This window comes from Polymorphospora sp. NPDC051019 (assembly GCF_040683055.1).
In the GTDB taxonomy this organism is placed as follows: domain Bacteria; phylum Actinomycetota; class Actinomycetes; order Mycobacteriales; family Micromonosporaceae; genus Polymorphospora; species Polymorphospora lycopeni.
Map to the genome: position 1 here is coordinate 1 of NZ_JBFBCH010000022.1, position 57671 is coordinate 57671.

General features: G+C 75.0%; 42 protein-coding genes (1 of these 42 running past the window's edge). 23 read left to right on the top strand and 19 right to left on the bottom strand.

The genetic code is table 11. The features are described from left to right. Positions 1–112: 112 nt before the first annotated feature. Complete coding sequence (locus AB0M79_RS29365; protein WP_364220043.1) at positions 113–1360, bottom strand: Ig-like domain-containing protein; 1248 nt, start codon at positions 1358–1360, stop codon at positions 113–115. A 396-nt stretch (positions 1361–1756) separates the two neighbouring features. Here AB0M79_RS29365 and AB0M79_RS29370 point away from each other — a divergent pair, with 396 nt between their 5' ends. Continuing rightward, a complete protein-coding gene (locus tag AB0M79_RS29370) occupies positions 1757–2845 on the top strand; it encodes a PQQ-dependent sugar dehydrogenase (protein WP_364219766.1) in 1089 nt (362 codons plus the stop codon). Positions 2846–3034: 189 nt separating this feature from the next. Here AB0M79_RS29370 and AB0M79_RS29375 read toward each other — a convergent pair whose 3' ends face one another. The 5 genes from AB0M79_RS29375 to AB0M79_RS29395 are packed head-to-tail and all read right to left on the bottom strand — an operon-like array spanning position 3035 to position 17948. Then, the gene (locus AB0M79_RS29375) at positions 3035–7504 is read right to left on the bottom strand and encodes an amino acid adenylation domain-containing protein (protein ID WP_364219769.1); all 4470 of its coding nucleotides are present in this window, start codon (positions 7502–7504) and stop codon (positions 3035–3037) included. After that, a complete protein-coding gene (locus AB0M79_RS29380) occupies positions 7501–10911 on the bottom strand; it encodes an amino acid adenylation domain-containing protein (RefSeq protein WP_364219772.1) in 3411 nt (1136 codons plus the stop codon). The genes AB0M79_RS29375 and AB0M79_RS29380 overlap by 4 nt, the downstream gene beginning before the upstream one ends. A gap of 32 nt (positions 10912–10943) precedes the next feature. After that, entirely contained in the window at positions 10944–14171 is a 3228-nt protein-coding gene (locus tag AB0M79_RS29385; RefSeq protein ID WP_364219775.1) for an amino acid adenylation domain-containing protein, read from the bottom strand. After that, positions 14168–17257: a condensation domain-containing protein gene (locus AB0M79_RS29390; RefSeq protein WP_364219778.1), complete on the bottom strand. Its 3090-nt coding sequence runs from the start codon at positions 17255–17257 to the stop codon at positions 14168–14170. Before AB0M79_RS29390 ends, AB0M79_RS29385 begins: the two co-directional genes overlap by 4 nt. Continuing rightward, positions 17247–17948 carry a DUF6875 domain-containing protein gene (locus AB0M79_RS29395; protein WP_364219781.1) on the bottom strand — a complete coding sequence of 234 codons (702 nt, stop codon included), beginning with the start codon at positions 17946–17948 and terminating at the stop codon, positions 17247–17249. Before AB0M79_RS29395 ends, AB0M79_RS29390 begins: the two co-directional genes overlap by 11 nt. Positions 17949–18151: 203 nt before the next feature. Between AB0M79_RS29395 and AB0M79_RS29400 the strand changes: the two genes are divergently transcribed. Continuing rightward, a complete protein-coding gene (locus AB0M79_RS29400; protein ID WP_364219783.1) occupies positions 18152–18748 on the top strand; it encodes a pentapeptide repeat-containing protein in 597 nt (198 codons plus the stop codon). Positions 18749–18872: 124 nt separating this feature from the next. Beyond that, the gene (locus tag AB0M79_RS29405; protein WP_364219785.1) at positions 18873–23399 is read left to right on the top strand and encodes a cation-translocating P-type ATPase; all 4527 of its coding nucleotides are present in this window, start codon (positions 18873–18875) and stop codon (positions 23397–23399) included. Positions 23400–23595: 196 nt separating this feature from the next. Here AB0M79_RS29405 and AB0M79_RS29410 read toward each other — a convergent pair whose 3' ends face one another. Continuing rightward, on the bottom strand, positions 23596–24240 hold the full coding sequence (locus tag AB0M79_RS29410; RefSeq protein ID WP_364219788.1) for a hypothetical protein: 645 nt from the start codon (positions 24238–24240) through the stop codon (positions 23596–23598). 170 nt (positions 24241–24410) lie between these two features. Continuing rightward, positions 24411–27032 carry a LuxR C-terminal-related transcriptional regulator gene (locus tag AB0M79_RS29415; protein ID WP_364219791.1) on the bottom strand — a complete coding sequence of 874 codons (2622 nt, stop codon included), beginning with the start codon at positions 27030–27032 and terminating at the stop codon, positions 24411–24413. 261 nt (positions 27033–27293) lie between these two features. Between AB0M79_RS29415 and AB0M79_RS29420 the strand changes: the two genes are divergently transcribed. From AB0M79_RS29420 to AB0M79_RS29440, 5 genes are all read left to right on the top strand, one after another. Continuing rightward, positions 27294–28688, top strand: coding sequence for a YcaO-like family protein (locus AB0M79_RS29420; RefSeq protein WP_364219794.1), 1395 nt, complete (start codon positions 27294–27296; stop codon positions 28686–28688). 24 nt (positions 28689–28712) lie between these two features. Further along, positions 28713–29399 carry a TOMM precursor leader peptide-binding protein gene (locus AB0M79_RS29425; protein ID WP_364219797.1) on the top strand — a complete coding sequence of 229 codons (687 nt, stop codon included), beginning with the start codon at positions 28713–28715 and terminating at the stop codon, positions 29397–29399. Further along, the gene (locus AB0M79_RS29430) at positions 29396–31048 is read left to right on the top strand and encodes a tpaE (RefSeq protein WP_364219800.1); all 1653 of its coding nucleotides are present in this window, start codon (positions 29396–29398) and stop codon (positions 31046–31048) included. Before AB0M79_RS29425 ends, AB0M79_RS29430 begins: the two co-directional genes overlap by 4 nt. Continuing rightward, complete coding sequence (locus AB0M79_RS29435; protein WP_364219803.1) at positions 31045–31740, top strand: nitroreductase family protein; 696 nt, start codon at positions 31045–31047, stop codon at positions 31738–31740. The genes AB0M79_RS29430 and AB0M79_RS29435 overlap by 4 nt, the downstream gene beginning before the upstream one ends. Before the next feature lie 76 nt (positions 31741–31816). Next, a complete protein-coding gene (locus AB0M79_RS29440) occupies positions 31817–31978 on the top strand; it encodes a hypothetical protein (protein WP_364219806.1) in 162 nt (53 codons plus the stop codon). 19 nt (positions 31979–31997) lie between these two features. On the opposite strand, the gene AB0M79_RS29445 is transcribed toward AB0M79_RS29440, so the two are convergent. Then, positions 31998–32864 (bottom strand): sulfurtransferase, encoded by an 867-nt coding sequence (locus AB0M79_RS29445; RefSeq protein WP_364219809.1) that lies wholly within the window; start codon positions 32862–32864, stop codon positions 31998–32000. Positions 32865–33012: 148 nt separating this feature from the next. Here AB0M79_RS29445 and AB0M79_RS29450 point away from each other — a divergent pair, with 148 nt between their 5' ends. Then, on the top strand, positions 33013–33705 hold the full coding sequence (locus AB0M79_RS29450) for a pentapeptide repeat-containing protein (protein WP_364219812.1): 693 nt from the start codon (positions 33013–33015) through the stop codon (positions 33703–33705). Positions 33706–33813: 108 nt separating this feature from the next. On the opposite strand, the gene AB0M79_RS29455 is transcribed toward AB0M79_RS29450, so the two are convergent. After that, positions 33814–34545: a D-Ala-D-Ala carboxypeptidase family metallohydrolase gene (locus tag AB0M79_RS29455; RefSeq protein ID WP_364219814.1), complete on the bottom strand. Its 732-nt coding sequence runs from the start codon at positions 34543–34545 to the stop codon at positions 33814–33816. Positions 34546–34854: 309 nt separating this feature from the next. Here AB0M79_RS29455 and AB0M79_RS29460 point away from each other — a divergent pair, with 309 nt between their 5' ends. From AB0M79_RS29460 to AB0M79_RS29480, 5 genes are all read left to right on the top strand, one after another. Beyond that, a complete protein-coding gene (locus AB0M79_RS29460) occupies positions 34855–35061 on the top strand; it encodes a hypothetical protein (RefSeq protein WP_364219817.1) in 207 nt (68 codons plus the stop codon). Positions 35062–35142: 81 nt separating this feature from the next. Further along, the gene (locus AB0M79_RS29465; protein ID WP_364219820.1) at positions 35143–35331 is read left to right on the top strand and encodes a hypothetical protein; all 189 of its coding nucleotides are present in this window, start codon (positions 35143–35145) and stop codon (positions 35329–35331) included. Positions 35332–35563: 232 nt separating this feature from the next. Then, positions 35564–36901 (top strand): cellulase family glycosylhydrolase, encoded by a 1338-nt coding sequence (locus AB0M79_RS29470; RefSeq protein ID WP_364219823.1) that lies wholly within the window; start codon positions 35564–35566, stop codon positions 36899–36901. Positions 36902–37017: 116 nt separating this feature from the next. Further along, positions 37018–37455, top strand: a complete 438-nt coding sequence (locus AB0M79_RS29475; RefSeq protein ID WP_364219826.1) for a hypothetical protein — start codon at positions 37018–37020, stop codon at positions 37453–37455. After that, positions 37445–37747, top strand: coding sequence for a transcriptional regulator (locus tag AB0M79_RS29480; RefSeq protein ID WP_364219829.1), 303 nt, complete (start codon positions 37445–37447; stop codon positions 37745–37747). Before AB0M79_RS29475 ends, AB0M79_RS29480 begins: the two co-directional genes overlap by 11 nt. 13 nt (positions 37748–37760) lie before the next feature. On the opposite strand, the gene AB0M79_RS29485 is transcribed toward AB0M79_RS29480, so the two are convergent. Both AB0M79_RS29485 and AB0M79_RS29490 read right to left on the bottom strand, forming a co-directional pair. After that, positions 37761–38483 carry a Clp protease N-terminal domain-containing protein gene (locus AB0M79_RS29485; protein ID WP_364219832.1) on the bottom strand — a complete coding sequence of 241 codons (723 nt, stop codon included), beginning with the start codon at positions 38481–38483 and terminating at the stop codon, positions 37761–37763. 53 nt (positions 38484–38536) lie between these two features. Then, entirely contained in the window at positions 38537–39322 is a 786-nt protein-coding gene (locus AB0M79_RS29490) for an alpha/beta fold hydrolase (protein ID WP_364219835.1), read from the bottom strand. Between the two features lie 84 nt (positions 39323–39406). Between AB0M79_RS29490 and AB0M79_RS29495 the strand changes: the two genes are divergently transcribed. Then, positions 39407–39988, top strand: coding sequence for a dihydrofolate reductase family protein (locus AB0M79_RS29495; RefSeq protein WP_364219838.1), 582 nt, complete (start codon positions 39407–39409; stop codon positions 39986–39988). On the opposite strand, the gene AB0M79_RS29500 is transcribed toward AB0M79_RS29495, so the two are convergent. Then, a complete protein-coding gene (locus AB0M79_RS29500; protein WP_364219841.1) occupies positions 39957–43094 on the bottom strand; it encodes a BTAD domain-containing putative transcriptional regulator in 3138 nt (1045 codons plus the stop codon). The genes AB0M79_RS29495 and AB0M79_RS29500 overlap by 32 nt on opposite strands. 102 nt (positions 43095–43196) lie before the next feature. Between AB0M79_RS29500 and AB0M79_RS29505 the strand changes: the two genes are divergently transcribed. The 3 genes from AB0M79_RS29505 to AB0M79_RS29515 all read left to right on the top strand — a co-directional run bounded on the left by AB0M79_RS29505 (position 43197) and on the right by AB0M79_RS29515 (position 45030). After that, positions 43197–43973, top strand: a complete 777-nt coding sequence (locus AB0M79_RS29505) for an alpha/beta fold hydrolase (protein ID WP_364219844.1) — start codon at positions 43197–43199, stop codon at positions 43971–43973. Between the two features lie 61 nt (positions 43974–44034). Next, on the top strand, positions 44035–44517 hold the full coding sequence (locus AB0M79_RS29510) for a hypothetical protein (protein WP_364219847.1): 483 nt from the start codon (positions 44035–44037) through the stop codon (positions 44515–44517). A 39-nt stretch (positions 44518–44556) separates the two neighbouring features. Continuing rightward, positions 44557–45030: a GNAT family N-acetyltransferase gene (locus AB0M79_RS29515; RefSeq protein ID WP_364219850.1), complete on the top strand. Its 474-nt coding sequence runs from the start codon at positions 44557–44559 to the stop codon at positions 45028–45030. Positions 45031–45041: 11 nt separating this feature from the next. Here the strand turns inward: AB0M79_RS29515 and AB0M79_RS29520 are convergent, their stop codons facing one another. Continuing rightward, positions 45042–45935 carry an amidohydrolase family protein gene (locus tag AB0M79_RS29520; protein WP_364219853.1) on the bottom strand — a complete coding sequence of 298 codons (894 nt, stop codon included), beginning with the start codon at positions 45933–45935 and terminating at the stop codon, positions 45042–45044. Positions 45936–46193: 258 nt separating this feature from the next. On the opposite strand from AB0M79_RS29520, the gene AB0M79_RS29525 reads away from it, so the two are divergent. The 4 genes from AB0M79_RS29525 (at position 46194) to AB0M79_RS29540 (ending at position 51161) form a co-directional block, all read left to right on the top strand. Continuing rightward, positions 46194–46496, top strand: a complete 303-nt coding sequence (locus tag AB0M79_RS29525; RefSeq protein WP_364219856.1) for a hypothetical protein — start codon at positions 46194–46196, stop codon at positions 46494–46496. Between the two features lie 198 nt (positions 46497–46694). Further along, entirely contained in the window at positions 46695–47492 is a 798-nt protein-coding gene (locus tag AB0M79_RS29530) for an SAM-dependent methyltransferase (protein ID WP_364220046.1), read from the top strand. A gap of 195 nt (positions 47493–47687) precedes the next feature. Continuing rightward, complete coding sequence (locus AB0M79_RS29535) at positions 47688–50147, top strand: glycosyl hydrolase family 65 protein (RefSeq protein ID WP_364219859.1); 2460 nt, start codon at positions 47688–47690, stop codon at positions 50145–50147. Between the two features lie 120 nt (positions 50148–50267). After that, positions 50268–51161: a glucose 1-dehydrogenase gene (locus AB0M79_RS29540; protein ID WP_364219862.1), complete on the top strand. Its 894-nt coding sequence runs from the start codon at positions 50268–50270 to the stop codon at positions 51159–51161. Positions 51162–51291: 130 nt separating this feature from the next. Here AB0M79_RS29540 and AB0M79_RS29545 read toward each other — a convergent pair whose 3' ends face one another. From AB0M79_RS29545 to AB0M79_RS29565, 5 genes are all read right to left on the bottom strand, one after another. Further along, the gene (locus AB0M79_RS29545) at positions 51292–52077 is read right to left on the bottom strand and encodes a hypothetical protein (RefSeq protein ID WP_364219865.1); all 786 of its coding nucleotides are present in this window, start codon (positions 52075–52077) and stop codon (positions 51292–51294) included. 233 nt (positions 52078–52310) lie between these two features. Beyond that, positions 52311–53567 carry an adenylosuccinate synthetase gene (locus AB0M79_RS29550; RefSeq protein ID WP_364219868.1) on the bottom strand — a complete coding sequence of 419 codons (1257 nt, stop codon included), beginning with the start codon at positions 53565–53567 and terminating at the stop codon, positions 52311–52313. Between the two features lie 64 nt (positions 53568–53631). After that, positions 53632–54597, bottom strand: a complete 966-nt coding sequence (locus AB0M79_RS29555) for a hypothetical protein (RefSeq protein WP_364219871.1) — start codon at positions 54595–54597, stop codon at positions 53632–53634. A 15-nt stretch (positions 54598–54612) separates the two neighbouring features. Next, complete coding sequence (locus tag AB0M79_RS29560) at positions 54613–55599, bottom strand: serine/threonine protein kinase (RefSeq protein WP_364219874.1); 987 nt, start codon at positions 55597–55599, stop codon at positions 54613–54615. Continuing rightward, positions 55596–56402: an NUDIX domain-containing protein gene (locus AB0M79_RS29565; RefSeq protein WP_364219877.1), complete on the bottom strand. Its 807-nt coding sequence runs from the start codon at positions 56400–56402 to the stop codon at positions 55596–55598. The genes AB0M79_RS29560 and AB0M79_RS29565 overlap by 4 nt, the downstream gene beginning before the upstream one ends. 395 nt (positions 56403–56797) lie before the next feature. Between AB0M79_RS29565 and AB0M79_RS29570 the strand changes: the two genes are divergently transcribed. Next, positions 56798–57671, top strand: the 5' portion of a protein-coding gene (locus tag AB0M79_RS29570; RefSeq protein ID WP_364219880.1) for a pectate lyase. Its footprint extends 116 nt past the window's final position; only the first 874 of its 990 coding nucleotides appear in the window; its start codon is at positions 56798–56800; the stop codon falls past the right edge of the window.

A 57671-nucleotide genomic window follows, 5' to 3' on the forward strand; every position in this document is an offset into this window, starting at 1 on the left:
TTGGGCGCGCCCCCCGTCCGCCCACCACAAATCCGGGGGGGCGGGCCCCCGGGGCCCGGCCCTGGCGCCGGTGGGGCGGCGCCGTCAGCGCGGCCGCCGTGCGGTACGGCCCTCAGTCACCGGCCCCGGCGGGGGTCGGGGTCGCCGGGGCGGCCGGTGTGGGCGGGCCGGCGGGTGGCGCGCCGGCCACCGGGGCGCCGGGGTTGGCCGCCTGTTCGCCGGCCGGGCGCAGGTCCGGTGGCACCGGAAGCGCGCTGCCCTTGACGTACTCGTCCCAGGTCATGTTCCACGCGGTCCAGCCGTTGCCGGGGTCGAGCGTGACCTCGGTGCCCTTGATGGTGACCAGGTCGCCGACGTTGGTGTTCTTCATGAGCCAGTCGGCGTTGGCGTTGGAGACGTTGGTGCAGCCGTGCGAGACGTTGCGCTCGCCCTGGTCGCCGACGGACCACGGCGCGGCGTGGATGAACTCGCCGCCCCAGGTGAGCCGCTGGGCGTCGTTGACCTGGACCACGTAGCCGCCGTTCGGGTCGCCACGGGTGTCGAAGACCGTGGTCTCGAACTTCTCCATGATCACCATCTTGCCGCTGGACGTCGGTGTGCTCGGCTTGCCCATGCTCACCGGGATCTTCTTGACCAGCTGGTTGTCCTTGAAGACCGACATCTCCTTGGTCGCGTTGTCGATCTCCATCGTGACGTGGTCGCCGACGGTGGCCGAGGCCGTGCGGTCGGCGTCGCCGTGACCGTTCTTGCCCATCGGCACGCCGGTCAGCGCCGACCGTACGCTGATCTTGGTCCCGGTCTTCCAGAAGTCCGGGGCCCGGTAGTAGACCTGGCGGCCGGACTCGTCCCAGTGCCAGGCGCCCGGCTGCGGCGGGTCGGTGGTGACGAACAGACGCTTCTGTACGTCGGCCCGCGACTCCTTGGGGATGCCGGGGTCGAACGCCACCGTCACCGGCATCGCGACGCCGTACGTCATGTTGTTCTGGAAGTAGAGCGTGCTCTGCTGGAGCTTGGTCGGCTTGGCCATCGTGGTGAACGCGCTCGACCAGGTGCTCGTCTGCCCGGTGTCGTTTGCGGCCGTGACCTGCACCGAGTACGCCTGCTTGGGATTCAGCGGGCGGTTCGGTATCCAGGACGTGCCGTCGTCGCGCATCGCGCCGTCGACCGCGGCCCCCTTGCTGTCGCTGAGCGTCACGGCGGTGATCTTTCCGCCGGCGACCGCCAGGCCGACCTCGGCACTGAGCGGTACGTCGCGGGCGTCGGCCGCGGGGGTGACGGTCAGTGTTGGTGGTGGTGGCGGGGCCTGCTGTGCGGACTTCGACTCGGTCCGGCTCGTGCAACTCGACAGGATGAGTGGCAGGGCGGCGGCGACGACGATCACCGGCCCTGCGGTGCGTTGCCGTACTCTCACGATCTCCACCTCGTTCCCTCGATCATGAGTCACATTCTGTAACGATCTGATCGCGGTCGAGGCGCTTCATCGCGGACCCGCAAACTCTCCGTAATGCCCCTTTGGTCCCAATGCTCCGCATTGGCACAGGTGGCTCACCGTCCCCCTCCGTCCCGGGCGGGCGGTCCCGTCGCTCGCGTCGACCGCCTGTTCCGTCCGGCGGTCCCGGCCCGGGTGTCGTCGGCGGAAAAGCGGCATCGTCGGGATGCGTGCCGGTTGAGCTGTCCGTATCCTCGAAATGGCATCGACGGATGCCGATAGATGATCCGGTTGCCTTTCCGATCTCCCACCCTCCGAGGAGAAGGCATGAGAACCGTCCGAACCACGTCGTACGCGGCCGCCCTGCTGGCCGCCGTCATGGTGCTCACGTCGGCCGCCCCGGCGAGCGCCGCCCCCGCCCGCGACCCCGGCCACGGCGCGTCGATCCTGGCCGTGCCGCAGACCCCGACCACGCTGACCAGCGGCCTGACCATCCCCTGGGACGTCTGCTGGCTCCCCGGCGGCGCGGCGGCGCTGATCACCGAACGCAACAGCGGCCGGGTATACCGGCTCACCCCCGCCGGAGTGCGGACCCTGCTCGGCACCGTGCCCGGCGTGCTCGCCGGCGGCGAGGGCGGCCTGCTCGGCTGCGCCGTGTCACCCACCTGGAACGGCGGCACCGACCGGGACGTCTTCTTCATGCACACCAGCAGCAGCGACAACCGGGTCGTGCGGATGGCCTACACCGGCGGCAGCAGCCTGACCGCCGGCTCGACGCCGATCCTCACCGGCATCGTCCGCGCCTCGACCCACAACGGCGGCCGGCTCAAGTTCGGCCCCGACGGCAACCTCTACGTCACCACCGGTGACGCCCAGCAGACCAACCTGGCGCAGAACCCGTCCTCGCTCAACGGCAAGATCCTGCGGATCACCCGGACCGGCGCCGCCGCCCCCGGCAACCCGACCGCCGGCAGCCGGGTCTACAGCCTCGGCCACCGCAACCCGCAGGGCATCTCGTGGGACTCCGCCGGCCGGCTGTGGGCGGCCGAGTTCGGCCAGAACACCTGGGACGAGATCAACCTGATCCTGCCCGGCCGCAACTACGGCTGGCCGGTCTGTGAGGGAACCTGCGGCAACCCGGCGTACGAGAGCCCGAAGTGGCAGCGCAGCACCGCCGAGTGCTCGTGCAGCGGCCTGGCGATCGTCGACGGCGCGATCTACCTCGGCGCACTGCGCGGCCAGCGGCTGTGGCGGCTCGAACTGAGCGGCACCAGCATCGGCGCGTCGTCGGTGTACTGGCAGGGCACGTACGGCCGCATCCGCGCGGTGGAGAAGGTGCCCGGCACCAACGCCATCTGGTTCACCACCTCCAACGGCAACGGCACCGACACCGTCCGCCGCTCCACGATCGCCTGACCCGGCCCCCTACCCGCCCCGTCCGCCGCGTGTCCGCCCCGCCAGTCCGTCCGCCCAGTCCGTCCGCCGCGTTGATCAAGGACTTGTTGTCAAGATCTTGACCGGGTTCGTCTGATACATCCCCTTGATCAACGCGGCGGGGTGCGGCGGCGGGGCGGCGGCGGGGCGGGGGCGTGCCCCGCTTGCTTGCTACGGCCGTTGCGGGGTGCCCAGGTAGCGGTTCAGGAGGGTGGTGGGGGAAGGCGGGGCGGGGATGCCGGCCGCCGTCGTCGACCGTCGGGTGTCGGCGCAGTCGAACAGCGGGTGGTCGCGTGGACCGTCCTCCTCCGGCAGCGTCGGCACGAACGGGCCGAGCGCCACCCCGGCCCCGGCCCGCACCACCTCGGCCCGCCACTCCCGGTACGGCAGCAGCCGTACCGGACGGCCGAGCCCGCGCAGCACCTCCGCGATCGCCGGATACGACAGCCCAGGCGTGTAGTAGTGCCGGTCGCCGGCCAGCGCGTCCGGCCGCCGCGACAGTCCGCCGATCGCCGCCGCCACCAGGTCGACCGGTGCCATGTCCTCGTCGTACCCCAGTTCCGGCACCGCACCGACGTCGACGAAGGTCCGCAGCAGCCGGCTGAAGTAGTCGTCGTCGTTGCCGGCGCCGGTGCGGCTGTCGCCGGTGATCCGCGCCGGCCGGTGCACCGACACCGGCAGGCCCCGTTCCCGCGCGGCCCGGACCAGCCGGTCGGCGACCCACTTGCTCTCGTTGTAGCCGCCGTGCAGGCCGTCCGGCTCGTCCGGCGGCACCGCCTCGGTCACGGTCCGTGACGCGTACGCCGGGCACAGGTAGACGCCGAGCGTCGACACGTGGTGCACCGCCTTCGGCCGCCCCCGGGACGCCAGCCGCAGCACCTCCACGGTCCCGGCGACGTTGGCCGGCGCCAGCCGCTCGTACGGCTGCACGAAGTGGACGGTGCCGCCGTTGTGCAGCACCACGTCGACCCGGTCGGCGAGCGCGTCGAAGTCCCGCGCGCGAAGCCCGAGCCGGGGCGCGGCGAGATCACCGGTGACCGGGACGATCCGGGCCGGGTACGCCGGCCGCCAGAGCCCGTACCGGCGCAGGTTCGCCTCGATCCGGGCCACCGCGGCGGCCTCGGACCCGGCCCGGACCAGGCAGTACACGTCGGCGGTGGTGTGCCGCAGCACGTCGTCGAGCAGGTATGCGCCGAGGAACCCGGTCGCGCCGGTCAGCAGCACCCCGGCCGGGTCGGCCGCCGGGACGTACCGGCCGGCGGGGCGTACGTCGTCGGGCAGGTCCGCCTCGGCGCGCAGGTCGACCCGCCGTGGTGCCGGGGCCGCCGGGACCGGGCCGGCCGGGGCACCGCCGGTGTCGGCCGTGCCGGTGTCGGCCAGGGCGGCGTCGACCAGGGCGGCGTCGACCAGGGCCGCGAACGTGTCCAGCCGAGGCGCCTCGAACAGCGCCCGCAGCGGCAGCCGGGTGCCGAACCGCCGGTTCACCTCGCTGAGCACCGGCGCCGCCAGCAGCGAGTGCCCGCCCAGGTCGAAGAAGCCGTCGGCGACCCCGACCCGGTCGCGGCCCAGCGCCCGCGCCCACACCCGCGCCACCGTGACCTCGGCGGGGGTGCGCGGGGCGACGTACGGCGGCCCGTCGTCCGGGACCTCGGCGGGCAGCCGGTCGTGGTCGACCTTGCCGTGCGCGGTCAGCGGCAGCCGGGGCAGTGCGGTGAACGTCGCGGGGACCAGGTATTCCGGCAGTCGCGCCCGCAGGAAGGCGCGCAGGTCGTCGGCGTCCGGCGCCGCCCCGCGCGGCACGACGAAGGCGGCCAGCCGCTGCCCGCGGGCCACGACGACCGACCGGGCGACGGCCGGGTTCCCGTCGAGGACCGCCTCGATCTCGGCCGGTTCGATCCGGTGTCCGCGGATCTTCAACTGCCGGTCGACCCGGCCGAGGAACTCGAGTTGGCCGTCCGGCCCGACCCGGGCCAGGTCACCGGTGCGGTAGAGGCGCGCGCCGGGGACGGCCGAGAACGGGTCGGGTATGAACGCGGTGGCGGTCAGGTCGGGCCGGCCCAGGTAGCCGCGGGCCAGGCAGTCGCCGCCGAGGTGCAGTTCGCCGGGGGCGCCGTACGGCGCCGGCCGCATCCGCCGGTCCAGCACGTACGCCCGCACATGCGGCAGCGGCCGGCCGACCGGCAGGTGCCCGCCGGGGGCGTACCCGTCGGCGGGACCGGCGGACCGCAGCACGGTGGCGCACACCGTCGCCTCGGTCGGCCCGTAGTGGTTGTAGAACGTGGTCCGGCCGCCGGTCAGCCGGTGCCAGGTGTCGAGCTTGTCGGCCGACACCCGCTCGCCGCCGACCATCATGACCGTCAGCGGCAGGTCGGCGGGGACCTCGTGGCCGGCGAGGTCGTCGACCCAGCGCTGCCACAGCGCCGCCGGGGCGTCGACGGCGGTGATCCGCTCGGCTACGCACAGGTCGAGCAGCGCCGGCCCGGTGAGCGCCGCCGGGTCGGGGTGCACCAGCAGCGCCGCGCCGCTGATCAGGGCCGGGAACACGTCACCGACGGAGGCGTCGAAGGTCAGTGGCGGGATCATCAGGATCCGCTGCCCCGGCCCGAACGCGTGGACGTCGCGGAACGAGGTCGCCAGGGCGGTCAGCGTACGGTGGGTCACCATCACGCCCTTGGGCCGGCCGGTCGACCCCGACGTGTAGACGACGTACGCGAGTTCGTCCGGCCGCCGTTCCCGCTCCGGGCCGGCGTCGTCGGCCGTACCCCCGGTGTCCGTGACGTCGACGAAGGTGACCGGCAGCCCGGCCAGCCGCTCCCGGCCGGCCGCGTCGCCGACCAGGACCGTCGCCCCGGCGTCGGCGAGCAGCCCGCCGACCCGGTCGACCGGATGGCCCGGATCGAGTGGCAGGTAGGCGCCGCCGGCCCGCAGGATCGCCAGCAGCGCGACGATGCCGTCCGGCCCGGCCCGCAACGCCATCCCGACCGGCGCCCGCCCGCCGACGCCGGCCGCCCGCAGCCGTCGGGCCAGCCGGTCGGCCCGCGACAGCAGGTCGCCGTACGTCAGCTCCTGGCCGTCGCCGGTCACCGCCGGGGCGTGCGGGGTCCGGGCGGCCTGCGCCGCGATCAGGTCGTCGACGTATCCGGCCGGGGCGGCGGGCCCGGGGCCGGCCGCCGGGGACAGCCCGGAGCGCAGCAGTTCCAGATCGGCGGGGGTGTGCAGGGCGAGGTCGCCGAGCCGCAGGTCGGGGGTGTCGACCAGCGCGGTCAGGGCCAGCTCCAGGTGGGCGGCCAGCCGGGCGACGGTCGCCGGGGTGAACAGTTCGGCGTCGTAGTCGAGCTGGCCGGCGAGCGGCCCGGCGCCGTCGACCATCAGCAGCGTCAGGTCGAAGCGGGCGGTGCCGCCGCCGAGCCCGGCCGGCGCCACGGTCAGGCTGTCGCCCGGTGCCGGCGGCCGCTTCGCCCCCGGCCCGCCGTTGAGCACGAACATCACCTGGAACAGCGGCTGCCGGCCGGCGCCCCGGTCCGGCCGGACCAGTTCGGCGACGCGTTCCAGCGGCACGTCGCGGTGACCGAGCCCGCCGAGGCCGGTCTGCCGGACCCGGCGCAGCACCTCGCGCAGCGTCGGGTCGCCACCCAGGTCGGTGCGCAGCGCCAGGGTGTTGACGAACATGCCGACCATCGACTCGAGTTCCGGCAGCGACCGGTTGGCCGCCGGTACGCCGACGACGAGGTCGTCCTGGCCGCTGTGCCGGGCCAGCACGATCTTGAACGCGGCCAGCAGCACGGTGAACGTGGTGCAGTCCTCGCGCTGGCGCAGCGCCTCGACCGCCGCGGTGAGCCGGCCGGACAGCCGGAACGGGTGGCTGCCGGCCGGTGACCGGGGCCGGTCCGGCCGGGGCCGGTCGGTCGGCAGGTCGAGGTGGGCCGGGGCACCGGCGAGCCGCTCCCGCCAGTACGCCTCCTGGCCGGCGACGACACCCGGGTCGCGCTCGCCGAGCCACCGTACGTAGTCGGCGTACTGCACCGGCAGCGGCGGCAGGTCCGGGGCGCGGCCGGCGGCCAGGGCGGCGTACCCGGCCATCAGGTCGGCGAACAGCACCCCGGCCGACACGTCGTCGCAGACGATGTGGTGGAAGGTGAGCAGCAGCACGTGGTCGTCGGCGGCCAGCCGGACCAGGACGGCCCGCACCAGCGGCGCCTCCCGCAGGTCGAACGGGCGGCCGAGTTCGTACCCGGCCAGCCGGCGCAGCCGGGTGTCGCGCGTCGCCGCCGGCAGGTCGCCCAGGTCGACGACCGGCAGCGGTACGACGGCGCGCGGGTCGGTGGCGGCCAGGATCCGCTGCACCGGGTGGCCGTCGTGGTCGGTGAACCGGGTCCGCAGCGGCTCGTGCCGGCGCACCAGCAGCCGCAGCGCCCCGGCCAGCGCGTCCGGGTCGACCGGCCCGGTGAGCCGGTGCGCGCCACCCATCAGGTAGGTCGAGTCGCCGACGCCGAGCCGGTCGAGGAACCAGATCCGCTGCTGCGCCGGGGACAGCGGCAGGTCCCCGCCGCGGTCACCGGGCCGGATCGCCTGCGTGCCGGCGACCTCGATACCGCGCCGGGCGAGCAGTACGGCCAGCAGTTGGTCGGTCGACGCGGTCACCGACCGCCCTCCTCGGCGAGCATGAGTTCCACTGCCTCGGGCGACATCGACTCGATCTGCGCCCGCAGTTCGGCGACCGCCGCGACCTGGCCGGGCACCGGTTCGAGGTCGGCCAGCGCGGCGGCCAGACCGGCCACGGTCGGTGCCTCGAACAGGGCCCGGGTCGGCGCCTCCAGCTGGAAGTACGCCCGTACCCGGGCCAGCACCCGCTCGGCGAGCAGCGAGTGCCCGCCGAGGGCGAAGAAGTCGGCGTCGACACCGATCGGCCGCACGTCGAGGACCTCCTCCCAGATCCGGACGACGGCCGCCTCGACGAGGTCGCGCGGGGCGACGTACGGGGTGGCGTCGGCCGCGCCCCAGTCGGGTGCCGGCAGCGCCCGCCGGTCGACCTTGCCGTTCGGGGTCAGTGGCAGCGCGTCGAGGACGACCAGGGTCGCCGGCACCATGTAGCCGGGCAGCCGGGCGGCCAGGCCGGGCTGGACGGCGGCCCACAGCGCCGCCGGGTCGGCGCCGGGGTCGTCGGCGACGGCGTACCCGACCAGGCGGGCGTCGCCGTCGGCGGTGCCGTGCCAGGCGGTCACCGCCGCGTCGCGGACGCCGTCCTGCGCCCGCAGCGCCACCTCGATCTCGCCGAGCTCGACCCGGAAACCACGCACCTTCACCTGGTGGTCGCCGCGGCCGAGGAACTCCAGCCGCCCGTCCGGCAGGTAGCGGGCCAGGTCGCCGGTGGCGTACAGGCGGCCGCCCGGCGTGTCGCCGAACGGGTCCGGCACGAAGCGTTCGGCGGTCAGCGCGGGCCGGTCCCGGTAGCCGCGGGCCAGGCCGAGCCCGCCGATGTGGACCTCGCCGGCGACACCGACCGGCACCGGCTGGCCCCGGCCGTCGAGCAGGTGGACGCGGGTGTTGTCGATCGGCGGCCCGATGGCGATCGGCCCGTCGCCGGGCTCGACGACGCCGGCCGCCGACCACACCGTCGTCTCGGTCGGGCCGTACACGTTCCACAGCCGGCCGCCGGCCAGCTCGGCGGCTAGGTCGCGGGAGAACGCCTCGCCGCCGCACAGCCGGTGCCGTACGCCGGCCGGCACCCCGCCGGCGGACAGCAGCATCCGCCAGGTCGCCGGGGTGGCCTGCAACACCGTCGCCTGTTCCCGTTCGGCCCGCGCCCGCAGCGCCGCTCCGTCGACCACCTCGGCGGAGGTGGCGACCAGGACCCGGGCCCCGCAGACCAGCGGCAGCAGCAGTTCGAGCACGGAGATGTCGAACGACAGCGTGGTGACGGCGAGCAGCCGGTCGTCGCCGGTGAGGCCGAGCCCGTCGCGGAACGACAGCAGCAGGTTGGCGACCGCGCCGTGGGTGACCTCGACGCCCTTGGGCCGGCCGGTCGACCCGGAGGTGTAGATGACGTACGCGAGCTGGTCGGCGCGGGGCGGGGGGGCCGTGGGCACGACGTCACCGGGGGCGGCGTCCGGCCCGTCGTCGAGGCAGACCACGCCGGGGCCGGCGCACAGGTCGGGCAGCCGGTCCCGGACCGACCGCTGGGTCACCAGCACGTCCACGCCCGCGTCGTCGACCATCAGCCGCAGCCGGTCCGCCGGGAACGCCGGGTCCAGCGGCACGTACGCGCCGCCGGCCCGCCACACGCCGAGCATCGCGACCAGCATCGCCGCCGACCGGTCCAGGCAGATCCCGACCGGGGTCTCCGGTCCGACCCCGCGCCCGCGCAGCAGCGCGGCGAGCCGGTCGGCGCGGGCGTCGAGTTCCCGGTACGTCAGCTCGCCGCCGGCGTCACCGACCGCGACCGCGTCCGGCGTGCGGGCGCACGAGGCGGCGAACAGCTCGGTGAACCCGGCCGCCGCCATCTCGCGCGCCGGCCCCTGCCAGTCGGACAGGGCGCGTCGCCGCTCGTCGTCGGTGAGCAGCGGCACGTCGCCGAGCGGCCGGGCCGGGTCGGCGACCACGGCGGCGAGCAGTTGCCGGAAGTGCCCGGCGAACCGGTCGACGTCGGGCGCGTCGAAGACCTCGGTGCGGTAGGAGAAGGTGAGTTCCAGTCCGCCGTCGGGCTGCGGCACCCCGACCAGGGTCAGGTCGAAGAGCATGTCGTCGAGCTGGCTGTCCCACCACGACACCGCCAGGCCCGGCCACGCCGACGGGCCGCCGCCGGTGAAGTTGTGCAGGATCACCGCGGTCTGGAAGAACGGGTGCCGGTCGGCGTCGCGGCGCGGCGCCAGTTCCTGCACGACCGTGTCGAACGGCACGTTCTGGTGGGCGAAGCCGTCGATGACGGCCCGCCGTACCCGGCCGGCGGTCTGCGCGAACGTCAGGTCGGGGTCGACGTCGGTGCGCATCGCGATCGGGTTGGCGAAGTAGCCGATCAGCGGCTCCAGCTCCACGTGGGTACGGGCCGCGACCAGGGTGCCGACGGTGACGTCCCGCTGCCCGGTGTAGCGGGCCAGCAGCGCCTTGAACGTGGTGAGCAGGGTGACGAACGGGGTGGTGCCGCGCGCCCCGCCGGCCGCCGTACGCAGTCCCTCGACCAGGTCCGGGCCGATCGTCAGGTGCACCTTCGCGCCGCCGGCGCGGGCCGGTCCGGCGTGCCTGCGGGCGATCGGCAGGTGCGCGTCGGCCCGGGGCGCCGCCAGGTGCTCGCGCCAGTACGCCAGCCCCGGCGTAAGGGCGCCGCCGGCCGTGCCGTCGTGCTGCCACTGCGCGTAGTCGGCGTACTGGACCGGCAGCTCGGGCAGGGGCGGGGTACCGGTGCCGCCGTCGAGCCGCCACGCGTAGAGGGCGGCGAGTTCGCGCAGCGCGTTGCCGATCGACCAGCCGTCGATCGCGATGTGGTGGCTGGTCGCCAGCAGCACGTGGTCGTCGTCGGCGAGCCGGAACAGCGATGCCCGCAGCACCGGGCCGGCGGCCAGGTCGAACGGCACCGCGAAGGCGTCCCGGGCCAGTTCACGGGCCCGGTCCTCGCGCCCGGCGGCCGGCAGGTGCCGCAGGTCGACCTCGGTCACCGGCACGTCGCCGGTCGGCCGGACCACCTGGCGGGGCTCGCCGTCGACGCCGACGTAGACGGTGCGCAGCACCTCGTGCCGGGCGACCAGGTCGCGCAGCGCCGCCCGCAGCGCGCCGACGTCGAGGGTGCCGGTGAGCCGCTGCGACATCGCGACGTGGAACGACGGGTCGGCCGGGTCGTACTGGGCGGCCAGCCACATCCGCTGCTGCCCGGACGAGCACGCGAAGCTCTGCTCGCCCCCGGTGCGCGGCACCCGCGGGATCGCCGGCTCGGCGGCGCTGCCCAGGCCGAGCTGGGCCAGCCTGCGGGCCAGGAGCTCCTGGCGCTGCGGTGACAGGGCGGCCACGCCGCCGTGGCCGGGTCGGTCCGCGCCCGCCGGGGTGGTGGTGGTCGGCATGGGACGGCCTCCTCGGTGATAGTGGTGTTCGTTCATGGCCGTCGTGGCTCGTCGGCGTCGGGCGGGCTGTCGTCCCCGGCGACGGCGGCGAGGACGCCGGCGACCGTCGGGGTGTCGAAGAAGACGTGCAGCGGCAGGTCGACGCCGAGCTGCCGGCGCATCCGGGCGGCGATCTGGGTGACGCTGAGCGAGTGCCCGCCCAGGTCGTCGAAGAGGTCGTCGTGCGGGCCGATCCGGTCCACCCGCAGCACCTGCCGCCAGATCTCGGTGACGGCGGCGCCGAGCCCGTCCGGCTCCGGCTCTGCCCCGTCCGTCGCCGGCTCCGTCCCGGCCGGCGGCGGCACGGTGGCCGGGGCCGGCAGCGCGGCCCGGTCGAGCTTGCCGTTCGGCGTGGTCGGCAGCGCCGCCAGCGGCACCACCACCTCCGGCACCATCCAGCCCGGCAGCGTCTCGCGCAGGAACCGGCGCAGGTCGGCGTCGGTCACCTGCCGGCCGGGCCGGAACTCGACGTACGCGACCAGGCGCGGCCGGCCGTCGTCGGCGCGGAGCACGACCGCGGAGCGGTGCACGTCCGGATGCCCGTCCAGGGTCGCCTCGATCTCGCCCGGCTCGACCCGGTGCCCGCGTACCTTCACCTGCCGGTCGATGCGGCCGAGGAACTCCAGCCGCCCGTCCGGGCGCCACCGGCCCAGGTCACCGGTGGCGTAGAGGCGTGAGCCGGGCGGGCCGTACGGGTCGGGCCGGAAACGGGCCGCGGTCAGCCCGGGCCGGTGCAGGTAGCCGCGCGCCACCCCGGTCCCGGCGATGTGGATCTCCCCGGGCACGCCGACCGGGGCCGGCCGCAGCAGCGGGTCGAGCACGTAGGCCCGGGCGCCGGGCAGCGGCCGGCCGATGGTGACCGCGTCGACCGGGTCGGGCAGTTCGGCCACGGTCGCCCAGACGGTGGCCTCGGTCGGCCCGTACAGGTTGAACAGCCGGCGTACCCGGGGCCGCAGCTCGCGGGCGAGCGCGGGTGGCAGCGGCTCGGCGCCGCACAGCGCCACGACCGGCTCGGCGAGACCGGCGTCGAGCAGCAGCCGCCACGTCGTCGGGGTGGCGTGCACGTGGCTGACCCCGTGCCGGCGGACCAGGTCGAGCAGGGCGGCGCCGTCGCGGGTGTCGTCGCCGGCGGCGAGCACGATCCGGCCGCCGGTGACCAGCGGCAGGAACAGTTCCGGCTTGGCCATGTCGAACGTCGCCGAGGCCAGCGCCAGCCAGCCGTCGGCGGGGCCGCTGGTGAGGACGGCGCGCATCGCGTCCAGCAGGTGTGCCAGCGACCGGTGGGTGACCTCGACGCCCTTGGGCCGGCCGGTGGAGCCGGAGGTGTGCACCACGTACGCGACCGCGTCCGGGTCGGCGGCGAGCACGTCCGGTCCGGTGGCCGGGCCGGTCGGGGCGTCGACGTGCACCACCACCGGCCGGTGCGTGGCCGGGTCGTCGGCGGTGCCGGCGGCGGTCAGCAGCACCGCCGGGGTGGTGTCGTCGAGCACGTACGCCCGCCGGGCCGGCGGGTGGTCGGGGTCGAGCGGCACGTACGCGGCACCGGTGCGCAGCACCGCGAGCAGCCCGGCGAGCAGGTCCGGTGACCGCCGCAGCCGGACCGCGACCCGGGTGCCGGGGCCGGCGCCGGCGGCCCGCAGCCGGCCGGCGAGCGCGGCGGCGGCCCGGTCCAGTTCGGCGTACGTCGTCACCGCGCCGGCGAAGACGACCGCGGGCGCGTCCGGGGTGGCCGCCGCCCAGCCGGCGACCAGTTCCGGCACCGTCCCCGTCAGCGGGCCGGTCGCCCGGCCGGTCGCCGGGGCGAGATCGCCGGCCGCCGGGACGAGATCGCCGGCCGCCGGGACGAGATCGCCGGCGGCCGGGTCGAGGCGGTCGGTGGCGGGCGCGGCCGGCCCGGCCGACGACTGCCAGCCGGCCAGCAGCAGGCGGCGTTCCGGCTCGCCGAGCACCGGCAGCGCGCGCAGCGGCGTGTCCGGTGCGGCGGTCGCCGCGTCGAGCAGCGTGGTCAGGTGTCCGGCGATCCGGTCGACGCTGTCCCGGTCGACGCCGCCGGCGGCGTGCTGGAGGTTGACCGTGGTCCGGTCCGGGCCGTCGACCACCTGCACGTGCAGGGCGTTGCGGGCGGCGTGGTTGAACGCGGTCCAGCGGACCTCGGTGCGCAGCCCGGCGAAGACCGGGTCGGGGCCGGTGCGGCGCCGGTAGCTGACCGACACCGGGGCCAGTGCCGGTCGGGGCCGCAGCCCGTCGACGGCGCGGGCCAGCGGCACCGCCCGGACCGGGTAGGTGCGGCGCAGTTCGGCGCGGGTGGTGGCGACCAGGTCGGCGAACGGCCGGTCCGGGTCGGGGCGGACGGCCACCGGCAGCTCGTTGACGAACAGCCCGATCGCGTCGCGGGTCGCGGCGGTACGCGTACCGAGGTCGACGGCGACCGTCGGCGCGGCGTTGCCGTAGCGGTGCAGGACGGCCTGCACCGCGGCGAGCAGCACCTCGAAGCGGGTGTGCCCGGACCGGTCGGCGCAGCCGGCCAGCGCCGACCGCCGGGCCGGGGTCAGGTCGAACTCGACGGCCTCGCCGGGCTCGACCCCGTCCGGCACGCGGGTCAGCCCCGGCAGCACCACCGGGGCCGGCTCCCGCCAGCGGTCCGCCCAGAACTCGCGGGCGGCGGGCAGGGCGGCGGCGATGCGGGCCGCCTCGTCGGCGGCGTGCCCGGCGTACGGCACCGGCGGGATGGGCGCACCGGTCGCGCGGGTGACCCGGGCGCCGTACGCCGCCGCCAGCTCGCGCAGCAGCACGTCCTTGGACTCGCCGTCGAAGACCAGGTGGTGGGCGACGACGAGCAGCAGGTGCTCGGTCGGGGCAAGGCCGAGCAGGGTGAAGCGGACCAGCGGGCCGCGCCGCAGGTCGAACGGGCGCAACGTCTCGGCCCGGACCACGGCGGCGACGTCGGCGGGCCGCACCTCCCGCCGGGTCAGCCGGGGCGGGCCGGCGGCGACCAGCGCCAGCTCGCCGTCGGTGTCGTCGAAGGCGTACGCCAGCACCGGATGCCGCCGTACGACGGCGTCGCAGGCGTCGGCGAGCGCGTCGGCGTCGAGCGCGCCGGACAGCCGTACCGGCAGCGGCATGTGGTAGGCCGAGCCGGCCGCGCCGATCCGCTCGGTGAACCACAGCCCGTGCTGGGCGGCCGAAGCCGGACCGAGCCGCGGTAAGTCCACAGTGGTCACACTACCTCCGTCTCCGGGAAGCGCTCGCCGGTCAGCTCCGACACCGGTGTCGTGGCGCCGGCCGGCAGCGCGTGCAGCAGGCGCAGCAGGCCGGCGGCGAGCCGGCGCGGGGTGGACCGGTCGAAGGCGTACGAGTTCCACAGCAGCCAGCCGGACAGCGAACCGTCCGGCTGTTCGACCACCGCCAGCTCCGGCACCCCGAGGTCCGGCTGCCCGTCCGGGGTCGGCCAGTCGGCGTCCAGCGCGCGCGGCAGCGGGAACCCCTGCGAGATCAGGCCGGGAAAGTGCGGGTCGCCGCCCCAGCTCTCGAAGCGCAGCCAGGCGGCGGCCGGGAAGCGGGCGTAGAACTCGGCGAACGGGTAGTACTGGTGGTCGACGGCGGCGAGCGTGGTGGCGCGTACCCGGTCGAGCAGGTCGGCGAAGGTCGGGTCGCCGCCGGTGTCGATCCGCAGCGGCAACGACTGCACCAGGCAGCCGACCAGCACCTCGAACTCCGGCCGGCCGCGCCCCGGGACCGGGGACATGACGACCAGGTCCGGCACCCCGCTCCACCCGGTCAGCACCGCCGCCCACGCCGCCGTGACCAGCATCGCCGTGCTGGCGCCCCGGTCCCTGGCCAGGGACCGCAGCCGGCCGGCGGCGTCCGCGTCGACCCGGAACTCCAGCGAGTCGCTGTGCAGCCGGACGGCGTGCCGCCGGCCCGGGAACGGCGCGACGACGGCCGGCGCCCCGTCGAGGCGGTCCAGCCAGTAGCGGCGGGTGCGCGGCCACTGCGCCCGGGTCCAGGCCACCGCCTCGACGTACGGCACCGGCGGCGCCGGCAGGACGGGTCGGCGGCCGGTGCGCAGCGCCGAGTAGACCAGGCCGAGTTCGCGCAGCAGCACCCCCATCGACCAGCCGTCGAAGACCAGGTGGTGCACGGCGAGGCCGAGCACGTGGTCGGCGTCGCCGAGCCGGACCACGACCGCCCGCACCAGCGGCCCCTGAGCCAGCCCGAACCGCAGTTCCCGGTCGGCGCACACCAGCCGCGCGGCGTGTGCCTCGTCGGCGGCGGCGGTGACCGTCACCGCCGGCGGGCAGTCGGCGAGCAGGTGGCCACGCGGTGCCCCGCCGGCCGCGCGGAACACGGTGCGCAGCGCCTCGTGCCGGGTCACCAGCACGCCCAGCGCCGCCTCCAGCAGGGCCGGGTCGAGGTCGTCGGTGATCCGGATCGCGACGCTGATCGGGCCCGGGTCGCGGGGTTCGTCGGTGGCGTACATCCAGGCCAGGAAGTTGTCCTGCTGGGCGGTGAGCGGCATGTCCCGCCCGCCGTCGCCGTTCGTCTCCGGCGCGGCCGTCGTCGCCGTCTCCGCGATCTCCGCCGCCGGCCCTGCGGCGCTCGCGGCGGCCAGCCAGCCGGCCTGCGCGGCCAGCACCGGCCGGTCGAACACCACCGAGGCCGGTACGGCGACGCCGAACTCGGCGGCGGCCAGCGTGGCGATCTGGGCGGCCTTGAGCGAGTCGCCGCCGAGCGCGAAGAAGTCGTCGTGCCGGCCGGCCGACGGCACCCCGAGCACCCGGCCCCACAGCGCGGCGAGCGTACGTTCCGCCGCCGTCACCGGCGCCCCGTCGCCGTCGTCGGGCCGCCGGGCGAACAGGTCGCGCAGCGCGGCCCGGACCACCTTGCCGCCGTCGTTGCGCGGCAGCGCGTCGACCAGCAGCAGCCGCAGCGGCCGTTCCTGCGGGGCGAGCCGCTCGGCCAGGTGGGCCCGCAGCGCGTCGGCGGTGACCGGGCGGCCGGGCACCACCGCGGCGGCGACCATCGCGCCCAGCGTGGCGTGCGGCAGCCCGACCACGGCCGCGTCGGCGACGTCGGGGTGGTCGAAGAGCACCGACTCGACATGCAGCGTCGACACCTTGAACCCGCCGGTCTTGACGGTGTCGCCGTCCCGGTCGACCAGGTGCAGGTAGCCGTCGGCGTCGAGGTGGCCGAGGTCGCCCATCCGGACCCAGCCGTCGCGGAAGACCCTGGCGCTGGCCGCCGGGTCGCCGAAGTACGTCCGGGGCACGGTGTCGGCCCGCAGCCACACCTCGCCGGTCGCGCCGGCCGGCAGCGGCACCCCGTCCTGGTCGGTGATCCGCAGTTCGGCGCCGGCGGCCGGCCGGCCGAGCGCGGTCGGCCGGTCCGGGTCGTAGACGACGGTGGTATGGGCCGGGGCGGCCTCGGTCGAGGTGTAGTTGTTGACGACCGTGGCGCCGGGCAGGGCGGTGGTGAGGTCGCGGGCCACCGCGGGTGGCAGCGCCGCGCCGGTCGAGGCGACCAGCAGTACGTCGGACAGGTCGTGCCGCTCGGCCGCGCGGGCGCGCAGCAGGTCGATCGCCATCGACGGCACCACGAAGACGGTCCCGGCCCGGTGCCGGGCGACCAGCGCGGCGAAGCCGTCGGCGTCGAAGCGGGGCGCCACCACGGCGGCCGGCCGGGCGGTCAGCGCCTGGACCAGCATGGTCTGCGCGGCGTTGGTGCCGATCGGGAAGGCGTGCACGAAGTGGTCGGAGTGCGCCAGCGGTCGGCGCCGGGGGCGCGGGGCGGCGCCGAACGTCAGGTTGGCGTGGGTGGCGGCCACCCCCTTCGGTCGGCCGGTGGTGCCCGAGGTGTGCACGATCTGGGCCAGGTCGCCGGGGCGTACGTCGCCGTCGGGCGGGCCGGGGGAGGCGGTCCGGCCCAGCCCGTCCGCGTGCAGTGTCCACCATGGACCTCGCGGTGCCGTGCCGGCGTGCAGCACGCCGGTGGCGCCACAGCCGGCGAGCAGGTCGGCGGCGGCCGGGGTCCGGTCCGACAGCGGCACGGCGACCGCGCCGGCCGCGGTGACCGCGGCATACCCGACCGCGAAGTCGAGCCAGTCCGGCCCGCCGAAGACGAGCCCGATCCGGTCGCCCCGGCCCACGCCGCGGTCGCGCAGTTCGTGGGCGCCCGCGTCGGCACGGGCCCGCCACTGTCCGAAGGTGAGGGTCCCCACCCCGTCGAGCACCAGCGCGACCCGGTCCGGCTCGTCGTCGGCCCGCGCCGCCAGCAGGGCCGGCACCGTCGTCGGGGGCTCAGCGCGCACCGGCACCGCCGGCGACGGGCTCGAGTCCGAAGCGGTCGACGGCGTCGCGTACGGTCGCCCGCAGGTGCGGCGGGACCTGGCCGGCGTGGCGGGCCAGGTAGGCGCGTACATGGTCCGGGTCGTCGCGCAGGAAGAGGAAGTCGGTCGGCACCATGTGCCGGATCGCCAGCAGCGGGACCGGGCAGCGCAGTGCCGGGAAGTCCGGGTTCCACAGCCCGCCCTTGGCCGGCGGGCCGTCGTGGAACTCGCCGAGCATCAGCCCGTGCGCAACGAACCGCGACTTGAGCCGCTCCTGGGTGCGGTCGACCACGAGCGGTACGTCGTCGGGCAGCAGGTCCGGGAAGACGATCAGGATGGTGGAGAACTGCGCGGCGGACCCGCGCCGCGCGGCGAGGTCGACGAACCAGTCCCGGTAGGTGACCAGCAGCCGGTCCAGGTCGGCGGGGGCGTGTGTGCGGCCGGGGGCCACCGCCAGGTGGAAGACGTCGCGGTCCAGCGAACCCTGGGCGTACGGGCAGACGTTGCCGGTGCGTCCGAGGTCGGGGTGCGGTTGGCACAGGTACTCCCGGGCCCAGTCGACGACGGTGCGCAGCGCCCGCTCATGGCCGCGTACCGCCTGGGGCGGTGGGTCCTGCCGCAGGTCCGCGACCTCGATCAGGGTGTGGCGGGCGTGCGCCGGGTGGGTCAGCATGTCAGCCCCTCGTCTGCGTACGCGGCCGGGCGATCCGGTTGCTCGGGCGACCGGTCCGTGCGCGCTGGCAGTCACGCTAGTAAGAGGCATGTGAATTAGTAAGTAGTCCTTACAGTGAAGTTGCTCGTCCTAACAGCCGGTGTCGGGATCGGACGAACCCCCGACTACGCCTCCACCGTCCGGCGGGCGCTACCGTGTCAGCCATGCCCGAACTGGTGGTGGAGGGGCGCGAGTTCGCCGACGAGGACTGGTACGGCGAGGACATGGTCGACCGCGTCTACTCCGGATGCACCTTCCGCCGCGTCGACCTGACCGAGGCGACCACCCGCCGGGTCACCTTCACCGGATGCACCTTCGCCAACGTACGGTTCAACGCCTCCCGCCACCACGACACCGCCCTGGTGCGGTGCGTCATCGAACGCAGCGAACTCTTCGACGCCGAGTTCACCGGCTGCAAGCTCACCGGCAGCACCATCACCGACTGCGGCACCCGCCCGCTGCGGGTGACCGGCGGCGACTGGTCCTTCGTCACGCTGACCGGCGCCGACCTGCGCGGGGTCACGTTCACCGACGTACGCATGCGCGAGGTCGACCTGTCCCGCGCCGACTGCACCGGTGCCACCCTGACCGGCGTCGACCTGTCGGCGGCCACCCTCACCGGCGCCGACCTGTCCGGCGCCGACCTGCGCGGCAGCGACCTCACCGCGCTCGACCCGTCGGCCGTACGCCTGTCCGGCGCCGTCATCGACGCCGCCCAGGCCGTCGTCATCGCCCAGGCCCTCGGCCTGCGCATCGGCTGACCCGCGGCACCTCGCCCGACCGGCGGAATAGACCGCCCGGAACTGGGAAGCCCACGGGCCTACCGACAGGCGTGGGAGGCGACATGGCGTGGGGCACGGAGCCGCCGGCAACCGACAGCGATCGATGATTCCGACGGGGTGGCGACCCCTGGCGGCCGTCGGCCGTACGGCCGTCGCGCACGCCGGCGCCGTCGTGGCCGGACTGGCCCGGGCCGCCGGGATCAACCAGCGGGGTGTCTGGTCCCGGCCCGGCCGCCACCACATCGAGGTCCGGGGCGTCGCCGAACCGGCCGGCGGCCGGCTGGGCCGACGGGTCGAGGCGGCGCTGTCCAAGGTCCCCGGCGTGGCCTGGGCCCGGATCAACCCGCCGACCGGTCGCGTCGTCGTCGCCGTCGAGCAGCCGGGGCCGAGCCTCGACCAGCTGATGTCGGTGATCAGCGGCATCGAGCGCAACGACGGCTACGCCCCCGACCCGGACATCGACCCGCCGCACCCGCCGGAGGAGGGGCCGCGTACCGGGCGGGCCGTCACCACCCTCGCCGCCGACACGCTCGGCCTCGGCCTCGCCGTCGCGACCCGGGTACTGCCGTTCACCTCCCTACCCGGCGAGTTCGCCGGCCTGCTCAAGGTCGTCGACCTGCACCCCAGGCTGCACATGCTCGCCGGCAAGGGACTCCAGGGCGCCCCGCGCGCCGACTCGGTGCTGCCGCTGGCCGAGTCGCTGGCCCACGGACTGTCCGGCGGCTGGCCCAGCATCGTGCTCGACACCGGCAGGCGGCTGCTGGAATGGCAGGAAGCCCGCGCCGAACTCGCCGCCTGGGAGAAGGCCGAGGCACGGCTCACCGGCACCCCGGAACGGGCCGCCGCGCCGTGCATCGCACAGGACCGGCCGGTCGCCAAACCGGACGGCCCGGTCGAGCGGTACGCGGTCCGGGTAATGGCCGCCGGGGCCCTCGCCGGCGCCGCCACCCTGCCGTTCGGCGGCGCCAAGCGGGCCGCCGCCGTCGCCCTGTCCACCCTGCCGAAGGCCGCCGCCGCCGGCCGGGAAGGCTACGCCGCCCGGCTCGGCGCGCTGCTCGCCCGCCGGGGCGTGGTCGTGGTCGACCGCGACGTGCTGCGCGAACTCGACCGGATCGACACCCTCGTCGTCGACCCCGAGGTGCTGCGGTCCTCGCGGGCCGTGCTCACCGACCTGGTCCCGCTACCGGCACCCGACGACCGGGCACCCGACGAGCAGGAGACCGTCGCCCGCGCCTTCGCCCTCTTCGACGCCGACCACCCCACCGGCCGGCACACCGCCGACGGCTGGGAACTCGCCCCGGTCGGCGACCTCGCCCCCGGCGCCGGCGCCGAACAAGTCGGCGAACTGCGGAAACGGGTCGACACCGTGCTCGGGCTCGCGCACGACGGGCGGCTCGTCGCGCTCGCCGGCGCCACCGCCGAACCCGCCCGCGCCAGCCAGGTCCTGCCCGACGCCGCCCGCCGGGCCGGGCTGCGACTGGTCGTCGCCACCCCGGACACCGTCCCGCTGGCCTCGACCGTACGGGACCTCCAGGCCGACGGGGCGATGGTCATGCTCGTCTCCGGCGACCGGCGGGCACTGGCCGCCGCCGACTGCGGCATCGGCACCGCCCGCACCGACGGCCTGCCCGCCTGGGGCGCCCACCTGATCGTCGACACCGACATCGACGTCGCCGCCATGGTGGTCGAGGCCGCCGGCGGAGCCCGGCGCATGATCCAGCAGTGCATCGTGCTGTCCGGCGCCGGCACCGGCCTCGGGGCGGTGACGGCGCTCACCAGCCCGCCCGGGGACCTGCCGGGCCGGTCCCAGATGCCGCTGCACCTCACGGCCGCCGTCGCACTCGGCAACGGCGTCTGGCGCGCCAACGAACTGCCCCGCAACCCGCCGACGCCGCCCGCGCCGACCACGCCGTGGCACCTCATGCCGGTACCGGTCGTCTTCGACCGGCTCGGCAGCGGGCCGGCCGGCCTCACCGACGAGGAGGCCGGCCGGCGGGTCCGGCAGACCGGCGGCGAACCACCCGCCGGCGCCGGCTTCGCCCGCGCCTTCGTCGACGAACTCGCCAACCCGCTCACCCCGGTGCTGGCACTCGGCGCCGGCCTGTCCGCGGCCGTCGGCTCGGTCGTCGACGCCGGCCTCGTCGGCGGGGTCCTGGCCCTGTCGGCCCTGGTCGGCGCCGCCCAGCAGGCGGCCACCGAACACGCCCTCGGGCGGCTCTTCGCCCGCGCCGAGGTCACCGTACGGGTCCGGCGCGGCGGCACCGAACAGACCATCAGCGGCGCCGACCTCGTCCCCGGCGACCTGGTCCTGCTCTGCCCCGGCGACGCCGTACCCGCCGACTGCCGGGTGATCGAGGCGGTCGGCCTGGAAACCGACGAGTCCTCGCTGACCGGCGAGTCGCTGCCGGTGGGCAAGGACACCGCCGCCGTCGTCGCCGGCGAGGTCGCCGACCGCAGATCGATGGTCTACCAGGGCACCAGCGTCGCCGCCGGCCACGGCGCCGCGGTCGTCGTCGCCACCGGCGCCGACACCGAGGCCGGCCGCGGCATGGCACTCGCCCGCGGCGCCGCCCCGGCCAGCGGCGTCGAGGCCCGCCTCACCCACCTGACCAGTTCGTCGCTGCCACTGGCCGCCGGTGCGGCGGTCGCCGTCGCCGGCGCGGGACTCCTGCACGGCGTACCGCTGGCACAGACCGCGGCGACCGCCGCCAACCTGGCCGTCGCGTCCGTACCCGAGGGCCTGCCGTTCCTGGTCTCCGCCGCGCAGCTCGCCGCCGCCCGCCGGCTCGCCAACCACGGCGCCCTGGTCCGCAACCCGCGCACCATCGAGGCGCTCGGCCGGGTCGACGTGCTCTGCTTCGACAAGACCGGCACCCTGACCGAGGGCCGGTTGCGGCTCGCCGGGGTCGGCGACCCGGGCCGGTACGCCGCCCTCGACGAACTGTCCGACGAACTGCGCCCGGTGCTGGCGGCGGCGCTGCGGGCCACACCCGAGGCCGACGACCCGGCCGACCTGCCGCAGCAGACCGACGCCGCCGTACTGGCCGGTGCCCGCGCCGCCGGGATCGGGCCGGACACCGGTTCGCCCGGCTGGCACCTGACGGCGGCACTGCCGTTCGAGGCGTCCCGGGGCTACCACGCCACCGTCGGCGGCCCGGACGGCGCCCTGCTGCTCAGCGTCAAGGGCGCCCCGGAGGTGGTGCTGCCACGCTGCTCCCTGCGGCGCGACCCCGGCGGCGACGTACCGCTGGACGCGGCCGGCCGGTCGGCGCTGCAAGAACTGCTGACCGGGCACGCCGCCGCCGGGCAGCGGGTCCTCGCCGTCGCCGAGTGCCCGGTCGCCACCACCTCGTCGGTCGCCGACGGCGACGTCGAAGGGCTGACGTTCCTGGGCTTCGTCGCCCTGGCCGACGTCGTACGCGACAGCGCGGCACCGGCCGTCCGGCGGATCCGGGAGGCCGGCGTGCACACCATCATGGTGACCGGCGACCACCCGGCCACCGCCGCGGCGATCGCCGCCATCATCAGCACCGACGGGCCCGGCCAGCGGGTCGCCACCGGAGCCGAACTCGACGCGCTCGACGATCCGGCGCTCGCCGAGCGGCTGGCCGCGACCGACGTCGTGGCCCGCTGCACCCCGGCCCACAAGGTACGCATCATCCAGGCCCTGCGCGGCGCCGGCCGGACCGTCGCGATGACCGGCGACGGCGCCAACGACGCCCCGGCGATCCGGCTCGCCGACGTCGGGATCGCGCTCGGCCAGCGCGGCACCCCCGCCGCGCACGCCGCCGCCGACCTCGTCGTCACCGACGACCGGCTCGAGACGATCATCGCCACCCTGGTCGAGGGACGGGCCATGTGGTCGTCGGTACGGCACGCGCTGAGCGTCCTGGTCGGCGGCAACCTCGGCGAGATCGCCTTCAGCGTCGTCACCGCCGCCGTCACCGGCCGCTCCGCGCTGAGCTCCCGCCAACTCCTGCTGGTCAACCTGCTCACCGACCTGGCACCGGCGATGGCGATCGCGGTCCGCCCGCCCCGCCCGGAGGCCGGCGTCGACCTGCTCGCCGAGGGCCCGGACGCGTCGCTCGGGGCCAGCCTCAACCGGGAGATCGGACTGCGGGCCGGCGCGACCACGTTCGGCGCCACCGCCGGCTGGACCCTGGCCCGGGCGACCGGCCGCCGCAAGCGGGCCGGCACGGTCGCCCTCGCCGCCCTGGTCGGCACCCAGCTCGGCCAGACGGTGCTGACCGGCGGCGCCAGCCCCGCCGTCCTGGCGACCGCGGCGGTGTCCGTTGGAGCACTTGTGGCGGTGATCCAGACGCCGGGGCTGAGCCAGTTCTTCGGGTGTACGCCGCTCGGCCCGGTCGGCTGGGGGATAGCGACCGGCTCGGCGGCCTGCGCCACGGTGGCGAACACCGCCCTGGGCCGCCTGATCCTCCCCGGCACGAACCCCCGCCCCACCCCCGATCAGGCCGCCCCGGACGGCGCCGCCCCCGGTGCTGCCCCCGCTCCCGCTGGTGCCGCTCCCGCTCGCGCCGCCGCTCCGGATAGCCGCGCCGCTCCGGATGGCCACGCCGATCAAGGGGATGTCTCGGGCATTACGGGGCAGGATTCCGGCAACAAGTCCTAGATCGGCGAGCCCGGCCGGCGCGGCGTACGGCCCGGCGAGGCCGACCGCCGAGTCGATCAAGGCCGAACCGCCCCGGTCGCGCCGATCGAGGGGATGTTTCAGGCATTACGGGGCACGATTGCGGCAACGAGTCCTCGATCGCGCACCACTGCAAGCGGATGGCGGCGGCCGAGCGTGATGGCAAGGCCGAGATCGATCAGGCGGTCATGACAGCACTGAAGTGGTCGGCTACCTCGTCGGCGATGGACTCCGCGTTCTCGGTACCGTCCACCTCGATCACCCGTATGCCCAGGGCGGTGGCACGCTGAGCGGCGTCTGCGGCAAGGATTCTGTCGCGTTCCAGGCGGCTACGCCGGGCTTGTTCAGGATCGGACAAGTCCACGCCGAACACACCCGCCCGGGATAGAGTCGCGGCCTGGTGCTCGCGCCACTCGTCGGTGGGAACCAGCACGACCGCGCGACGCAGATCGTCGGCGACGGTGGCGATGAGGTCGGGCCGGAGGTTCCAGCCGTCGGCCAGGATCGGGTGCGGGGAAACCAGAGCGCGCAGGTCGTCCAAGACCCAGGGAAACCTCTCGGCGAAGTCGTCAAGGGCGCGGACCGCCATCTCGCGCGCGGAGAGCTCGCTCCAATATGCCGGCCAGTCTGTTGGTGGTTGCCCCTGACGGGCGCGGGCCGCGTTCCGGCGATCCTCGTGGGCTCGGGAATCATGGTAGTCGCAGTGGTAGTGGGTGAGCCCGTACCGGCTGGTCAGGATGGCGGCGACCGTGGTCTTGCCGGCCCATTGCGCGCCACCGATCCAGAGCACGTTCCTGATGGTCCCGTCGTAGGTCCAACGCATGGCGCCGAGCCTGCACCCACGAGCACCAAAGAGAAAGTTGTTGCGTGGGTGGGCAACGCGCGGACGGCCCGTACAGGCGGCGCGGGGCACGGGCGGTGGGCGGCACCACGGGCGCCCACGTACCCCACAGCCCACGTACCCACAGCCCACGTACCCCGGCCCACCTCCCCCTAACGGACCGGCGTCGGGGGAGCGCCGATCGCCGCCGCCAGTTCCCGGCGGTCCCGGATGCCGAGTTTGCCGTACGCCCGTTGCAGGTGGTTCTCGACCGTCCGCACCGACAGCACCAGCCGCTCGGCGATCTCCGGGTTGCCCAGCCCGGCCGCCGCCAGCGCGCTCACCTCCCGTTCGCGCGGGGTCAGCGGGCCGGCCGGGTCCGGTTCGTCGAGCCACGCGGGCCAGAACCCGGCGCACTCCTGGCGCAGCCGCTCGACCCGGCGGGCCAACCGGCTCGCGGTACGGCCGTCCGGCGGCTGGCAGCGGGCCGCCTGCACCGCCGCCTCCAGCGCCAGCAGGTCGTACCGGTGCTCCTCCCACGCCTGGCTGATCTCCTCCAGCCGCAGCGGGTCGCCGGCCGCCAGCGCCTCGGCGTAGTCGGCGTACCAGCCGAACAGCGGGGTGTCGCACAGGTCGGCGATCCGGCGGGCCTCGGCGGCGACGGCCGCCGACGGCTCCAGCCGCGACCACAGGTGCACGGCGTCCATCCCCACCGACAGTTGCCCGCCGGCCAGGAACGCGTCCGTCAGCTCCCGCAGCAGCGTCACCGCCCGGGTCTGCTCGCCCGACATCGCCAGCAGCCACGCCTCGCTCAGCCGGGCGTAGTCGCCGGCGGAGCTGCCGTCCGGGACCAGCCGGGTCACCTCATCGAGCGCCGCCCAGCCCTCGTCGAACCGGCGCCGGTGCGCCGCCCACCAGGCCCGCATCGCCAGGATCTTCACCCGGATCGGGAACACCGTCGCCGGATCGGTCACCGCCAGCGCCTCGTCGATCCAGCGGGAGGCCACCTCGATCTGGCCGCGTTCGCCGGCGCAGATGCCGCGTGCCATCGCGATCAGGCCCACCCCGTCCGGCGCGCCGTGGGCGACGGCGTCGGCGTAGTAGCGTTCCGCGGCCTCGGTCGCCTCCACGATGCGACCGGCCATCACCAGCGCCTGCACGTGGCAGGTCTGGGTGGCGGCCCGCATCGTCGGCCACACCTCGGGCAGCGCCGGGTCGCCGGCCGCGAACGCGGCGGCGACCTGGGCGGGCGCCCCGGCGAAGACCATCACGTACGGCCGCAGCGGCGCGATCGCGGTGGCCAGCAGCGGGTCCTGCGACGGCTGTTCCAGCGCGGTCGCGATCGTCGCCAGCGCCTCGTGGCCGCGGCCGCAGAACACCGCGATCCCGGCCTGCGCCGACAGCAGCTCGTGGTGCACCCCGTCCGGTAGCGTCCGTTCGGCGTCGGCCAGTACCCGCAGGGCGTCGTCGGGACGGCGCAGCCCCCAGAAGAGGTTCAGGGCGCGCAGCGCGGCGGCCTGCGCCCGGTCGCGGGGCACCTCCATCTCCGCGTAGCCGCGCCGCAGCCGGTCGTCGGCCTCCTGGTGCCGGCCGAGCGCGACCAGGGCCCGGCCGGCGTGCCACGCCCCGGCGGCGGTCGGCACCCGTTCGGCCAGCCGCAGCGCCAGCCCGGCGCCGCCGCGGCGCAGCGCCTCGGTCGCGGTGCCGAGCAGTTCGGCCGGGTCGACCTCGAGCCCCGCCTCGACCCGCCACGACACCACCTGGATGCGGTCCTCGACGCCGGCCGTCTCCGGTTCCAGGGCATCGGCCAGCTCGCGCAGGATCCGCCGGGTCCGTAGCCGGCCGGTACGGGCCCGCACCGCCTCGCCGTACAGCGGGTGGCCGAGCCGGACCACGGTGCGCTGGCCGGTCTGGTCGAGCCGGATCAGGCCGCGCTCCTCGAGGTCCTCGGTGACGTCGGCGGGCACCAGCCGTTCGAGCAGCGGCAGCGGGACCGGGGCGCCGTACGCGACGTACGCCAGCGCCGACGACTCCGCGGCGGTCAGTGCGCCGACGGTCAGCCCGACCACCTCCGGCAGCCCGGGCGTGCCCAGGTGCTCGGGCCGCCAGTGCCACATGCCGTTCTCCCGGCGCAGCGCCGCGTCGGCGAAACCGGCCCGCAGCACCTCCCGTACGAACAGCGGGTTGCCCAGCGTGAGCCGCCACAGCGCGTCGAGGGTGAGCCCGTCGGCCGGGCCGTCGAGCAGCGTCGAGACCAGATCACGGAAGTCGGCGAACGCCAGCGGTGCCACCTCGACCCGGGCCAGCGCGCCGGCCCGGCGCAGCAGCGCGACCGGCGGGGCGTCGACGGTGGCGTCGAGGGTGCTGGCCAGCACCTGCACGGAGCCGCCGACGACGAGCCGTTCCAGCAGGGCGGCGGAGGCGTCGTCGAGGAAGTGCAGGTCGTCGACGCCGACCACGACCGGCCGGCCGGCGGCGATGGCGTGCAGGCGGCGCTCCACCTCACGGAACACGTCCGTGACGCCGAGGGCCGCGCCGGGTAACAGGTCGACGACCGCGCCGAACGGCACCTCCCGCCAGCCGGGCGTCGCGGCCAGCCGGACGACGGCGGCACCGGCCCGCTCGTGGTCGTCCAGGGCCGCCGCGGCGAGCCGGCTCTTGCCCACCCCGGGCCGGCCGACCAGCAGCACCCCGCAGCCCGGTACGGCGGTCAGCGCCCCCGCGATCCGCTCCCGTTCGTCGTCGCGCCCGACCAGCGGGCCGTCCACCGACAACCGATCCGCAACCATCCGCATCCCCGCGTCCTCCAGCTACTCATGCGGTTTACCGGCAAGTTAGACAGCGGCGTCTAGCGGCTGAACGGGGCGGGTGCGTGCGGGTCGTATCCTCTTCGCCCGCCCCGGCCGGCCGCCGGTCGGCCCGGTCCGGTCCGGTCCGGATGAGTAACCGCTCTCCGGCCGCGCCGTGACTTTTGAGTACCCGGCACTCAGGCGGGGGGGCCGCCGGGCCGCCCACACTGGGTCGGCATCCGAGGTGGACGACGACAGGCGGCGACGATGAACCCAGCGGTGACCGGGATCCACAACGGACCCGACCGCGAATCGCGTCCGCTATCCGACACTTCGACCGTACCGACCGGCCTGCGCCGGTTCGGTGCCCTTGTCTCGCCGTACGGGCTGGTCGGCGCCGTGACCCGGCTGCCGGCCGCCGACGGGGAGGCCGACCTGCCGACCTTCGTCGCCCGGCTCGGGGACCCCGGCCCGGTGCTCGACCCGCACCGCCGCTGGTCGCACCGCCCCGAGCACGGCAACCTCGACGGCGCGGGCGGCGACCTCGACCCCGCCCGGGCGGCACACCTGGCCGTCGCCGAGGCCGTCGAGCGGTACTCCTCCTGCGCCGTCGACCCCGACCGGACCATCCGGGCCAGCGCCGACGAACTCGGCGCCGAGGCGGTCGACCTCGACTCGTGGCCGCGCTGCTCGCCGGCCGAACTCGCCGACCCGCGCTGCGGCCTGGTCGCACCCGACCGGGCCGCCCCGCGCCGCTGGGTACGCGGCTGGTCGCTGACCGCCGACCGGCCGGTGTACGTGCCGGCCGCCCACGTCTGGCTGAAGAACCCGCCGGAGTCGGCGGCGGAGGCGGTCACCAACCCGACCTCGACCGGCTGCGCGGCGCACACCGATCCGGTCGCGGCCGTCGTCGCCGGCCTGCTGGAGGTCGTCGAGCGCGACGCGGTCAGCCTCGCCTGGCTGCAACGTCTCCGGCTGCCCCGGCTGGCCGCCGACCCGGCCGGCCTCGACGACCGGTCCCGGGAGCTCGTCGGCCGGGGTCGGGTGCCGTACGTGCACACGCTGCTCTTCGACGCGACGACCGACCTCGGCATCCCGGTCCTGTTCGGCCTGCAGCTCGCCGACCACGACCGGCACCTCGCCCAGCTCGTGGCCGCCGCCTGCGTGGCGGATCCGCGCGCGGCGGTGGCCAAGGTGTACCGCGAGGCCGCCGCCCTGCGGATCGCGCTGCGGGCGGCGGCCGCCGCCCGTACGCCGCCGGCCGGGCCGGACGTCGCCAGCGTCGTCGACGGGGCGATCGCACTCGGCCGCCGCGACCGGCGGCACCACTTCGACTTCCTGCTCGACGGCGACCGCCCGGTACGCCGTCTCGCCGACCTGCCGGCGCCGCCGCCGGGGGAGCCGATCACCGTCCTGTACTGGCTGCTGGCGCGGCTGCGGGCCGGTGGCTGCGAGGTCGTCGTCGTCGACCTGACCACCGACGAGGCCGAGCAGGCCGGCGCGGTCGTGGTCCGGGTGCTCGTACCGCAGCTCATGCCGCTGTCGTTCGTGCACCGGGCCCGCTACCTCGCCCACCCCCGCCTCTACGCCGCCCCGGCCGCCATGGGTCATCCGGTGCGCGCCGAGGCCGACGTCAACCCCGTACCGCAACCGTTCGCCTGACCGACCGCACCACGGAGGACCACGATGTACGCCACCGTCGAGCGAGACGTGCGCGATCAGGGTGCCCGGCTTGAGCCGGCCACCCCGACGCTGCTGGTCGTCGCGTCCGGCGACTTCGGGCACCGGGTCGCCGCGCGGCTCGCCGCCGGCCATCCCGGCTCGACCGTCACCGACCGGCCGGTGAGCCGGCCGGCGGCGGACATCGTGGTGCTGGCCGCCGGCCACGACCGGCCCGCGCTGGCCGACGCCGTCGACCGGGCCGCGTACGCCGCCCGCCGGCCCTGGTTCCCGGTCCTTCTCGACCACCCCCACCTGCGCTGCGGCCCGGTCGTGGTGCCCGGGCGCACCGCCTGCCACGACTGCTTCCAGCGCCGCCGCCGGCAGCACGGCGGCCCGGACACCGGGACCGTCGAACGGCCGATCCCCGGATACGCCGACCACCACGTCGGGCTCGCGGTGGCGCTGGCCCGCCGCGCCGTCCGCGACGCCTGGACGCCGTCCGGCGAGCGGCCCGGCGGCTGGGTACGTACCGTCGACCTGGTCACCGGCACGACCGGGCGGCACGGGGTGGTGGCGGTCGACCGCTGCCCCCGCTGCCGGCCGCCGCGCGACCACGCGGCACGACTCGACGACCTCGCCGCGCGCCTGCGCCGGCCCGGGGAACCCGGTGTGCCGGACGCCCGCCGCGAGGGGACCGGGGGCCCGGCATGAGCGGCGTCGTCACGGCCGGGTTCGTGGCGCGGGCGGCGCTGACCGACCGGCGGTTCGCGGTGCCGGTACGGCCGCGTACCCGGCGTGGGGTGCTGACGTACCGGGCCGGGGACGGGCTGGTCATCGACGGCGTGGCGCGCCGCAAGCGCCTCGGCGGGGCCGCCGTCGACCTGGTCGCGCGCCTGCTGCCGTTGATGGACGGCAGCCGCGACCACCCGACCCTGGCCGCCACGCTCGGCATCACGCCCCGGGCACTGTTCCAGGCGGTGACCCTGCTGTGGGCCTGCGGAGCCGTCGAGGAGGCCGCGCCGGCCGGTGCCGACGTGACCGCGGTGCCCGACCACCTGGCCGACTTCCTGTCCCGGATCGGTGACGCGACCGGCGCCGACGCCGCCTGGGAGCTGACCGCCGCCCGGCTCGCGGCCGCGCACGTCGAGGTACGCGGCGACGGCCCGCTGGCGGCGGCGCTCGCCACCGAACTCGGCGCGCACATCGCGGTGAGCCGGGGCGCGGGGCCGTTCCCCGCCGGTGCCGCCACGCTGGTCGTGCTGGCGGCAGCGGCACCGGACGACGACGCGGACACGGTCGCCGACTGCTGGCGGAGCGGCATCCCGCTGCTGTGGGTGTCGGTCCGCGACGGCGTCGCCCACCTCGGCCCGTACGTCGATTCCCGGTTCACCCCGTGCCCCGCCTGCGCCACCGGGCGCCCCGCCGGCCCACCCGATCCCGCTGGCCCACCCGACCCCGACGATCTCGCGCTCGCCGCCGCGCTGGCCGCCAACGAGATCTTCGGGCTGGTCGGCAGGGCCACCCAGGTCGCCCTGCCGATGCGGTGGCGCGGCGTCGACCTCACCGATCTCACCCAGGAGCGGCACGCCGCCACCACCCGCCCCGGCTGTCCCGACTGCTCGGCCGTGCCGGGCGAGCCGGGCGAGGCGCCGCCGGCGGCCCGCTACGAGGCGGCGGTCGGCCGCGCGCCCCGGGACTTCCCCGACGCCGGGCGGCACCGGGCGCACTACCGGCCGGCCGGGCCGGCGTCCCGCCGCGCCGCGAAGACGTGGCCGCTCGCGCCGCGTACGCCGCTGCCCGCGCCCGCGATGGACCTGCTGCGCGACGGCCGGACCGGCGACCGGGTCGACCTGGCCGCGGTCGGGGTGCTGCTGGCGGTCTGTGCCGGCTGGCGCGGCGAGACCCCGGACCGGGTGCTGCGCTGGACCGCGACCGCCGGAAACCTCGGCTCGGTCGTGGCGCACCTCGTGGCCCGCGACGTCGCCGGCCTGCCCGCGGGCGTCTACGGCTACGTCGCCGACCGGCACGCGCTCGCCCGCCTCGCGGACCTGACGGACGGCGTACGTGGGACCGCGCCCGCCTCGATCGTGCTCACCGCCGACCTGCGCCGGGCGGTCGGCGAGTACGACGCGACCGCGCTGCGCCTGGTGCTGCTCGACGCCGGCTGCGCCCAGGCCGCCACCGGCGCCGCCGCGATCCCGCTGGGCCTGACCGCGCCGCCCCGCCCGGAGTGGGACGACGCCGGGCTCGCCGCCGTGCTCGGCGTCGACCGTGCCGCCGAACCCGTCACCGCCGTGATCGACCTGCTGGAGCGGGCGGTGGACGGGCGCGCCCCGGGAGACCGGGAGGTGCCCGCGTGACCTCGCCCGCCGGCCTCGCGCTCGCGCTGCTGCGCTCCTTCGACGCCACCCGCCCGCCCGCCGAAGGGCTCCCGGCCCTGCCCGCGCTGCCCGCCACCGGGCCGCCGGTGGCCGTACCGGCCGCCTTCGGACGACGGTCCGACCTGCTCACCGCGCTGTCGCGCCGGCGGGCGGTACGACGGTTCGCGGCCACCCCGCTGCGGCTGCCCGAACTCGGCGCGGCCGTCGCGGCGGGGATCGCGGCGGACCGCCGGGACCGGCCGACCGAGGTCGACCACGACCCGCTGGAGGTGCTGGTCGTGGCGTTGCGTGTCGACGGCCTCCGGGCCGGTGTCCACCGCTACGACGCGGCCACCCGGACCGTCACCCCGGTGCTGCCGCTGCCGAATCGGGACGCCGGCGCGGACCTGCTCGCCGACCCGGAGTTCGCCGACGCCGGCGCGATCGTCACGATCCTCGGCGACATCGGGTCGGCCACCGCCCGCCGCGACGGGCACGGCTACCGGCTGCTGCTGGCCCGCGCCGGCGCCGCCGCGTACGCGATGTGGCTCGACGCGGTCGCCCGTGACCTGGTCGGCTGCGTCTTCGCCGGCCTGGTGCCGGCCGCCGTACGCCGGCCGTTGCACTGCGACGGCGTACGCCGGCAGCCGTTGTTCGCCGTCGCCCTGGGAAACCCCACAGCCACCGGGTGAGCGCCGACCCCAGCGGGCGCTCACCCGGTGTCCCGGCCGGTCACGGCCGGGACGGTCCGATCAGAAGGAGGCAGTCATGGAGCTGACGAACCCGGTGGAACTCGACCTCTACGCCGAGGACCTGGAGGAGTCGGAGTACGGGGCCGGCAACGGCGTGAGACCGGCGGCCCGCACCGCGCCGTTCTGCGAGGGTCCGCTCGGCAGCGCCGGGTGGGCGCCGTTCGGCAGCCCGGCCTGACGCCACGCGCGCGGGTGGATCAGCCGACCTCGAGCGGCAGCCGGGGGTCGCTGGTCCACTCGCGCAGCGAGCCGTCGTAGACGGCGACGTCGGGCTCGCCGAGCAGGGTCAGCGCCAGCGCGTCGCCGGTCGCCGCGATCCCGCCACCGCAGTACGTGACCTTGCGGCCCGGCCGGGCCAGTACGTCGGCGAAGATCTCGCGCAGCTCGTCGACCGGCCTGAACGTGCCGTCGGCCGGGTCGAGCAGCGCGCCGACGAACACGTTGACGCTGCCGGGGATCCGGCCGGGGCGGGGGTAGCTGTTGGTCTGCGTCGCGTGGTGGTCCTGCGGCGACAGGCTGTTGATCAGGCATGCCCCGGAGCCGCTCTCGACGACCCGCTCGACCTCGGCGAGTTCGGCGAACAGTTGCGGGCGTGGGCTGCCGACGAACCCGGCCGCCGGGTAGCTCTCCGCGCCGGCGCGGGTCGGCCGGCCCTCCGCGGTCCACTTGCGGAAGCCGCCGTCGAGCACGGCGACGTTGTCGAAGCCGTTGGCCCGCAGCAGCCACCAGACCCGGGTGGCCCAGAACGGGTCGAGCGAGTAGACGACGACGCGGCTGTCCGGGCCGATACCGAGGCGGCCGGCGGCGGCGGCGAACCGGGCCGGGGACGGCTTGGTGAACCAGCCGCCGTCGGGCTCGGACAGGTCGTCGATGATGTCGGCGAACGCCGCGCCCGGGATGTGGGCGGCGAGGTAGTCGTCGTGTCCGGACCGCTGGCTCCACTGCGTGCTGCCCGGCTCCGGCGCGGCCAGGTGCACGGTCGCGTCGAGGATCCGTACGTCGGGGTCGTCGAGGTGGTCGGCGAGCCAGTCGGTGGAGACCAGTGGGGTGGGCAGGGCCGTCATCGCGTCACTCCGTCACAGTCGTCGATCGCCTACCGGAAAAGTAGGGTCTATTCGACGTACAAGCTGGTCCAGAGCTTGATCATTCCGGAACGTGTCGCCGGTCACCGCAGGTGCCGGCCCGGCCCCGGCGCTGCCGTAGGGTGACCCGGTGTCCCCGTCCCGACCGCGAACCCGACCGGCGCGGGTGCCGGCCGAGCCGGCCCGGCCGCGGCCGCCGGCGTCACTCGACCCGGCCGTGCTGCCCGACCACGACCTCGACACCGAGGCCGGCTACGAGCGGCTCGGCTTCGTCGACCTCGACCTGTCCGGCCGGCGGGCCGAGGCGGTCGAGTTCACCCAGTGCCGGATGCGCCACACCACGCTGGCCGGTACGACGCTGTCCCGGGCCCGCCTCACCGACTGCCTGGTCGAGAGCGGCGACTGGGCCAACCTGCGGATGCCGTCGGCGACCCTGCTCCGGGTGCGGGCCGCCGACTCGCGGATGACCGGCTTCGCCCTCGTCGACGCGGTCGCCCGCGACGTGGTGTTCGAGGCGTGCCGGATGGATCTGTCGGGCTGGCGGTTCACCCGCTTCACGGCCGTACGCTTCGAGGGCTGCAACCTCACCGGCGCCGACTTCACCGGTGCCGACCTGGGCGGGGCGGCGTTCGTCGGCTGCGACCTGACCGGCGCCCGGTTCGACAACGCCACGATGACCGGCACCCGGTTCCGCGACTGTGTGCTGCTGGACGTGGCCGGGGTGACGAGCTGGCGGGGCGCGGTCGTCGAGGCGGCCGACCTGATCCAGTTGGCCCACGTCTTCGCCGCCGCCCTGGGCGTACGCATCGCCCCCGAGCCCTGAGCTTCGGGGGCGGCCCGGGCGCCCCCGAGCCCCCGCGATCTTGCAGTTGTCTCCCGCCTTTGTCTGGGTTTGTCGGGTGACTAGTGCAAGATCGCGGGGGAGTGGGGGTTACATGCCGCAGGACGGGGCGGACCAGCCGCCTACCGCGGCGACGTGGGTGTGGTCGTTGTGGCCGGGGTAGCCGGGACCGAGGATCTGCCGGAAGCCGTGGTAGCGGGCCTGCTGGGCGAGGCGGCACAGGGTGTGCGGGCCGGCGCCGAGGTCTACGGCGTCGCCGTAGAGGTGCCGGCTGTTGCTCGCGCCGCCGACCGCGCTGTTGCACGAGTAGCTGCGGAAGCCGCTGGTCACCCGGATCGACTGGTCGCCCAGCGCGCGCCGCAGCGCCTGGAGCTTCCACATGCTGACCAGCGCGTTGGCGCGGGCGGTCGCGGCTGACACCGCACCGCCGGACCAGGTGCTGTTGCACTTGTTGAGTTCGGCGTAGCTGAAGTTGACCGGGGTGCAGTCGTTGTCCTGCAGCGCGTAGATGCGGTTGAACGTGTTGGGGCCGGCGACGCCGTCGGCGGCCAGGCCGTACGCCTGCTGGAAGCGGATGACGGCCGAGCGGGTGGCCGGGCCGAAGACGCCGTCGATGGCGAGCTGGGCGTTGTAGCCCGGGTAGCCGGCGACCCGGATCTGGAGCTGCCGTACGTCCTCGCCCGAGGCACCCTGCTGGAGGGTGCGGCCCCAGGTGTAGCAGCCGTCGGCGTAGGCGGGGGACGCGCCGACGGTGGCGCCGACCAGTGTGGCCGCGGCTGTGAGGACGAGCGCCGCCAGCATCTTCGAAGCACGTCTGAACATTCGTGAGCCTCCATTTGTGGTGGGGATCAAGCGCATCGACGAGCGTGACTGAGAAGGGGATCTATGTCAATATCTGACAGCCGTTCGTAACATTCGGAAACTTTCCTGCCCGAGAGTGGCGGTGCGGTGCCGTCCCCCAGGGGCCGCCGGATGCCGTTCGGTGGGCGGTCGACAGCCGCCGTTGCGGGATTCTTCGCCTGTGCAACGAGGCCGGTCCGGCCGGCCCGCGCAGACCTGGCGTCGACACCGGGTCGAGCGGTCGCGGCGACGGAGGGTCGCCGGATCGGCCGGACCGGAACGGAGAGACGGATGGGATTCGGACGATCGGCGTCGGTGGCGGTCGCCGTGGTCGCGGGCCTCGTCGCCGCCCTCGGCGGCGCCGCCCCGGCCGCCGCGCGCAGCGGATACGGATACGACAACCAGGACCCGTACGACAGTGGGTGTGCGTCCTCCATGGTCCTGCTCCAGACGGTCGACATCGTGACCTTCTCCGCCACGAGTGTCGGCACGGGATAGCTCTGGTACGGCAGGAACTGCGGGACCAACTGGATCTCCGTACGGACGAGGTTCGCGGCGCCGACCGGATGGCCCGGCGGGATGACGACGAACATCTACCGCGACACGCCGCCCGGGGAAGCCCGGTTCACCTGGACGCAGCCCTGGGTCGCCGGCGCGGTGAGCTGGAGCGACATGCTCTACGCCCCGGTCGAGTGCGTACGGACGATCGGCGCCGTCGACTCCGTCCACGGCGTCGGCGTGGGGTGGATCCACCAGCCCGGGTGCTGAGCCGGTCCGGTGTCCGCCCGGTCCGGTGCCCGCCGGCCCGGCGTCGGTGAGCGCTCACATTGCATCGATCAGCCTCGACGCGTAACCTTCGTCCCCGAGCCGGGACAATCGTCACACGTCAGCGGGCCGGGCACGTCCGCGAGCGCAGGGGCAGCGCTCGCCAGGGCCCATGCCCGTGGCGTACGCCGTCGTGCCCCGGCTCCGGGGCCGGCCCTCACCTTCGAGGCAGCTCATGAGAAGACCACTCACCGTCGTCGGCGCCGCGATCGTCGCGCTCGCCGCCTCCGCCCTGATGTTCGTACCACCGGCCCACGCCGCGGTCGGTCTGCACATCGACGGGACCACCATCGTCGAGGCCAACGGCGAACCGTTCGTCATGCGTGGGGTGAACCACCCGCACGTCTGGTTCACCGGCGAGACCGACTCGTTCGCCGACGTCAAGGCGCTCGGGGCCAACACCGTGCGCGTCGTGCTGGGCACCGGCAAGCGGTGGGGCCCGTCCAACGACGTCGCCGCCGTGATCGGCCTGTGCAAGCAGAACAAGCTGATCTGCGTGCTGGAGGTGCACGACACCACCGGGTACGGCGAGGAGGGCGCGGCCGCCTCCCTGGACGAGGCCGTCGACTACTGGATCAGCCAGAAGAGCGCCCTGGTGGGCGAGGAGAACTACGTTGTGATCAACATCGGCAACGAGCCGATCGGCAACGTGAACGCCGGCCAGTGGACCGCCGCGACCGCCGCCGCGATCCAGCGCATGCGTGCCAACGGCTTCCAGCACCTGCTGATGGTCGACGGCCCGAACTGGGGCCAGGACTGGCAGTCCGTCATGCGGAACGACGCGCAGACGATCCTCGACGCCGACGTGCGGCGGAACACCGTGCTGTCGATCCACATGTACGCCGTCTACAACACCGCGGCGAGCATCGTCGGCTACCTCGACCACTTCGAGGCCAACGGCTGGCCGCTGGTCATCGGCGAGTTCGGCTGGCGGTTCAACGCCGGCGAGGTCGACCACGAAACCCTGCTCGCCGAGGCGGACGCCCGCGACCTCGGCTACCTCGGGTGGTCGTGGAGCGGTAACACCGACCCGATCCTGGACATGGCCACCAGCTTCGACCCCGCCCGGCTCACCACCTGGGGCGAGCGCATCTTCAACGGCCCGCACGGCATCCGGGCCACCGCGCGGGAGGCGACCATCTTCGGCGGAACGACGCCGACCACGCCGCCGACGACCCCGCCCACGACCCCGCCGACGCCCACGCCGCCGGCCGGTGCCTGCACCGCCACGTACACGGTGCTGAACCAGTGGCCGGGCGGGTTCCAGGGTGAGGTGCGGGTGACCGCCGGGAACACGGCGTTGCGGCAGTGGACGGTGACCTGGACGTTCGCCGACGGCCAGACCGTCTCCAACGCGTGGAACGCGACGGTCACCAGCAGTGGGTCGGCGGTGACCGCCCGCAACGTGAGCTACAACGGCACCCTTGCGGCCGGCGCCGGCACCACCTTCGGCTTCCTCGGATCGTGGACCGGGGCCAACCGTGCTCCGGTGGCCTCCTGCTCGGGGAGCTGACCCGGACGGCGTGACGGTCGGGGCCACGGTGCCCCGGCCGGCACGCCGCCGACCTTCTCGAACCCCGCCGTACGGGTGAGTTGCCATCATGGAAACTCGCCCGTACAGTTTCCGTCATGGAAACAGAGTCGAACCCTTCGCCCCGGCAGGCCCGGGAAATGCTCCGCCAACTCGCCGACGACGAGGACGCCGTCCGCTACCCGCCGATCCCGCGCTGGTTCTTCGTCGCGATGGCGGCCCTCGTGGCCGGACTCCATGTGGTCCGCCTCCTGCCGCCGTCCGACGCGGGCAAGGCGAGCCTCGCCCTGACCGTCGTCGCGATCGTTCTCGGGGCGAGGTACTGGCTCAACCGCGAGGGAGTGTCGTGGGCCGCGGTGAAGTTCACCGACATGGCCCCGTTCCTGGCCGTCATGCTCGCCACCTTCGGCGGATGCTGGGCCGTCTCGGCGCTCACCGGCGCCTGGTGGATCTGGATCGTCGGAGGTGTCGTGGCGGCCGCGGTCGTCCTGCGTACCGGACACGTCTACCGGCGGGCGTACGGCGATGGACGCTGAGATCCCCGCCTTCAACGAGATGATCCACGCACCCCACCGGCTGCGGATCTGCGCCATGCTCAGCGCCGCCCGCAAGGTGGAGTTCCAGCACCTGCAGGACCACCTCGGACTCTCCAAGTCCGCGCTCAGCAAGCACCTGACCCAGCTCGCCGACGCCGGCTACGTCCGGCAGGACCGGGCGACCCGCGACCTGCGCAGCAGGGTGTGGCTGTCGCTCACGCCCGAGGGTGCCCGGGCCTACTCGGCCCACGTACGGGCGTTGCGGCAGATCGTCGCGGCCGACGGGAGCTGACCGCGGCGGACCCTCACGCCCGGTACTTGCGCAGTACGGTCTCGATCCACTCGCGGGCGGCGGCCTTGTCGACGCCGAGGTCGGCGAGCACCCCGGTGCCGTTCTCGAACTCCAGCAGGGCGAGCAGGATGTGCTCGGTGCCGATGTAGTTGTGACCGAGCCGGATCGCCTCCCGGAACGTCAACTCCAGCGCCTTCTTCGCCTGCGCGTCGTACGGGATCAGCTCCGGTACCTCGGCCGTCGCCGCCGGCAGGGTGGCGGCGGCGACGTCGCGCACCCGCTCCGGCGGTACGCCCTGGGCGGCGACCGCCTTGACGGCCAGCCCTTCCGGCTCGGCCAGCAGTCCGAGCACCATGTGCGCCGGGCGGATCTCGTCGTTGCCGGCGGCCCGGGCCTCCTCCTGCGCGGCCATGACCACGTTGCGGGCCCGGTCGGTGAAGCGGTTGAAGCCCTGGCTGGGATCGAAGACCGGCACGTCGCCGGCCTTGGCGACGAAACGCTTCTGCGCCGCCTGCTTGCTGACCCCCATGCTGCGGCCGATATCCGTCCAGGAGGCGCCGGAGCGGCGGGCCTGGTCGACGAAGTGGCCGATGAGGTGGTCGGCGATCTCGCCGAGGTGGTCGGCGGCGATGACGGCGGTGGAGAGCCGCTCGAGCGCGTCGGTGTGGACCTTCTTGATGCCCTCGATGAGGTCGTCGAGGCGTACCTCGGCGGGCATCTGAACAGGGTTCGTCATGCGTCAACCATAAGTTGACGACGGACGGTCGTCAACTGGCAGTTGACGCTTTCTCAGTCCGTCAGGAATCCGGCGAGGGTGTCGGTCATCGCGTCGAGCTGCCAGCCGTGGTCGGTGCCCGGCACGGTCACCCGCCGGGCGCGGGGGAGCGCGGCCACCAGCGCGGCGGCGGCCGGCGGGAAGAGCGGCAGCGTCCGCTCGCCGACGATGGCCAGCACCGGCACGTCCACCGCCGACCACTGCCGCGCCCACGGCGCCTCCTGCGCCCTCGTCAGCGCCGCCGCGTCGGCGACCAGCGACGGCGCGATCCCCACCATCACCGGCCAGGCCGGGCCGGCCTTCGAGCCGGCGAGCCACTCCGGCGGCATGTCGCGCATGAAGAACTCGACGGCGCCCTCGTGGTCACCGGCCGCGATCCGCTCCCGCAGGCCGCGAAGGGTCTCCCCGCCGTCGCCCTGCCCCTCCAGCGCCAGCGGTGCCTCCCACAGCGCGAGCCTGGTCGCGCCGACCCCGGCCTGCGCGGCCCACAACGCGATGACCGCGCCCGACGAACTCCCGTAGAGCGCGGCCCGGCCGCCGACCCGCCCGACCAGCGCCGCCAGGTCGTCGATCTCGGACTCCAGGGCACCGACCGACCCGGCGCCGCTCTCCCCGCGCCCGCGCCGGTCGTAGTTGACGACCGTGAAGCCACGGGCCGCGAGCCGGTGGGCGAGCTGGACGGTGTCGGGGTCGAAGGCGCGGAACTGCATCGCCCCGCCGATCAGGATGACCGGTGGCCCGTCACCCTCGACGTCGAAGGCGATCCGGGTCCCGTCCGCCGAGGTCACGAATTCGGTCATGCCACACGGTGGCACGGCCGTACGACACCTCGCGCCGGGTGACCGGTAAGGCCACCTGAAGGAAACCGTAAGGGGGAGCGGGCAGTGTTCCGGGTGTCAACGGAGAACAGCCTGGAGGAAGCAATGCGCAAGATCATCGCGTCGACGTACATCACCCTCGACGGTGTCATCGAGAACCCGATGTGGACGATGCCGTACTTCGACGACGAGGCCGGTGCGTTCGCCGACTCGTTGCAGAAGGGCGCCGACGCCCTGCTGATGGGCCGCGCCACCTACGAGGGCTTCGCCGAGGCGTGGCCGAAGATGTCGGAGGCCGACGGCGCCGGCTACATGAACGGCGTCGGCAAGTACGTCGCCTCGACCACCCTGACCGACCCGGCCTGGAACAACACCACGGTCCTGCGGGGCGACCTGGTCGAGGAGGTCACCAGGCTCAAGGCCCAGGACGGGAAGAACATCCTCATGTACGGCTACGGCCCGGTCGCCCACACCCTGCTCGCCGCCGGCCTGCTCGACGAGGCCGTGTTCTGGATCCACCCGGTCCTCGTCGGTGGTCCCAGCGTCACGTCCCCGCTCGCCGACGCCACGGCGACCCTGGAACTCGCCGGCACCCGGGTCATGAAGAACGGCGTGATCATCGCGACGTACCGGCCGGCGGGGCGGTAGCCGGCGACGGCCGGACCAGGGCCCGGGCCTCCGCCGGGCCCAGGTCGCGCCCCCGCGCGACCAGGGCGTCGAACTCGGCCCGGCCGAGCGCGGCGACCAGCCGGGCGGTGATCCGGTCGAGTGCGTCACGCTCGGCCGGCGCCGCCCCGAAGTCGGCCGCGGACCGGGCCGCCCGCGCCGCGCCCAGCAGCCGGGCCGCCACGCCCGGGTCACCCGCCGCCGACGCCATGCCCTCCAGCGCGCCGACCGCGTCCCGCTGGGCGGCCATCGCCCACGCCAGGTCGAACGCCTCGGCGTGCAGCGCCAGCGCGGCCGCCGGATCGCCGCCCTGCTCGGCCGCGTAGCCCAGCTCCAGCAGGACCATCGGCAGGAACAGCGCCGGCTGGGGGTCGCGGCGACCCATCTCCACCAGGTGCTCCAGGTGGGTGACCGCCACGTCGAGCTTGCCGTCGCGGCGGGCCGCGATGCCCAGGCTCAGTTCCGCGAAGACCATCGCCGCCGGCGCGGCCTGCTCGACCGCCAGCCGGTAGGCCTCCTCACCCAGCTCGCGGGCCCGGGCGTAGTCGCGGGTCTGCACGGCGATCCACGCCAGCCAGGAGAGCTTGCTGCCCACCTCCGGCCACAGCGTCAGCTCCCGTGCCCACCGCAGGCCCTCGTGGTGCATCGCGGCGGCGCGGTCGTACTCGCCCCGCAGGTCGGCGAGGCCACCGACCCAGTCGGTCGCCTGGAGCCGACCCCACCGGTCGCCGAGTTCGGCGAACAGCCGGGCGCAGCGCGTGGCGTCGCGCTCGAGGGCGGCCAGGTCACCGGCGGCGTGCGCCAGCTTGGCCCGGGAGCTGAGCACGGCGGCCTCGGTCCAGCGGTCGCCGGCGTCGGCCGCCACGGACAGCAGCTCCGCGGCCAGGTCCAGCTCGCCGCGGTCGACCAGCGCGTACGCGACGAACCAGGTGACCCGCGGGTCGGCGGCGCGGGCCTCGGCGGGCGACACGTGGGCGCCCTGCAACAGTGCGAAGCCGGCCCGCCAGGCGACCGCCCGGGCGTCGTCGCCGGCCGCCGACAGCGCCTGCGCCGCCTCGGTGAACCGCCCGCGCAGAAACCAGTACCAGGTCAGGGCGACGGCGAGGCGGGACCCGCCGCCGTACGCGAGCGCCAGCCGCAGGTTCGCGTCCTCGGCGTCGAGCCGGGCCAGCCACGACCGCTGTCCGGGGCCGCGCAGGGCCGGATCGGCGCGCTCGGCCAGCTCGGTGTGGTACGAGGCGTGCCGGGCCCGTACGGCGTCGGCGTCGGCCAGCCGCTCCAGCGCGAACGCCGCGACCGACTCCAGCAGCCGGTAGCGCGGGCCGCCGGCCGTCTCGTCCAGGACCAACAGCGACCGGTCGACCAGCCGGCCCAGCACGTCGGAGTCGGCGGCGCAGACCGCCCGGGCCGCGTCCAGGGTGCAGCCGTCGCCGAACACGGCGAGCCGCGCGAGCACCGCACGTTCCCGGTCGTCGAGCAGGTCCCAGCTCCAGCCGATCACCGCGGTCAGCGTGCGCTGCCGGGCCGGCACGTCACGGGCGGAGGTGGCGAGCAGCCCGAACCGGTCGTCGAGCCGGTCGACGACACCGGCCAGGCCGAGCGACCGGACCCGGGTCGCCGCCAGCTCCAGGGCCAGCGGCAGGCCGTCGAGCCGGCGGCAGAGCCGCGCGACGGCCGGCGCCGTCCGCTCGTCGAGGCGGAAGTCGCGCTGCCGGGCGGCGGCCCGGGCCGCGAACAACCGGGCCGCCGCCGACCGGCGTACCGCGTCGACGTCGCCGTCGTCGGCGGGCACGGCGAGCGGCGGTACGTCCCACAGCAGCTCCCCGGTCAGCCCGAGCGGCTCCCGGCTGGTCGCCAGTACGGTGACCCCGGGCGCGTCGCGCAGCAGCCGGGCGACCAGGTCGGCGGCCGGTTCGACCACGTGCTCGCAGTTGTCGAGCACGAGCAGCAGCCGCCGGTGCCGCAGCGCCGCCAGCAGCCGGTCCCCGGCGGCGCCGCCGGCGCCCGTGCTCTCGTGGACGTCCAGCGCGGCGAGGACCCGGTCGGCGACGCCCGGGTCACCGGCCGGCAGCGCCGCCAGCTCGACCAGGTGGACCCCGTCCGGGAACACCGGCCCGTCCACACCGTCCGGCGCGGTGCCGGCCTCCCGGGCGGCCTCGGTCGCCAGCCGCGTCTTGCCGACGCCGCCCGGCCCGACGAGCGTCACCAGCCGCCGCCCGGCCAGCAGGACGCGCAGCTCGGTCAGCGCCTCGGCCCGGCCGACCAGTTCGTCCAACCGGGCCGGGATGCTGTTCCGCACCAGTGCGGCGGCCGGCGGCGGCCCAGGCATCACCAGTGCGGCGGCCGGCGGCGCGGACCTCGGTGGCGCGCTGAGGCCGGCGTCCTGCGCCAGGATCCGGCGGTGCAGGGCGACGAGGTCCGGACCGGGGTCGAGACCCAGCTCGTCGGCGAGCCGGTCGCGCAGGTCGGCGTAGCTGTCCAGGGCCTCGGACTGGCGGCCGGCGGCGTACAGGGCGCGTAGGTGCAGTGCCCGCAGGCCCTCCCGCAGCGGATAGCGGGCGACCAGCGCGGCGAGGTCGGCGGCGACCAGGTCGTGCTCGCCGCGGGCGAGCCGGGCGTCGGCCAGCCGCTCGTGCACGGCGAGCCGCCGCTCGGCCAGGCCGGTCGCCTCGGCGCGGACGAACTCCGCGTCGGCGATGTCGGCGTACGGCTCGCCGCGCCACAGTTCGAGCGCTGCCGCCAGCCGCTCGACGTCGCCCGCCCCGGACAGTTCGGCGAAGCGGTCCGCGTCGACCGCCGTGGTCCGCAGGACGTAGCCGGGCGGCCGGGACTCGACCAGATCGCGGGCGCCCGGTTCGGCGTCGTCGAGGGCCTTGCGGAGCTGCGAGACCCGCACCTGGAGCGCACCGGCGGCGTTCGCGGGCGGGGCGTCACCCCACAGGTCGTCGATGAGCCGGTCGGTGGAGACGACCTGGTTGCGGTTCGCCAGCAGGTCGGCGAGCAGCGCCCGGACCTTGGCCCCGGGTACGGTGACCGGCCCGCCGGCGTCGGTGGTGACGGCGAGCGGCCCGAGTACGCCGAACTGCATGCCGGCCACCCTACAAGCGGTAAGCCGAGCTGAAGCCGGCCGTAAGCGGCGTGCCGCACGGTGTGGACGTCGCCCGCACCGCCACACCGAGGGGAACCCGCCATGAGCTACGCGACCGTCGACGACCTGCGCATGTACTACGAGGAGCACGGCACCGCCGAGGGCCGGCCGCTCGTCCTGCTCCACGGCGCGCTCTCCGCGATCGGCACCTCGTTCGGCGCCCTCCTGCCACTGCTGGCGAGGACGAGGCGGGTCGTCGCCGTCGAGTTCCAGGCGCACGGCCGTACCGCCGACGCCGACCGGCCGCTGACGTACGAGAGGTTCGCCGCCGACGTCGTCGGCCTGCTCGACCACCTGGGCGTCGACGTCGCCGACGTACTCGGGTGGAGCATGGGCGCGGGCGTCGCCCTGCGGCTCGGCACCGACCACCCCGACCGCGTCGGCCGCCTCGTCCTGGCCTCGGGAAGCTTCGACGAGTCCGGCCTGCACCCCGGCCTGCTCGACGGCATCCAGGACCTGCGGCCCGAGCACCTGCGCGGCTCGCAGTTCCACGAGGAGTACCTGCGTACCGCCCCGGACCCGGCCGGATGGGCGAACCTGGTCGGCAAGGTGAAGCGGCTCGACGCCGACCCGCCGCGCTGGTCCGCCGACCAGATCCGCGCCCTCGCCGCCCCGACCATGGTCGTGCTCGCCGACTCCGACATCGTCGTGCCGGAGCACGCGGTGCGGATGTTCCGGCTGCTCGGCGGCGGCGTCGCCGGCGACCTGGTGGGGTTGCCGCGGTGCCGGCTGGCGGTGCTGCCCGGCACCACGCACACGAGCCTGCCGCAGCGGGCCGAGTGGCTGGCCCCGATGGTCGACGAGTTCCTCGACGCGTAGGCCGGCCGGCGCCGGACCGGTGCCGCAACGCACTGGTCGGGCGCTGTTACCGTCGACCGCGATGACTGCCCACGAGCGGCCCTACCGGCCCGCGCCCGACGCGGCGATGCTGGTCGGCGCCGTCGCCGCCCTCGCCGGCTACCTGCTGCCGTGGTTCAAGGTCGGCCCGTCGTACCTGTGGTGGTACTCGGGATGGGAGTACGCGACCCTGAGCACCGGCGGCGGGTGGACGCTGCTGACGATCCCCTTCCTCGCCGGGGCGGTCGTGGCCAGCCTGTGGGCCGGCCGCTCGGTGGCGGCGGCGATGACGGCGGTGACCGCCGGGGTCGCCGGCATGTTCCTCGCGCTCGCCGTGGTCGCGGTCAGCCTCGGGGCGATGCCCGAGCGGAGCAGCAGCAACTGGGTCGGCGAGCTGCCGTTCGGGCCCGGGCTGCCGCTGATGGCGCTCGGCTTCGGCCTGCTGTTCGCCGCCGTCCTGCGCGGCCGCCCGCTCCCGCCGCCGGACCCTCCGCCGGAACGCCCCGCCACGCCGCCCGGCGGTTAATCCGTCGAACCCACGGGGTCGGGTTTGTACGGTGCCGGCATGTCTTCGTCATTACGGCTGGAGAAGGTCACCCCGGACAACGTCGAGGCGGCCTGCCGCCTGGCGATCCGGCCCGAGCAGGAGCGTTTCGTCGAGCCGGTCGCCTGGTCGCTGGCCGAGGCGTACGCGCGCCCCGAGGTCGCCTGGCCCCGGCTGGTCTACGACGGCGACCGGCTCGTCGGCTTCGTGATGGGATTCCTCGCCGTCAGGTGGACCCCGGACGACCCGGGCGACGTCCGGTCCGGCATCTGGCGGCTGAACATCGCCGCCGAACACCAGGGCCGGGGATACGGCCGCTTCGCCGTCGGCGCGGTGTGCGACGAGGTACGCCGGCGCGGCGCGGACCGGGCGACGGTGACCTGGGAGCCGGGCGAGTCCGGGCCGGAGGGGTTCTACCTGCGGCTCGGCTTCCGCCCGACGGGGGAGACCAGCGGCGGACAGACCGTCGGCGAGCTGCCCCTGACCGGACGCTGACTCCCGGCGGCTCAGCCGGGCAGCCGCAGCAGCCGGGCGCCGGTGTGCCACAGCACGTCGCGCATCCAGCCGTCGCCGAGATCCAGCCGGGCCAGCGCCGCGAGCTGGTGCGCGTACGGGTAGGGGATGTTGGGGAAGTCGCTGCCGAGCGCGACGCGGTGGCCGAGACCGGCGAGCCGGTCGACGTACCGGCGCGGCAGCGGGGCGAACCGGTCGCTGAAGTCGGTGCCGGCCATCGTGGTGTCGAGGTGGACGTTCGGGTACGCCTCGACGAGGTCGGCGAACCCGTCGTACTCGGGCATGCCGAGGTGGGCGATCACCAGCGTGAGCCGCGGGTGGTCGGCGAGCAGCCGGCGTACGGGCGCGGTGCCGGTGTGCTCGCCGGCCAGCGGCGCGGAGCCGGCGTGGATCACGACCGGGACCCCGGCCGCCTCGAGCAGGCTCCAGGCGTCGCCGAGGCGCGGGTCGTCCGGGGCGAACCGGCCCACCTGGACGTGCACCTTGAACAGTCGCGCCCCACGCCGCAGCGCGTCGCGAACGACGTCGGTGACGTCCGGCTCGGGGTAGAAGGTGGCGCAGTGCAGCCCGCCGGGGACCCGGCCGGCGAAGTCCGCGGCCCAGTCGTTGAGCCAGCGCGCCATGCCGGGCTTGTGCGCGTACGACAGGGCGGGGATCGCGTGCAGGCCGAGGGCGCGCAGCCGGCGCAGACGGTCGGCCTCGTCGGTGCGGTAGTGGATCGGCCACGGCAGGCCGTAGTTCCGCTCGGCCCGGTCGAAGTACGCCCACACCTTGCGCAGCATCGGCTCGGGCAGGAAGTGCACGTGCACGTCGGCCAGCCCGGGCAGGCCGAGTCCGCGCACGTAGCCGGGCACGTCGGCGTCGGTGCGTGGACCGGGCGTCGTCACCGGCGCTCTCCCTTCCCGAGTGCCCGCCGGCGTCGCGGGCGTCCCTGGACCCTAGCCCCCGGACGGGGCACACGGCCGGGTCCCGGGCGGTCCGCAACGGACCTGCCGACACCCCGGACCGCCCCACCCCCCGGATGGGGTTCCCGACGCCCCCGGCATCCGGAGACCGCCGCGACCGTGGGAGGCAGCGGGTGGGCGAGGTCAGGGTGGGCGACGACCACGGGCCGGCGGTGCGGCCCCGGACGGGATGACGGCGAAGTGTCGGAAGCGGCGTGGCTGGTCTGCTGGGAGTGCCGGGTGACCCTCTGCCTGGGCAAGGCGGTGAAGGAGGAGCACTCCGATCGCGTCACCGTGTACGTGACCCCGGCGGGGGTGGGTTCGGTGGATCCGGTTCGGACCAGGGCGCTCTGGCGGATGATGGCGGACCACGTCGGCCACCCGCTGGAGGTGGTCCGTGAGTGCAGCCGGCGGTTCGACGATGTCGGCGAACTGGACGAGAACGGCGACGACGTCTACGCGGACATCGACGCGGAGGAGTTCGCCCTGGACCATGCCGGTTAGCCTGTCGGGCCGCGTCCGCTCACCGTGCCCCTCTCGCGCCGGCGGGGCTGCCGGCGGGACTGAGTGCCGGCTAAGGTCGGCTGGATCGACGGCGATGCGACGGGAGGCGTGATCGTGGCTCAGGACAGCGGTGCGGTGGCGGCGCGGGACACCACAGTGGACGACTCCGGTGATCGGGACGTCCGGGCCGATCGCGAGATCGCCCCGCCCGGCGTCGACATCACGGTGGCCCACTCGGCCCGGATGTACGACTGGTGGCTCGGCGGCACCGACAACTTCGCGGTCGACCGGGCGGTCGGCGCCGCCTTCGCCGAGGCGATCCCGGACATCCGCACGATGGCCCGGGAGAACCGCCGGTTCCTCGACCGGGTCGTCGACCACCTGGTGCGCGAGGCCGGCGTACGGCAGTTCCTCGACATCGGCAGCGGCATCCCGACCAGCCCCAACCTGCACGAGGTCGCCCAGCGGAACGTCCCCGACGCCCGGGTGGTCTACGTCGACAACGACCCGATCGTGCTCGCCCACTCCCGGGCGCTGATCGGCGACGCCGGTGCCGGTGCGACCGAATACATCCACGCCGACCTGCGCGACCCGGCGTCGATCCTGGCCGACCCGGTGCTGGCCCGCACCCTCGACCTGGACCGGCCGGTGGCCCTGATGCTGGTCGCGATGCTGATGCTGATCGCCGACGAGGACGACCCGTGGGGCACGTCCCGGGAGTTGATGGACGCCCTGCCGCCCGGCAGCTACGTCGTCGTCACCCACCCCGGCCAGGACTTCGACCCGGCGGCGATGGCGAAGGTGGTCGAGGCGGCCGGCCGCGGCGGCATGACCCTGGTGCCCCGCACCCGCACCGAGGTGGAGCGGTTCTTCGGCGACTGGGAACTCGTGGAGCCCGGCGTGGTGCCGGTGCTGGCGTGGCGGCCGGACGGCCCACCGCCGGCCGACCCGAACGCCGCCTACTACTGGGCCGGGGTCGCCCGCAAGCCCGGCTGAGCGCCGGGACTCCCGGGTTCGCCGGCCGGCGAACCTGGGAGTTTCCTGTCACCCGCCCGGTGGTGGGATTCAGCCGGCCCGCGAGTGGAGATGTTCCGGGGCATACCGATCGCACCCGACCGGAAGGCCCCACCGGATGGCAAGTCCCGCCGCACCAGCCCCGTCGCCCGGTCCCGTCGCGCCCGGAGCGGCCCGATGAGGGCGCGGCCGCGTTTCCCGGTCGAGCCGTGGCAGGTCCGCGAACCCGACCTGGACCTGGACTGGCTGGCCGAGGCCGAGTCGACGTTCGCGCTGTCGAACGGGCACGTCGGCCTGCGCGGCAACCTCGACGAGGGCGATCCGGCCGGCGTGCCGGGCACCTACCTCAACTCGCTGTACGAGGAGTACGACCTCGACTATCCGGAGAGCGGCTACGCCTTCCCCGAGCGGGGCCAGACCGTCGTCAACGCGCCGAACGGCAAGCTGATCCGGCTGTACGTGGACGAGGTGCCGTTCGACGTACGCACCGGGACGTTGTCGCACCACGAACGGGTCCTCGACCTGCGGGCCGGCACGCTGCGGCGGACCGTGGAGTGGGTCAGCCCGGCCGGTGCGGCGGTCCGGCTGCGCAGCACCCGGCTGGTGTCGCTGACCCGGCCGGCGGTGGCGGCGATCGACTACGAGGTGACCGCCGTCGACCACCCGGTCCGGCTGCGGATCGAGTCGGACCTGCTCGCCGACGAGGACACCCCGGGGGACCGCGACGACCCGCGGGCCGCGACCGCGCTCACCGCGCCGCTGAGCGCCGTACGGCACCGGGCCGGGCGCACCGGCGGGCTGCTGGCGCACCGTACGCGGCGCAGCCGGTTGCCGGTCGTGTCGGCCGTCGACCACGACGTCACCGGCCCGGACGGCGTGACCTGCACGTCGACGGCGCGGCCGGACCTGGTGCGTACGACGGTCACCGCCGACCTGCCGGTCGGCGGCACGCTGCGGATCCGCAAACTGATCGGGTACGCGTGGGCCACCACCGCGGTGGACGGGACGGCGCCGGTCGACGCGCTGTGTGCCGAGGCCACCGCGGCGGTCGACGACGCGCGCCGGGCCGGCTGGGACGCGCTGGCCGCCGAGCAGCGGGCCCGGCTCGACGACTTCTGGGACCTCGCCGACGTCGAACTCGACGGCGACCCGGAGGTGCAGCAGGCGGTCCGGTTCGACCTGTTCCACGTGCTGCAGTCCGGCGCCCGGGCCGGCGTCGCCCCGATCCCCGCCAAGGGCCTGACCGGCAACGGCTACGACGGCCACGTGCTGTGGGACACCGAGAGTTTCGTGCTGCCGGTGCTGACGTACACCGTCCCGGACGCGGTCCGGGACGCGCTGCGGTGGCGGCACGCCAACCTGCCGACCGCCCGTGAGCGGGCGCGCGAACTGCGGCTGGCCGGGGCCGCGTTCCCGTGGCGGACCATCGGCGGCCCGGAATGCTCCGGCTACTGGCCCGCCGGCACCGCCGCGCTGCACATCAACGCCGACATCGCCGACGCGGTGCTGCGCTACGTCGCCGCGACCGGCGACACCGGGTTCGCGCGCGGGCCCGGCCTCGAACTGCTGGTGGAGACGGCCCGGCTGTGGCGGCACGTCGGCCGCTACGACGACGAGGGCGGCTTCCACCTCGACGGGGTGACCGGACCCGACGAGTACACCGCGGTCGTCAACGACAACCTGTTCACCAACGTCATGGCCCGCCGCAACCTGCGGGCCGCGGCCGACGCCGCCGACCGGTATCCGGACCGGGCCGCCGACCTCGGCGTCGACCGGCACGAGACGGCCGCCTGGCGGGCCGCGGCGGCGGCGACCCACCTGCCGTACGACGACAAGCTCGGCGTGCACGAGCAGGCGGCCGGGTTCACCCGGCTCGCCGAGTGGGACTTCGCCGGCACCGGCGCCGACGACTATCCGCTGCTGCTGCACTACCCGTACTTCGAGCTGTACCGCAAGCAGGTGGTGAAGCAGGCCGACGTGGTCCTCGCGATGCTGTGCTGCGGCGAGTCGTTCACGCCCGAGGAGAAGGCCCGCAACTTCGCCTACTACGAGCAGCGCACCGTACGCGACTCCTCGCTGTCGGCGTCCAGCCAGGCGGTACTGGCGGCGGAGGTGGGGCACCTCGAACTCGCCCACGACTACCTGGCCGAGTCGGCGTTGCAGGACCTGCGCAACCTCGGCGACAAGACCGGCGACGGGCTGCACGTGGCGTCGCTGGCCGGGGCGTGGACGGCGGTGGTGATGGGTTTCGGCGGCCTGCGCGACCACGACGGCACCCTGTCGTTCGCGCCCCGGCTGCCCAGTCACCTGCCGGCGCTGCGGTTCTCGATCGCCTGGCGTGGGCTGCGGCTGCGGGTGGCGGTCACCGCCGGCACCGGCCCCGGCAGCCCCGCCGGCTCGGTGACGTACCGCCTCGACGGCGGCGGGCCGGCCGCGTCGGTCGACCTGTGCCACCACGGGGAGCCGCTCACGGTGACCGGCGCCGCGCCGGTGACCCGGCCGGTGCCGCCGCTGGCCGACCCGGGCGCCGAGCCGCCCGCCCCGGCCGGCCGGGCCCCGACCCGCCGCCGCGACACCCTCGACCACCTCGCCGCGGTGGATCGAGGCGGCGCGGTGGATCGAGGCGGCGCGGATTAGGGGTCGCAGCGGATCGAGGGTGCGCGGCGGATCGGGGGATTGAACCGGTCCGGACAGGAAAGGAAGAAGATCAACCGCGGTGCGTCCGGCACCGCCCGGCGAGACGAGGAGATCCGGAGCATGCCCGACCAGTTCACCCGGCAGGACCCGCGCACCCAGTACCCCCGGCCGCAGGCGCAGGGCGCCGAACAGCAGTCCGCACCCGGCTCCGACGAGGCGATGCGGCTGGAGGCCGACCACGGCGAGGAGACGTACCGCGGCTGCGGCCGGCTGACCGACCGCAAGGCGATCGTCACCGGCGCCGACTCGGGAATCGGCCGGGCCGTCGCGCTCGCGTTCGCCCGGGAGGGCGCCGACGTGCTGCTGTCGTACCTGCCCGAGGAGGAGGACGACGCGAAGCGGACGGTGGAACTGGTCGAGGCCGCCGGCCGGCGCGCGGTACCGGTCCCCGGCGACGTACGCGACGAGGCGCACTGCGGCCGGCTCGTCGAGCGGGCCGTCGAGGAGTTCGGCGGCGTCGACATCCTGGTCAACAACGCCGCCTACCAGATGTCGGTCGACGGGATCGCGGAACTGTCCACCGAACAGTTCGACCGGGTCTTCAAGACCAACGTGTACGCCATGTTCTGGCTGTGCCGCGCCGCGCTGCCACACATGCCGCCCGGCGCCACGATCATCAACACGTCGTCGATCCAGGGCTTCGAACCGTCGCCGAACCTGCTCGACTACGCCTCCACCAAGGCGGCGATCGTGAACTTCACCAGGGCGCTGGCCAAGGAGGTCATCGGCCAGGGCGTACGGGTCAACTCGGTGGCGCCCGGTCCGGTGTGGACGCCGCTGATCCCGGCGACGATGCCGCCGGACAAGGTGGCGTCGTTCGGCGAGCAGACCCCGCTCGGCCGGGCCGCGCAGCCGGCCGAGCTGGCGCCGGCGTACGTCTTCCTCGCCTCGCAGGAGTCCAGCTACATCACCGCCGAGACCCTGGCCGTGACCGGCGGCCGCGTAGCAGGCTGACCGCCCCGGCCCCGGCTTGCCGTGCCGGCGTCGGCTTGCCGCGTTGATCAAGGAGTTGTCGCGCGACATACCGTGCGGACCGGGCACGGTTTCTCCGTGATCGGCCGGCGCTCCACCTATGGCCGGGCGGTCAGTCCGGGGCGTCGGGGTGGCGGTCCGGGGGAGGGGTCGGCAGCAGCGGGCCGCCGAGCAGGTCGACCAGCCGGTTCTTGCGCCGGGTCCACTGTCTCGCCCGTACGGTGGCCCGGCGCCGCCGATCCGGCCGGTCGCGGTAGAACCGCCGGGCCCACGGGCTGTCGGGCGCGGCCAGCCGGATCGCGCCCAGCAGCCCGGCCAGCGACACGGCCACGCTGAGCAGCGCCAGCCACGGCTTGCCCTTCAGCGCGGTGACGACGCTCAGGCTCAGGTTGACCACGACACCCGCCACGGCGAGCCAGCGGGCCGAGGCCTCCGCGTCGCTGATGCCGGAAAGCCCGAAGGGGACGGTACCGACCAGGAGCATGCCGGTGCCGGCGACGGCGACCAGGACCGCGTCGATCGAGGTCCGGCCCTGCCGCGTCCAGTAGACGTCCTCGAGGTGCAGCAGCAGCGCGAACTCGTCGAGCACCAGCCCCGCACCGACCCCGAAGGCGAACGCGAGCAGGTCGCGGGCCGGCCCGTCGGTGCGTACGGCGAAGCCGACGGTGCCCGCCACCAGCATGATCAGTACGCCGAACAGTTCGTGGTGCAGGTGCACCCCGCCGGCCGACACGTTGCCGGGCCACCAGCGGACCTGGGCGCGGATCAGCCGGGTGCTGGTGCGGATGAAGGCGAAGCCGAGGACGAGTCCGACGAGCAGCAGGAGGACGGCCTGCTTGCCGGGCGCGACGATCTGCTCCTGGTAACTGTGGGTCAGCCAGGACCACGACCATGCCATTCACCCTTTATAGCCCTTTTGTCGCCGCGTACCGCGCTGCCCCGCCCTCGCCGCGGCCCGCTGCCTCTCGCCCGGGCGGCGCCGCCCGCCGATGAGGCTCGATCGAGGACAAAGCATGCCCGACTCGCACTATATGTCGCGCAACGAGTCCTTGATCAACGCGTCGGCGGCCGCGCCGCCGGCCGTGCCGGCCGCCCGCGTCCCCGCCGGCCGCGCCGCCCACGCGGGCGGGGTCAGCGCGCGGCCGGCGCCAGGCCGGGGACGCGGGGGGTTTTGTGGCGGGCGGTGGGGCCGTCCGAGGTCACCAGGACCGGGGTGCCGAGATGCTGCTCCACCGCTGTCGGCCAGTCGGTCGGGGGCGGTTCGGCGTACACCGGGCGGCTGGTCAGCAGGCGGCGGGTCAGTGCCTCCTGGCGGGCCAGGTCGCCGGGCGGCCCGGGCACCAGCCGGTCGGTCCAGTCGTACCCGGCGCAGATCCTCGGCCGGTGCGTGCGCGCCACGTCCAGGTGGGTCAGCGCCAGCCCGTCGACACCGCCGGCGACCTCGATCGCGTACCGGTGGGCGACCGCGTCGAAGTGCCCGAACCGGAAGCGGCCCTGCCAGGCGTTGGTGTGGTTGTGCGGCTCGGCCGGCGCCAGCGCCGGGTCCTCGGTGACCAGCGGCCCCGGCCCGTGCCGTGGGGTGACGGTCCGCAGCACGCCGAGCCGGGTCGCCGTACCGGCCAGCCCGGCCTCGGCGAGCAGCGCCTCGGCGTTGGCGAACGTGGTCGTGCTCCACGTCGTGTACGGGTGGAACCCGTGCCACTCGTCGAGCAGCACCCCCTGGGCGCCCTCGAAGACGACGGTCCCGGCCCGCAGCAGCCGCCCGGTGAAGTCGCCGTCCACTACCGACACCTGCTCGGCGAAGGCGGTGAACGCGGCCACGCAGTCGTCGACCGGCGGCGCGTCGAGCGGCCCGACTTCGGCGGCGAGCCGGTCGCGCAGCGCCGCCAGGCGGGTACGCAGCCGGGCGGGGGACAGGCAGTCGGCGACCCTCGGCGCGTCGTCGGGGTACGCGAGGGCGTACGCCATCGTCTCGCCGACCCCCATCCCGCACGACCCGTGCCGGTCGCCGCCCCGGGCCAGCTCCCGGGCCCGGTTCGCGGCCCGGTGCCACGGGGTGGCGAGCAGCGCGTCCCGGTCGACGGTCAGCCGGGGAAGCGCGTCGGTCACCCCGAGGGCCGCCAGGTGGTCGGCCTCGCCGGCCAGCGCCAGCGGGTCGACCACCATGTGCCGGGACAGGTGGGTACGCACCCCGGGCCGGAACGTCCCCGACCCGAACTGCGCGAACGTGTGGTGCCGCCCGTCCGGCAGGACGACGGTGTGCGCCGCCTGCGCGCCGCCGTTGAAGCGGACCACCGCGTGGACCGGCCGGCTCGCGCACAGCCAGTCCACGACGGTGCCCTTGCCCGCGTCGCCGTACCCGAGGTCGACGACGATGACGTGCTCCACGGTGTGCTCCCTAGCTGCTGTTTGGTTCGTGCTGCGGTGCTCCGCTGCGCTGCGCTCCTCGCACTCACAGCCGGGTGACGCGGTCGGTGGTGCCGGTGCGGGCCGGCAGCGCCGAGCGGGTCGCCGGCGCGCGGTCGGCGCCGATGCGGACGAGGGCCTTCGACACCGTCGCCGCCGCATCCGAGCCGACCTCGCGCAGGTCGTCGAGCGCCTCGTCGAGGTCGACGGTGCCCTCGCCCAGCCCGACGGTCAGCGCGATCGTCTCGCACGCCGCGTCGAGGTCGTCGAGTTCGATCGCGTTCTGGCCGAGCAGGTCGCGCCAGAAGCCGAGCACCCGCGGGTCCTTTGCGTGCGAGCTGCCGGCCGGCAGCAGGAAGTAGGTGTCCCACTTCTGGCGCACCTCGTCGACGATGCCAGCCAGCGGCACGTTCTCGGCGATGCCCTCGCCCAGCACCGCCCGGACCTCGCGCCGCTTCACCTGCGGGTACGCCATCTCGTCGCCGATGATGAACAGGTAGCCGCGCCGGCCCCGCTTCTCGTGGCAGTCGATCGCGGTGTGCCGGGCCATGAAGTACATCGCCAGCTCGTACGACTCGGTCATCTGCCCGCCGCCGCCGCCTTCCAGCACCATGTTGCCGAGGTGCTCGTCCATCCGGTTGTCCGACTCGAACTGGCCGACCTGCAACGGCACCCGGTCGCAGGTGGCGTCGCCGATCGCGCCGAACATGATCTGCGGGTCGGTGGCGTAACCCTTGCGCAGCAGCAGGCCCAGCAGTTGCGGCAGCTTCTCCTGCAACACCCGGGGCACGTTGCGCATCGAGCCGGTGACGTCGAAGAGCACCGCGATCGCGACCGACTCGGGGTGTTCGGCGCTGTCCCGGCTCTCCCGTGCGGTCACCCCGCGCGGGTCGAGCGACGGGTGCACCGTACGGGCACCGCCGTCGCTGTAGGCGAAGGCGCTCTTGCCGCTGGCGCGGCGGTAGCTCTTGGCGGCGTCGTAGACGTCGGTGGACCAGATTCCGCTTCCCATCTCGGGCCTTCCTCTCTAGAGCGTGAACGGTCGGAACGTGCGGGGGCCGTAGAGGTCCGCCAGCACGTCGTCGAATTCGTCGAGCAGTCGCCAGGCGTCGTCGGGACGCTGGCGCGGGGACGGCAGGGTGCAGCCGGCGACGAACCGGCGCAGCGCCGGCGGGGCCAGGTCACCCATCAGGTGGGCCATGCACCGGCTGGCCATGGCGATGTCGGTGGCCGGGCCGGGGCGTTCCCGTCGGGTGACCTCGACCGGATACCAGTCGGCGTACGCCGGCACCAGCGCCGGTATCCGTTCGCCCTCGTCGCTGGCCGAGTAGCACCAGTCGACGAGGACGACGCCGTGCGCGTCCGGTTCGATCAGTACGTGTTCGGGCAGCACCGCGCCGTGCACGACACCGGCCCGGTGGGCCAGGCCGAGGGCGGTGAGCAGCCGTCGCCACATCCAGGCGGCGTCGCGGGCGTCGAGCCCGTCCGGGCGGCGGCGCCGGACCTCGGCGAGGCTGTGCAGGTTGCCGACGGCGGCGACGACGTTGACCCGGCGCTGGGTGCCGTCGGCGGTGTCGGTGTGCTGGAACGTGTCGACCAGCCGGGGCACGTACGGCAGGAACCGCGGGTCGCCGCGGTCGGCGAGCGCCCGCAGGGCCCGGGCCTCGCGGGCCATCAGGTCGTTGTTGGCCGGGTCGCGGGGCAGCTTGAGCAGCCGGTCGGCACCGACGTCGTAGAGGTCGGCGAGGTCGCCGCGGTGGGTCGGGCTCCCGGTGAGGCGGTAGCTGTCCCGGCGGGTCCGGATCACCACGCGCCGCCGGTCCTGCCACAGGCCGCTGAGCCGGACGAACGCCTCGGTGGCTGCATCCGGTCCGGTCCCGGCGGCCGGCCGCCGGTCGGGGTGCAGCACCCGGGCCAGGTCGCGGTAGCGGCGGGCCGGGTCGGCGTCGCCGAACAGGTCGTCGGCGTCGCGGGCCGACATGACCAGCCGGATCGCCTCGGCGACCGTCGTCATCGGACGGCCTCCTCTCGGGAGGGCCGCAGCAGCGCCGGGTGCAGCAGCCGGGCGTCGCCGGCCCGGTAGAGCCGGGCCCGTGGCCCGCCGCGCGCGCCACCGCGGTCGGTGGTCGCGCCGACGCTCTCCAGGAACCCGGGTACGGACAGCACCTTGCGGTGGAAGTTGCCGGCGTGCAGGGTGTCGCCCCAGACGGTCTCGTAGACCGCGCGCAGTTCGGCGATGGTGAACTCGGGGCCGACGAACCGGGTGGCCAGCGGCGTGTACTCCAGCTTGGAGCGGGCCCGGTCGAGGCCGTCGGCGACGATCCGGGCATGGTCGAAGGCCAGCTTCCGGGTGGTGCCGGGCCGCTGCCGGACCGGGCGGCCGGGCAGCGCGGCGGCGTCCGGCAGCCCGAGGCTGTCGACGGCCACCCAGGCCGCCTCGTCGGCGTCGGAGCCGGCCGCCGGGTCGGGCAGGTCGGGGGCGAAGGCGAGGTAGGCGACCGAGACGACCCGCATCCGCGGGTCCCGTCCCGGTGTGCCGTACGTGCCCAGCTGTTCCAGGTGGACCCGGCCGAGCCCGCCGGCCTGTACGCCGGTCTCCTCGGCCAGTTCGCGGCCGGCGCCGGTGGGCAGGTCCTCGTCGGGGTGGACGAAGCCGCCCGGCAGGGCCCAGTGTCCGGCGTACGGCGGGGCGGCCCGGCGTACGAGCAGCAGGTGCAGCCGTCCGTCGCGGATCGTGAACGCGACGACGTCGACGGTCACCGCGACCGGCGGGTAGGCGCGCGGGTCGTACGCGGCGAGGAAGTCCTCTTCGGTCATCGGGCGTCCTTTCCGGTCGGGCGGTACGTCGAGAACGTTACTCTCACTCTGAGTTTTTCTCAACCCGTGAATAACCCTGATCACAGTGGACGACTGCAAAACTGCCCGGCTCGCGCTGCAAGTTCCGGAGTCGCGCCGTAGGGTGGAAGTGGCGCTATTCGGACGCAACCCGGCAATTCGACGGCCGGGCTGGCCGATTAGCGCTAATTTCACCTCAAATTTCCTGCAATTCCGTCTTATTGACGCATATATTTCTGCCTGCCTACGGTGAATGCGAAGGTCCCGTTCGGATCGTGGACCTTCATCCCACGCACGAAGGCAGTGCGGCGGTGGCCCGACGGCCCGCCGCCGCACCGGCGACCCCGCGTCGCCGGGACCCAGGCAGAGGAGAACCCATGCACACCACGCAACCCACCACCCGGCACCGCAGATCCCTCCCGGTGCTCCTCGGCGCGTCACTCGCCGCGGCGACGCTCACCCTCGGTGCGGGAGCGATCGCGAACGCCGGCCCGGCGCCCGACCGCGTCGAGGCTCTCGACGCACCCGGACTCGTGGGCTGGGCGACCGAGAACGGCGGCACGACCGGCGGCGCGGGCGGCCCGACCGTGACCGTCACCGACGAGGCCGGCCTCGCCGACGCCGTACAGCAGGACGGGCCGGCGATCGTCCAGGTGAGCGGCACCATCAACCTGTCCGACATGGTCCGGGTCGGCTCCGACAAGACCATCACCGGCGGCGGCACCATCACCGGCAACGGCTTCACCCTGCGCGAGTCGCACAACGTCATCATCCAGGGCCTGTACTTCGACGACTGGGACGACGACGCGATCAACGTGGAGACCGAGTCGACCAACGTGTGGATCGACCACAACACGTTCGGCGTCGGCTACGACGGTGCCGTCGACGTCAAGCGCGGTTCCGACTTCGTCACCATCTCGTGGAACCACGTACGCGGCCACGACAAGACCATGCTGCTCGGCCACAGCGACGACAACGGCGGCCAGGACATCGGCCACCTGCGGGTGACCTACCACCACAACTGGTTCGACGGCACCGAGCAGCGCAACCCACGGGTGCGGTTCGGCAATCCGGTCCACGTGTTCAACAACTACTACGCCTCGGTCGGCGGGTACGGCGTCGCGTCCACCGAGGACGCCGGGGTGCTCGTCGAGGGCAACTTCTTCGAGGACACCGACGACCCGTTCCACCTCGGTGAGGGCTCGTCCGGGCCGGGCACGCTGGTCGCCCGGGACAACCACTTCGTCAACT

Bases quoted from the DNA above. Each gene is read 5' to 3' on its own strand.
- AB0M79_RS29370 (WP_364219766.1), top strand. From the start codon at position 1,757: ATGAGAACCGTCCGAACCACGTCGTACGCGGCCGCCCTGCTGGCCGCC.
- AB0M79_RS29380 (WP_364219772.1), bottom strand. From the start codon at position 10,911: ATGCCGACCACCACCACCCCGGCGGGCGCGGACCGACCCGGCCACGGC.
- AB0M79_RS29395 (WP_364219781.1), bottom strand. From the start codon at position 17,948: ATGCTGACCCACCCGGCGCACGCCCGCCACACCCTGATCGAGGTCGCG.
- AB0M79_RS29400 (WP_364219783.1), top strand. From the start codon at position 18,152: ATGCCCGAACTGGTGGTGGAGGGGCGCGAGTTCGCCGACGAGGACTGG.
- AB0M79_RS29405 (WP_364219785.1), top strand. From the start codon at position 18,873: ATGATTCCGACGGGGTGGCGACCCCTGGCGGCCGTCGGCCGTACGGCC.
- AB0M79_RS29410 (WP_364219788.1), bottom strand. From the start codon at position 24,240: ATGCGTTGGACCTACGACGGGACCATCAGGAACGTGCTCTGGATCGGT.
- AB0M79_RS29415 (WP_364219791.1), bottom strand. From the start codon at position 27,032: ATGCGGATGGTTGCGGATCGGTTGTCGGTGGACGGCCCGCTGGTCGGG.
- AB0M79_RS29420 (WP_364219794.1), top strand. From the start codon at position 27,294: ATGAACCCAGCGGTGACCGGGATCCACAACGGACCCGACCGCGAATCG.
- AB0M79_RS29425 (WP_364219797.1), top strand. From the start codon at position 28,713: ATGTACGCCACCGTCGAGCGAGACGTGCGCGATCAGGGTGCCCGGCTT.
- AB0M79_RS29430 (WP_364219800.1), top strand. From the start codon at position 29,396: ATGAGCGGCGTCGTCACGGCCGGGTTCGTGGCGCGGGCGGCGCTGACC.
- AB0M79_RS29440 (WP_364219806.1), top strand. From the start codon at position 31,817: ATGGAGCTGACGAACCCGGTGGAACTCGACCTCTACGCCGAGGACCTG.
- AB0M79_RS29445 (WP_364219809.1), bottom strand. From the start codon at position 32,864: ATGACGGCCCTGCCCACCCCACTGGTCTCCACCGACTGGCTCGCCGAC.
- AB0M79_RS29455 (WP_364219814.1), bottom strand. From the start codon at position 34,545: ATGTTCAGACGTGCTTCGAAGATGCTGGCGGCGCTCGTCCTCACAGCC.
- AB0M79_RS29460 (WP_364219817.1), top strand. From the start codon at position 34,855: ATGGGATTCGGACGATCGGCGTCGGTGGCGGTCGCCGTGGTCGCGGGC.
- AB0M79_RS29465 (WP_364219820.1), top strand. From the start codon at position 35,143: ATGACGACGAACATCTACCGCGACACGCCGCCCGGGGAAGCCCGGTTC.
- AB0M79_RS29470 (WP_364219823.1), top strand. From the start codon at position 35,564: ATGAGAAGACCACTCACCGTCGTCGGCGCCGCGATCGTCGCGCTCGCC.
- AB0M79_RS29475 (WP_364219826.1), top strand. From the start codon at position 37,018: ATGGAAACAGAGTCGAACCCTTCGCCCCGGCAGGCCCGGGAAATGCTC.
- AB0M79_RS29480 (WP_364219829.1), top strand. From the start codon at position 37,445: ATGGACGCTGAGATCCCCGCCTTCAACGAGATGATCCACGCACCCCAC.
- AB0M79_RS29485 (WP_364219832.1), bottom strand. From the start codon at position 38,483: ATGACGAACCCTGTTCAGATGCCCGCCGAGGTACGCCTCGACGACCTC.
- AB0M79_RS29490 (WP_364219835.1), bottom strand. From the start codon at position 39,322: ATGACCGAATTCGTGACCTCGGCGGACGGGACCCGGATCGCCTTCGAC.
- AB0M79_RS29500 (WP_364219841.1), bottom strand. From the start codon at position 43,094: ATGCAGTTCGGCGTACTCGGGCCGCTCGCCGTCACCACCGACGCCGGC.
- AB0M79_RS29505 (WP_364219844.1), top strand. From the start codon at position 43,197: ATGAGCTACGCGACCGTCGACGACCTGCGCATGTACTACGAGGAGCAC.
- AB0M79_RS29510 (WP_364219847.1), top strand. From the start codon at position 44,035: ATGACTGCCCACGAGCGGCCCTACCGGCCCGCGCCCGACGCGGCGATG.
- AB0M79_RS29515 (WP_364219850.1), top strand. From the start codon at position 44,557: ATGTCTTCGTCATTACGGCTGGAGAAGGTCACCCCGGACAACGTCGAG.
- AB0M79_RS29535 (WP_364219859.1), top strand. From the start codon at position 47,688: ATGAGGGCGCGGCCGCGTTTCCCGGTCGAGCCGTGGCAGGTCCGCGAA.
- AB0M79_RS29540 (WP_364219862.1), top strand. From the start codon at position 50,268: ATGCCCGACCAGTTCACCCGGCAGGACCCGCGCACCCAGTACCCCCGG.
- AB0M79_RS29545 (WP_364219865.1), bottom strand. From the start codon at position 52,077: ATGGCATGGTCGTGGTCCTGGCTGACCCACAGTTACCAGGAGCAGATC.
- AB0M79_RS29555 (WP_364219871.1), bottom strand. From the start codon at position 54,597: ATGGGAAGCGGAATCTGGTCCACCGACGTCTACGACGCCGCCAAGAGC.
- AB0M79_RS29560 (WP_364219874.1), bottom strand. From the start codon at position 55,599: ATGACGACGGTCGCCGAGGCGATCCGGCTGGTCATGTCGGCCCGCGAC.
- AB0M79_RS29565 (WP_364219877.1), bottom strand. From the start codon at position 56,402: ATGACCGAAGAGGACTTCCTCGCCGCGTACGACCCGCGCGCCTACCCG.